Annotated in this window: 60 protein-coding genes and 1 pseudogene (1 of these 61 only partly in view); 36 read left to right on the plus strand and 25 right to left on the minus strand. The window is 64.3% G+C overall.

Annotation, left to right across the window (positions count from 1 at the left end):
- Positions 1–145: 145 nt before the first annotated feature.
- Both XI03_RS30900 and XI03_RS40350 read right to left on the minus strand, forming a co-directional pair.
- On the minus strand, positions 146–871 hold the full coding sequence (locus tag XI03_RS30900; protein ID WP_333936554.1) for a LysR substrate-binding domain-containing protein: 726 nt from the start codon (positions 869–871) through the stop codon (positions 146–148).
- Between the two features lie 78 nt (positions 872–949).
- Positions 950–1099 (minus strand): annotated as a pseudogene (locus tag XI03_RS40350) (LysR family transcriptional regulator); the annotation flags it as partial.
- Between the two features lie 82 nt (positions 1100–1181).
- Between XI03_RS40350 and XI03_RS30905 the strand changes: the two are divergent.
- A complete protein-coding gene (locus tag XI03_RS30905; RefSeq protein WP_152102586.1) occupies positions 1182–1757 on the plus strand; it encodes a YybH family protein in 576 nt (191 codons plus the stop codon).
- Positions 1758–1824: 67 nt separating this feature from the next.
- Here XI03_RS30905 and XI03_RS30910 read toward each other — a convergent pair whose 3' ends face one another.
- The 4 genes from XI03_RS30910 to XI03_RS30925 form a co-directional block, all read right to left on the minus strand.
- Entirely contained in the window at positions 1825–2232 is a 408-nt protein-coding gene (locus XI03_RS30910; protein ID WP_038973576.1) for a hypothetical protein, read from the minus strand.
- 58 nt (positions 2233–2290) lie between these two features.
- Entirely contained in the window at positions 2291–2458 is a 168-nt protein-coding gene (locus tag XI03_RS30915; RefSeq protein WP_162832255.1) for a hypothetical protein, read from the minus strand.
- Between the two features lie 134 nt (positions 2459–2592).
- Positions 2593–3504 carry an SDR family NAD(P)-dependent oxidoreductase gene (locus XI03_RS30920; protein WP_271594222.1) on the minus strand — a complete coding sequence of 304 codons (912 nt, stop codon included), beginning with the start codon at positions 3502–3504 and terminating at the stop codon, positions 2593–2595.
- An 89-nt stretch (positions 3505–3593) separates the two neighbouring features.
- On the minus strand, positions 3594–4607 hold the full coding sequence (locus tag XI03_RS30925) for an alkene reductase (protein WP_442869757.1): 1014 nt from the start codon (positions 4605–4607) through the stop codon (positions 3594–3596).
- Between the two features lie 163 nt (positions 4608–4770).
- On the opposite strand from XI03_RS30925, the gene XI03_RS30930 reads away from it, so the two are divergent.
- The gene (locus tag XI03_RS30930; RefSeq protein ID WP_271594224.1) at positions 4771–5646 is read left to right on the plus strand and encodes a LysR family transcriptional regulator; all 876 of its coding nucleotides are present in this window, start codon (positions 4771–4773) and stop codon (positions 5644–5646) included.
- A 102-nt stretch (positions 5647–5748) separates the two neighbouring features.
- On the opposite strand, the gene XI03_RS30935 is transcribed toward XI03_RS30930, so the two are convergent.
- The 3 genes from XI03_RS30935 to XI03_RS30945 all read right to left on the minus strand — a co-directional run bounded on the left by XI03_RS30935 (position 5749) and on the right by XI03_RS30945 (position 10194).
- Positions 5749–6108, minus strand: a complete 360-nt coding sequence (locus XI03_RS30935; RefSeq protein ID WP_271594225.1) for a hypothetical protein — start codon at positions 6106–6108, stop codon at positions 5749–5751.
- Positions 6109–6197: 89 nt separating this feature from the next.
- Positions 6198–8669: a TonB-dependent receptor gene (locus XI03_RS30940; RefSeq protein WP_271594226.1), complete on the minus strand. Its 2472-nt coding sequence runs from the start codon at positions 8667–8669 to the stop codon at positions 6198–6200.
- A gap of 166 nt (positions 8670–8835) precedes the next feature.
- Positions 8836–10194, minus strand: a complete 1359-nt coding sequence (locus XI03_RS30945) for a histidine kinase (RefSeq protein ID WP_271594227.1) — start codon at positions 10192–10194, stop codon at positions 8836–8838.
- A gap of 142 nt (positions 10195–10336) precedes the next feature.
- Here XI03_RS30945 and XI03_RS30950 point away from each other — a divergent pair, with 142 nt between their 5' ends.
- Positions 10337–10957: a response regulator gene (locus tag XI03_RS30950; RefSeq protein ID WP_018320706.1), complete on the plus strand. Its 621-nt coding sequence runs from the start codon at positions 10337–10339 to the stop codon at positions 10955–10957.
- Between the two features lie 74 nt (positions 10958–11031).
- A complete protein-coding gene (gene fghA, locus XI03_RS30955) occupies positions 11032–11877 on the plus strand; it encodes an S-formylglutathione hydrolase (RefSeq protein WP_028142683.1) in 846 nt (281 codons plus the stop codon).
- A gap of 171 nt (positions 11878–12048) precedes the next feature.
- On the opposite strand, the gene XI03_RS30960 is transcribed toward fghA, so the two are convergent.
- Positions 12049–12621, minus strand: a complete 573-nt coding sequence (locus tag XI03_RS30960) for a DUF3280 domain-containing protein (RefSeq protein ID WP_028142684.1) — start codon at positions 12619–12621, stop codon at positions 12049–12051.
- A gap of 60 nt (positions 12622–12681) precedes the next feature.
- Here XI03_RS30960 and XI03_RS30965 point away from each other — a divergent pair, with 60 nt between their 5' ends.
- The 6 genes from XI03_RS30965 (at position 12682) to XI03_RS30990 (ending at position 17523) form a co-directional block, all read left to right on the plus strand.
- The gene (locus tag XI03_RS30965; protein WP_271594228.1) at positions 12682–13863 is read left to right on the plus strand and encodes an ABC transporter substrate-binding protein; all 1182 of its coding nucleotides are present in this window, start codon (positions 12682–12684) and stop codon (positions 13861–13863) included.
- A gap of 8 nt (positions 13864–13871) precedes the next feature.
- Positions 13872–14840 carry a YVTN family beta-propeller repeat protein gene (locus tag XI03_RS30970; RefSeq protein WP_212475596.1) on the plus strand — a complete coding sequence of 323 codons (969 nt, stop codon included), beginning with the start codon at positions 13872–13874 and terminating at the stop codon, positions 14838–14840.
- Positions 14837–15643 (plus strand): ABC transporter ATP-binding protein, encoded by an 807-nt coding sequence (locus tag XI03_RS30975; RefSeq protein ID WP_271594229.1) that lies wholly within the window; start codon positions 14837–14839, stop codon positions 15641–15643. The genes XI03_RS30970 and XI03_RS30975 overlap by 4 nt, the downstream gene beginning before the upstream one ends.
- A complete protein-coding gene (locus XI03_RS30980; RefSeq protein WP_028142688.1) occupies positions 15640–16488 on the plus strand; it encodes an ABC transporter permease in 849 nt (282 codons plus the stop codon). Before XI03_RS30975 ends, XI03_RS30980 begins: the two co-directional genes overlap by 4 nt.
- The gene (locus tag XI03_RS30985) at positions 16485–17093 is read left to right on the plus strand and encodes a hypothetical protein (protein ID WP_271594230.1); all 609 of its coding nucleotides are present in this window, start codon (positions 16485–16487) and stop codon (positions 17091–17093) included. The genes XI03_RS30980 and XI03_RS30985 overlap by 4 nt, the downstream gene beginning before the upstream one ends.
- A gap of 130 nt (positions 17094–17223) precedes the next feature.
- Positions 17224–17523 carry a copper-binding protein gene (locus XI03_RS30990; protein ID WP_028142690.1) on the plus strand — a complete coding sequence of 100 codons (300 nt, stop codon included), beginning with the start codon at positions 17224–17226 and terminating at the stop codon, positions 17521–17523.
- A gap of 122 nt (positions 17524–17645) precedes the next feature.
- Here the strand turns inward: XI03_RS30990 and XI03_RS30995 are convergent, their stop codons facing one another.
- Both XI03_RS30995 and XI03_RS31000 read right to left on the minus strand, forming a co-directional pair.
- Complete coding sequence (locus XI03_RS30995; protein ID WP_271594231.1) at positions 17646–18203, minus strand: PQQ-dependent catabolism-associated CXXCW motif protein; 558 nt, start codon at positions 18201–18203, stop codon at positions 17646–17648.
- Positions 18200–19081: a substrate-binding domain-containing protein gene (locus XI03_RS31000; RefSeq protein ID WP_028142692.1), complete on the minus strand. Its 882-nt coding sequence runs from the start codon at positions 19079–19081 to the stop codon at positions 18200–18202. The genes XI03_RS30995 and XI03_RS31000 overlap by 4 nt, the downstream gene beginning before the upstream one ends.
- Before the next feature lie 126 nt (positions 19082–19207).
- On the opposite strand from XI03_RS31000, the gene XI03_RS31005 reads away from it, so the two are divergent.
- Together XI03_RS31005 and XI03_RS31010 are read left to right on the plus strand one after the other, a co-directional pair.
- Positions 19208–20134 (plus strand): quinoprotein relay system zinc metallohydrolase 2, encoded by a 927-nt coding sequence (locus XI03_RS31005; RefSeq protein WP_271594232.1) that lies wholly within the window; start codon positions 19208–19210, stop codon positions 20132–20134.
- 83 nt (positions 20135–20217) lie between these two features.
- Positions 20218–21036: a quinoprotein dehydrogenase-associated SoxYZ-like carrier gene (locus tag XI03_RS31010; RefSeq protein WP_271594233.1), complete on the plus strand. Its 819-nt coding sequence runs from the start codon at positions 20218–20220 to the stop codon at positions 21034–21036.
- A gap of 183 nt (positions 21037–21219) precedes the next feature.
- Here the strand turns inward: XI03_RS31010 and XI03_RS31015 are convergent, their stop codons facing one another.
- A complete protein-coding gene (locus tag XI03_RS31015; protein ID WP_026202407.1) occupies positions 21220–21579 on the minus strand; it encodes a hypothetical protein in 360 nt (119 codons plus the stop codon).
- Between the two features lie 120 nt (positions 21580–21699).
- Between XI03_RS31015 and XI03_RS31020 the strand changes: the two genes are divergently transcribed.
- The 5 genes from XI03_RS31020 to XI03_RS31040 are packed head-to-tail and all read left to right on the plus strand — an operon-like array spanning position 21700 to position 25366.
- Complete coding sequence (locus XI03_RS31020) at positions 21700–22683, plus strand: ABC transporter substrate-binding protein (RefSeq protein ID WP_038974486.1); 984 nt, start codon at positions 21700–21702, stop codon at positions 22681–22683.
- A gap of 1 nt (position 22684) precedes the next feature.
- Positions 22685–23422: an ABC transporter permease gene (locus XI03_RS31025; RefSeq protein WP_028142696.1), complete on the plus strand. Its 738-nt coding sequence runs from the start codon at positions 22685–22687 to the stop codon at positions 23420–23422.
- Positions 23412–24140 carry an ABC transporter ATP-binding protein gene (locus XI03_RS31030; RefSeq protein WP_271594234.1) on the plus strand — a complete coding sequence of 243 codons (729 nt, stop codon included), beginning with the start codon at positions 23412–23414 and terminating at the stop codon, positions 24138–24140. Before XI03_RS31025 ends, XI03_RS31030 begins: the two co-directional genes overlap by 11 nt.
- A gap of 48 nt (positions 24141–24188) precedes the next feature.
- Positions 24189–24992, plus strand: coding sequence for a pentapeptide repeat-containing protein (locus tag XI03_RS31035; RefSeq protein WP_442869758.1), 804 nt, complete (start codon positions 24189–24191; stop codon positions 24990–24992).
- 26 nt (positions 24993–25018) lie between these two features.
- Entirely contained in the window at positions 25019–25366 is a 348-nt protein-coding gene (locus XI03_RS31040) for a hypothetical protein (RefSeq protein ID WP_026202409.1), read from the plus strand.
- 9 nt (positions 25367–25375) lie between these two features.
- On the opposite strand, the gene XI03_RS31045 is transcribed toward XI03_RS31040, so the two are convergent.
- From XI03_RS31045 to XI03_RS31065, 5 genes are all read right to left on the minus strand, one after another.
- Positions 25376–25585: a hypothetical protein gene (locus XI03_RS31045; protein ID WP_018320724.1), complete on the minus strand. Its 210-nt coding sequence runs from the start codon at positions 25583–25585 to the stop codon at positions 25376–25378.
- Positions 25586–25738: 153 nt separating this feature from the next.
- Positions 25739–26581: a hypothetical protein gene (locus XI03_RS31050; protein ID WP_271594236.1), complete on the minus strand. Its 843-nt coding sequence runs from the start codon at positions 26579–26581 to the stop codon at positions 25739–25741.
- A gap of 270 nt (positions 26582–26851) precedes the next feature.
- Positions 26852–26932 carry a pyrroloquinoline quinone precursor peptide PqqA gene (gene pqqA, locus XI03_RS31055; RefSeq protein WP_012029362.1) on the minus strand — a complete coding sequence of 27 codons (81 nt, stop codon included), beginning with the start codon at positions 26930–26932 and terminating at the stop codon, positions 26852–26854.
- Positions 26933–27160: 228 nt separating this feature from the next.
- Positions 27161–27490, minus strand: a complete 330-nt coding sequence (locus tag XI03_RS31060; RefSeq protein ID WP_271594237.1) for a hypothetical protein — start codon at positions 27488–27490, stop codon at positions 27161–27163.
- A 144-nt stretch (positions 27491–27634) separates the two neighbouring features.
- Entirely contained in the window at positions 27635–28027 is a 393-nt protein-coding gene (locus XI03_RS31065; RefSeq protein WP_271594238.1) for an EF-hand domain-containing protein, read from the minus strand.
- Between the two features lie 340 nt (positions 28028–28367).
- On the opposite strand from XI03_RS31065, the gene XI03_RS31070 reads away from it, so the two are divergent.
- The 5 genes from XI03_RS31070 (at position 28368) to XI03_RS31090 (ending at position 33127) form a co-directional block, all read left to right on the plus strand.
- Positions 28368–30032, plus strand: a complete 1665-nt coding sequence (locus XI03_RS31070) for a methanol/ethanol family PQQ-dependent dehydrogenase (protein WP_018320727.1) — start codon at positions 28368–28370, stop codon at positions 30030–30032.
- A gap of 11 nt (positions 30033–30043) precedes the next feature.
- A complete protein-coding gene (locus XI03_RS31075; protein ID WP_028142703.1) occupies positions 30044–30400 on the plus strand; it encodes a c-type cytochrome in 357 nt (118 codons plus the stop codon).
- Positions 30397–31326 (plus strand): substrate-binding periplasmic protein, encoded by a 930-nt coding sequence (locus XI03_RS31080; protein ID WP_271594239.1) that lies wholly within the window; start codon positions 30397–30399, stop codon positions 31324–31326. Before XI03_RS31075 ends, XI03_RS31080 begins: the two co-directional genes overlap by 4 nt.
- Positions 31327–31591: 265 nt before the next feature.
- Positions 31592–32581, plus strand: coding sequence for a Bug family tripartite tricarboxylate transporter substrate binding protein (locus XI03_RS31085; protein WP_028142705.1), 990 nt, complete (start codon positions 31592–31594; stop codon positions 32579–32581).
- Between the two features lie 120 nt (positions 32582–32701).
- Positions 32702–33127, plus strand: coding sequence for a hypothetical protein (locus tag XI03_RS31090; RefSeq protein ID WP_028142706.1), 426 nt, complete (start codon positions 32702–32704; stop codon positions 33125–33127).
- Positions 33128–33215: 88 nt separating this feature from the next.
- Here the strand turns inward: XI03_RS31090 and XI03_RS31095 are convergent, their stop codons facing one another.
- Entirely contained in the window at positions 33216–34184 is a 969-nt protein-coding gene (locus XI03_RS31095; RefSeq protein WP_018320733.1) for a helix-turn-helix domain-containing protein, read from the minus strand.
- Positions 34185–34695: 511 nt separating this feature from the next.
- Here XI03_RS31095 and xoxF5 point away from each other — a divergent pair.
- From xoxF5 to XI03_RS31130, 7 genes are all read left to right on the plus strand, one after another.
- On the plus strand, positions 34696–36498 hold the full coding sequence (gene xoxF5 / locus XI03_RS31100) for a lanthanide-dependent methanol dehydrogenase XoxF5 (RefSeq protein WP_028142707.1): 1803 nt from the start codon (positions 34696–34698) through the stop codon (positions 36496–36498).
- Between the two features lie 111 nt (positions 36499–36609).
- Positions 36610–37098 (plus strand): c-type cytochrome, methanol metabolism-related, encoded by a 489-nt coding sequence (locus XI03_RS31105; RefSeq protein WP_028142708.1) that lies wholly within the window; start codon positions 36610–36612, stop codon positions 37096–37098.
- 60 nt (positions 37099–37158) lie between these two features.
- Positions 37159–38268 carry an S-(hydroxymethyl)glutathione dehydrogenase/class III alcohol dehydrogenase gene (locus XI03_RS31110; RefSeq protein ID WP_018320736.1) on the plus strand — a complete coding sequence of 370 codons (1110 nt, stop codon included), beginning with the start codon at positions 37159–37161 and terminating at the stop codon, positions 38266–38268.
- Positions 38269–38300: 32 nt separating this feature from the next.
- Positions 38301–38864: an S-(hydroxymethyl)glutathione synthase gene (gene gfa / locus XI03_RS31115; RefSeq protein WP_018320737.1), complete on the plus strand. Its 564-nt coding sequence runs from the start codon at positions 38301–38303 to the stop codon at positions 38862–38864.
- A 658-nt stretch (positions 38865–39522) separates the two neighbouring features.
- A complete protein-coding gene (locus tag XI03_RS31120; RefSeq protein WP_038949218.1) occupies positions 39523–39975 on the plus strand; it encodes a (2Fe-2S)-binding protein in 453 nt (150 codons plus the stop codon).
- 1 nt (position 39976) lies between these two features.
- Entirely contained in the window at positions 39977–42289 is a 2313-nt protein-coding gene (locus XI03_RS31125; protein WP_271594240.1) for a xanthine dehydrogenase family protein molybdopterin-binding subunit, read from the plus strand.
- A 72-nt stretch (positions 42290–42361) separates the two neighbouring features.
- Positions 42362–42622, plus strand: coding sequence for a hypothetical protein (locus XI03_RS31130; protein ID WP_028142711.1), 261 nt, complete (start codon positions 42362–42364; stop codon positions 42620–42622).
- A gap of 232 nt (positions 42623–42854) precedes the next feature.
- Here the strand turns inward: XI03_RS31130 and XI03_RS31135 are convergent, their stop codons facing one another.
- The 4 genes from XI03_RS31135 to XI03_RS31150 form a co-directional block, all read right to left on the minus strand.
- On the minus strand, positions 42855–44582 hold the full coding sequence (locus tag XI03_RS31135; RefSeq protein ID WP_028142712.1) for a methanol/ethanol family PQQ-dependent dehydrogenase: 1728 nt from the start codon (positions 44580–44582) through the stop codon (positions 42855–42857).
- A 117-nt stretch (positions 44583–44699) separates the two neighbouring features.
- On the minus strand, positions 44700–45353 hold the full coding sequence (locus XI03_RS31140; protein ID WP_271594241.1) for a QcrA and Rieske domain-containing protein: 654 nt from the start codon (positions 45351–45353) through the stop codon (positions 44700–44702).
- Between the two features lie 263 nt (positions 45354–45616).
- Positions 45617–46081: a group III truncated hemoglobin gene (locus XI03_RS31145; RefSeq protein WP_038973413.1), complete on the minus strand. Its 465-nt coding sequence runs from the start codon at positions 46079–46081 to the stop codon at positions 45617–45619.
- Between the two features lie 237 nt (positions 46082–46318).
- Complete coding sequence (locus XI03_RS31150; RefSeq protein WP_109866595.1) at positions 46319–47230, minus strand: 3-hydroxybutyryl-CoA dehydrogenase; 912 nt, start codon at positions 47228–47230, stop codon at positions 46319–46321.
- A 297-nt stretch (positions 47231–47527) separates the two neighbouring features.
- Here XI03_RS31150 and pstS point away from each other — a divergent pair, with 297 nt between their 5' ends.
- The 3 genes from pstS (at position 47528) to XI03_RS31165 (ending at position 49885) form a co-directional block, all read left to right on the plus strand.
- The gene (gene pstS, locus XI03_RS31155; protein WP_271594242.1) at positions 47528–48583 is read left to right on the plus strand and encodes a phosphate ABC transporter substrate-binding protein PstS; all 1056 of its coding nucleotides are present in this window, start codon (positions 47528–47530) and stop codon (positions 48581–48583) included.
- A gap of 235 nt (positions 48584–48818) precedes the next feature.
- Complete coding sequence (gene arsC / locus XI03_RS31160; RefSeq protein WP_049801793.1) at positions 48819–49190, plus strand: arsenate reductase (glutaredoxin); 372 nt, start codon at positions 48819–48821, stop codon at positions 49188–49190.
- Complete coding sequence (locus tag XI03_RS31165; RefSeq protein ID WP_028142716.1) at positions 49187–49885, plus strand: ABC transporter permease; 699 nt, start codon at positions 49187–49189, stop codon at positions 49883–49885. Before arsC ends, XI03_RS31165 begins: the two co-directional genes overlap by 4 nt.
- Here the strand turns inward: XI03_RS31165 and XI03_RS31170 are convergent.
- A complete protein-coding gene (locus XI03_RS31170; protein ID WP_271594243.1) occupies positions 49859–50671 on the minus strand; it encodes a substrate-binding domain-containing protein in 813 nt (270 codons plus the stop codon). The genes XI03_RS31165 and XI03_RS31170 overlap by 27 nt on opposite strands.
- Positions 50672–50833: 162 nt before the next feature.
- On the opposite strand from XI03_RS31170, the gene XI03_RS31175 reads away from it, so the two are divergent.
- Entirely contained in the window at positions 50834–51121 is a 288-nt protein-coding gene (locus XI03_RS31175; protein WP_028142718.1) for a hypothetical protein, read from the plus strand.
- A gap of 61 nt (positions 51122–51182) precedes the next feature.
- Here XI03_RS31175 and XI03_RS31180 read toward each other — a convergent pair whose 3' ends face one another.
- Entirely contained in the window at positions 51183–51413 is a 231-nt protein-coding gene (locus tag XI03_RS31180) for a hypothetical protein (protein WP_271594244.1), read from the minus strand.
- A 402-nt stretch (positions 51414–51815) separates the two neighbouring features.
- Here XI03_RS31180 and XI03_RS31185 point away from each other — a divergent pair, with 402 nt between their 5' ends.
- The 3 genes from XI03_RS31185 to XI03_RS31195 all read left to right on the plus strand — a co-directional run.
- The gene (locus XI03_RS31185; RefSeq protein WP_271594317.1) at positions 51816–53078 is read left to right on the plus strand and encodes a hypothetical protein; all 1263 of its coding nucleotides are present in this window, start codon (positions 51816–51818) and stop codon (positions 53076–53078) included.
- Positions 53079–53142: 64 nt separating this feature from the next.
- On the plus strand, positions 53143–53415 hold the full coding sequence (locus XI03_RS31190; RefSeq protein WP_271594245.1) for a TonB-dependent receptor plug domain-containing protein: 273 nt from the start codon (positions 53143–53145) through the stop codon (positions 53413–53415).
- Between the two features lie 467 nt (positions 53416–53882).
- Positions 53883–54168, plus strand: the start of a protein-coding gene (locus XI03_RS31195) for a putative bifunctional diguanylate cyclase/phosphodiesterase (protein WP_271594246.1). It continues 1718 nt past the right edge of the window; 286 of the gene's 2004 nt are visible here — the first part of the coding sequence; its start codon is at positions 53883–53885; its stop codon lies beyond the right edge, outside the window.

Here is a 54168-nt window from a genome sequence, read left to right on the forward strand (position 1 = left end):
TCGGCCCGGCACAATGAACAGTTCGAGGTCATTTGAGAAGCGCGTCCGGGAGGACCCAGATCCAGCAAACGTAGACGGTGCGGCAGGCACAATGCCGTCACTTTTCGGCGTCGGATGAATATTTTTCGGCTTCAGAGGGGCAGCTTTAGGGCCGACCTGCTCCGATTGCGCTGACCACGACCTGCATGAGCCACGTGATGCCGGCGTCTCTCAGCGCCGCCTTGGTTGCGATCGCCCGGATCGCATCCGGTTTACGCGCAAAAGGCAGCTCGACGAACACCAAGCCGAAACGGCCGGCGTGGTGCTCCACCAATCGGCGCGGCAATGCTGCGATCAGATCAGATCCTGAAAGCTGGACGAGCGCCATCATGAAATTCGGGACGGTCAAGGCGATGCGGCGCTCGAGGCCGCGCTTTGCCAACATCTGATCGACGAAACCGCGCGCTTCACCACTGAGAGACACCAGCAGATGCTGTGACTGCGAGAATGCAGCACGGGTGGGCGCTTTCGCGAGGGGATGTCCCTTGCGCATGGCCAGCACGAAATCCTCGTCGTAGAGCCTGCGCGCCTCGAATCGCGGCGATACCGTCGGCAGCGGCAGCATTGCGACGTCGAGCTCGCGTCTTTCGAGCATATCGAGGCTTTGGTGCCAGGGCTCCCCGATCGCGCCGCCGCGCGGCGCAGGCATCAGGTGGATCAGGGCGAGGTCGATATGGGGGGCCGCAGTCGCGATCGATCGCAGGAGCTGAACGGATGTCGAGACCAGGACGGCATCGGGGGCGCCAATCGTGAACCGGCGGCGGCTCTTCGCGGGGTCGAACGGTGCAGCCGAGCCGATCAGCTGTTCGATGCGCGCGATGATCTCGGTCACGGGCTCCTCGAGCTCCAAGGCCCGCGCCGTTGGAACGACGCCCTTCGGCGTCCGCAGAAACAGCGGATCGTTCAGCAAGAGGCGGAGCCGGCCAAGCGCATGGCTAACAGCCGACGGCGTCAGGCTCAGCCGGCCTGCAGCGCGCGCGACATGACGTTCTTCCAGAACCACACGGAAGAGCACGAGGAGATTCAGGTCGATCCTGGATAGATCAATTTGGTTCAGCATGATGCTGAAATCATATCGCTGGATTCATCAAGTTCAAGGTCTCATGGATGGGGGCATTCGTCGTTCGATCAGGAGAGGCGAGATGACCAAGAGACCGCCCGGTGTGAACAATTGGCCAGACCCGCAGGAGAAGATGTCGCGGCGCTCGATGATGGCCGCCACGGCTGCAATTCCGCTGTCCGTTCAGCTTTCGGCCGACGCGGCCGCCGGGAACGACGCCATAGCCAGCCTCATCGAACGTGCCCGCGCGAAAAATGCCGCGTTCATGCGTGGCGACATGGATCGCTGGCTCCAGCTCGTCCGCGTCGCGCCGGATTTCACGTTGATGCAGCCGTTCGGCGGGCCTGCCAGTCGCGGATTCGACGCCAGCCCCAAGCGCCTGGCCGACCTATCGCGATACTTCAGGGAAGGCGAAACCGAGCTCGAGGTCTTGCAAACCCATGCATCGGACGCGCTCGTCGTTCTCGCAATGATCGAACACCAGCGGGCCGAAGTGGGCGGTTTGCCGGCCCAAGACTGGTCGTTGCGCGTGACCGAGGTCTACCGCAAGGATGGCACGGATTGGCAACTCGTGCACCGTCATGCGGATCCCCTGGTCCGAAGCATCACCCTGCAACAAGCCGCGATACTCGCCCGGGGCTGGCCGGAGGACAAATGATGTCCCTCGCCTCGCTGGAGCAGCCGGTCAGCTGGCCCCTGACGTCACGCATCGCGATACGAAATTTTCAGCGCGAGCGCTTCGGCAGCTTTGGCAGCTTGTCGGGATTGAATGCCGGGAACTGCTCGGTTCGCTCACTTGCCTGCGGCTGCTGTTCGGTCAGAATGAGCGTGCCCTTGAGGATCATTCCCGGCACTTGTTGTGCCGTCGCGGTGTAAGTCGCGATCTTGCCGGGACAGTTTCCCTCGATATCCAGGGTGAGCTCGTCTTCCACGCCGAAGACCGTTGCACGTCCGTCGGTATGACGCTTCGTTGATACGGTGGCGGTGAAGCGATCTCCATCGACCTGGCACGAGCCATGATACGTCATCAGGCTGTCGCGGCCCCAGATCTGTCCGTCTGCGACATGGACGATCCCGGTCCCCTGGTCGAGCGGCGTCTTGTACCACGCCGCATATGTCCCGTCCTTCAACATGGGAGCAGTCTCCCTGGCATTCCCGCACAACAATCCGCATGATAGCGCTAAGAAACCGTTAATCACGCGGCCCGTGCCAATCCGGCCTTTCCTTGCGCAGCTCGGCTTCAAGCTCCTCGACGATGCCGTGAAGCAGGCACGCGGCAAGTGGATCCGTCACCTCCCGTTCCAAGCGCCGATAACGCGCGATCTGGCATTCCTGCTCTCTCAACTGGTGCTCTGTCATCAGACGGGCCCTCCAGTGAATCGACGCGCAGACAGCCGAGCAGTTTCGTTAAAATTTTCGGATCATTTGCCATGGTTTCTGAACGGTAAAGGACAATCGGGCGGTCTGTCCGCGCAGGTGGAGAGAAAGCCCGGTCATGCACCCTTCCGCGCTCGACCTTCCATCGCGCGACTGACGAGTCTGTCGGAGGCCCCCATCAGCGCGGCCGCATAGGACGGCTCCGTGGACGACGGGCTCGCCAGGATCGCCTCCGCCTTGTTATTGAACATCGCACCGCTGCGGCCGTTGAGATCGCGCGACACCAGGAGCGGAACCAACCGCTCGGCATAAGCATCCGGCTCGACCATCATGAAGCTGGTCAGCCATTCCACGACGGCGAACAGCGCGCGCGACCCGAGCAGGTTGGCGCGGATGTTGGTCTTGACGAAACCGGGGTTGAGGCCGAACACGTCGACGTCGGGAAAGCGGCTGGCCGCCTCGATGACGAGCACTTCGTTTCCGGCCACGGTGTTCGAATGTGCGGCGAACCGCTTGTAGCTTCGTTCCGAGTTCAGGTCGTCGACATTCGCCCTCTGCTCCGTCCCCGGAAATCCCATGACGAACATGCGGGGCCTCAGGTCGGCCCGGGCGCGGTCCTTGCCAAGTCGCGGAGCAATCTCGTTGAGGATGACGCGGCGGCTCAGATAGCTGACGGCAAGGTCGCGCTCGATGCCTTCGCCCGTCACCTCGCGTTTGGGGCCTGCCATGATGCCGGTCGTGAAGACAACGATGTCCATCTTGCCGGCGGGCAGCGCGCTGCCGATGCGGCGCGCATCCCGCATCGAGCTCAGATCTGCCTTCATGAACGTGATGCGCGGCATATCCTGGTCGCGGAAGGTCTGACCGACGACCAGGACATTCGCGCCCCTGGCTGCGAGTTGATGGCTGAATGCCCGACCGATCCCGCCGGTGCCGCCGATCACCGCGACATTCAGTCCATCGAGCCGGAGGCTTTCGAGCGACGGTAGAGTCACGTTCAGGCTCTTTTCCAGTTCCACGCGTTTCACTTCAGCTGCCTTCCGCAAGCATTGATGAAAATGAGCGCTCTGCGCCGCGGTCGCAGCACAGAGCCGATGAATGTGATGACCGCCCGTCCTCAGACGGCGGCAGCCGCGTCCCATGCGGGATAGTCGGTGTACCCGCTTGCATCACCGCCGAAGAACGTCCTGCGGTCGGCCTCGTTCAGCGGCGCACCGGATTTCAGGCGGGTCGGAAAATCGGGATTCGCCAGGATCATCTGGCCGTATGCTTCCAGATCGGCCAGCCCCGAGGCGACGTCGGAACCGATACGATCGCGCGGACGGCCCGGCCTGTTCACGATCAGCTTGCCGCGCCACAGTCTGCGGAGGTCGGCGAGCAGGTGATCGTCGCCCTGATGCATGATGTGAAGGTAGGCGAGCGAAAGCTTGTCGAGCTCAGCGACCAGATGGCGATAGAGGTCCGGTCCTTCGGCGCCTTCGTCGATGCCCCACATCGTGATGCCTGGAGACAGGCGGATCGCCGTCTTGTCCGCGCCGATCTCCGCGGCGATGGCCGCCGCAACCTCGACGGCGAAGCGCGCGCGATTTTCGATCGAGCCGCCAGAGGCGTCGGTCCGGGTGTTCGCGCTCGGCGCAATGAACTGCTGGACCAGATAGCCGTTCGCGCCATGGATCTCGACGCCGTCCGCGCCCGCCGCGATGGCGTGACGCGCGGCATCGCGGAAGTCGCCGACGGTCCGGCGCACTTCGTCGATCGCGAGCGACCGGGGCTGCGGGATATCCTGCATGCCCTTCGGCGTGAACATCGGCGTATCGGGCGCGATCGCGGACGGGGCCACGCCCGACCGGTGATGCGGCGTGTTGTCGGGATGCGACATGCGTCCGGCATGCATGAGCTGGATGAAGATATGGCCCCCCTTGGCGTGCACGGCGTCGGTGACCTTGCGCCAACCGGCGACATGCGCGGGCGTGTAGATGCCCGGCGTGGTCATGTAGCCCTGCCCGTCATCGGACGGCTGGGTGCCCTCGGTGACGATCAGTCCGACGCCGGCGCGCTGCGCGTAATATTCGGCGGCGAGGCCGCCGGGAACGCCGCTGGCATCGGCGCGCGAGCGCGTCATGGGCGCCATAACCAGGCGGTTCGGAAGTTCAAGTCCGCCGACGCGGATGGGACTGAAGAGCGAATTCACGGCGAGCTCCTTCTCGATGATGCAGAGAAGGGAGATGGAGCTTCCAGCCAATGGAATAAATGCCGTATAATGGAACAGATTGATCCACATATGGGATAATCCGATGGAGCTGTTGAACGACATGGCGCTCTTCGTCGAGGTCGTGAAGGCCAGGAGCTTCCGGGGCGCCGCGGCGATCCTCGACATGCCCAACTCCACCCTGTCGCGACGGATCGGCCTCCTGGAGAAGGAAATCGGGCTTCGCCTGCTGAACCGGACGACGCGCAGGATCGAATTGACCGAAGCCGGCCAGCTTTATTTCGAGCGCTGCAAGCGCATCGTCGACGAAGCGCGCCTGGCGCACGAGCAACTCGGCGAGATGCTGGCGCGGCCGAGCGGACTGCTGCGCGTCTCACTGCCGGTGGATTTCGCCAACACCTATCTGGCGCCGTTGATCACCGAATTCGCACGGCAATATCCCGGCATCGATTTCGAGTTCGACCTGACGCCGCGGCGCGTCGATCTGGTCTCCGAGCCCTACGACCTGGCGATCCGAGTCGGAGAATCCGAGGCCTCCCATATGATCGCGCGGCCGCTCGCTCGCCTGCACGGCCATCTCTACGCCTCGCCGCGCTATCTCGAAGAGAACGGCGAGCCGGACGAACCGGCGGACCTCGCGCACCATCAATGTCTCTGCCAGACCAGGGTGGGCAGCTGGACGCTGCAAAACGGAACGCAAACGGTCGAAGCCAGCGTCAGCGGCCGTTTCCACCTCAACAGCATCGGCATGCTCCGCCGCCTGGCGACGCTCGACATGGGCATCACGTTCATGCCGCAAGAGATCGTTGCCGATGAAGTCGCAGCCGGCCGACTACGCCGTATCATGCCGCAATGGCAGGGCTTGCCGATGACCATCTACGCGGTCACCGAAACCCGGCTGCTCCCCGCCAAGACGCAACGCTTCATCGAATTCCTGAGAGAACGGCTGAGCCGGGACTAAGATCCGGTTCGCGCCAACTCCCGGTTTGTAAGTCGCAGGGCGCGGCCTGCAAGCTGTCGGCGCTTCCCAAGCCGAAGGATTGGCAGCGAAAACGGCTTGCCTTTAAGAGACCAGACGAAGCCAGACGTCTCTGCTTGCCAGCGTGCCATTCGGCGTGGCGATTTCCATGTCCACGACGTGCAGGGAGCCGGGCTCGTCTGCGTAGATGTACCTGAGGTGCCACATGAGACCGAGGTCCGGTGAAATGACAAAATCGTCCAATCCGTCGGTGATATCTCGAACGGCCTCGCGATGCGTCAATGGCGCAGAAAACATCGCATCGATCAGGTCGGCCAGGCTCATGCCCTCGATGAGCATGAGGCGGGCGACCTCATCTCCGTAAACATGTCGGAGCGCTGAAACGATAGCAGCGACGGCACCCGGATTTTTCAACGACACGGCAAAGCGAGCCTCCGGGCGCATGATGCCGGAGGCAGGACATTCTACGCAAGCCGTCCGCCCGAGGCGGCGGGGAACTCCCTGCCCCGGCGCGGCCGGCTGCGCCTTCGCGCCTAGAACGTCACCCGCATGCCCGCATAGAACGCGCGTGGCCTCGCCGGGCTCAGCGAGCGCGGATCGGTGAAGTCGTTGCCGCCGTTGGTGAAGTTGGGCAAGGCTCCCGTGTCGAAGAACTGGCCGTAGGTCGCGTAGCGCTTGTCGAAGATGTTGTCGACCTTGCCATAAAGCTGGATGTTCTTCGCCACCTGGTAGGAGGTGTGGAGATTGAACACGGTATAGGACGGCAGTTTCGCGAACTGGTTCGACTCGTCGCCGACCAAGTACTGGCTGGAGACGAACAGCGCGTTGCCGCCGACCTTCCAGACGTCGGTCACGGCATAGTCGATGCCGACCTTCATGCGGTGGCGCGGGATGGCGGGGAGCTGGTTGCCGGGCCTGACCTGGATGGTCTCGCTGGCCGGGTCGGCGAACGGGCTTTCGGAGCCGAGTTCCAGCGGATCGAGGAAGCGCGCGTCGACGAAGGCGTAGCTTGCCTGGAACTGGAGCGTCGGCGATTTGATGTTGACCTCGGCCTCGAGGCCCTGCCGGCGGGTCCGGCCGACATTGGAGAAATAGCCGAAGCCGGTCCGTCCGACCACGGGCACCGCGACGATGTCGTCATAATTGGTGGCGCGGAAGCCGCCGATCTTCCAGCCGAGGGTGCCGATGTTCAGCTCCTTGGTGCCGCGCAGGCCTGCCTCCACGGTCTTGGACACGACCTGCTTGAGCGGCGGATCGGAAACCAGAAACGCCGCGATGAGACAGGGGCGGGCTGGATCGGAGCAGCCGAGTTCGAGCGGCGTCGGCACGCGGTTGGCCTCGGAATAGCCGGCATAGGCAGTCAGCCCCGGCGTGATCTTGTAGGTGCCGCCGATCACCGGGTTGAAGCGGGTGAAGGTATGATCGCCGTTGAGATCAGTCCCGAGCTGATCCTCCAGGCTGATGCGCGCCACGTTGAAGCGGCCGCCGCCGGTGACGGCGAAGGCATCCGTGACGTTGAACGTGTCCATCGCATACAGGCCGTTATATTGGTTGACGGTCCGCAGCGAGACGGGACCGGCAATTGTTTCCGGCTGACCGGTCGGCCCCAGGAAGAGGCCGCTACCGCTGACGACGTAGTTTTCTCCGATCGAGCCGATCTCGGCGGTGGCGTTGTAGCGCGTGACGCTGGCGTCATAGGTCGTGCCCATCACGAAGCGGTTGTCGTGCCCGAACAGTTGATCGGTGTTGGTGGCCTGCCCTGATACGCCGAAGGTGGTCGAACGGATCGTGCTCCGGTCGATCTCGCCGAGGATGGTTCCGAGCGGATAGGGATTGACGAGCTGCGCGCCATTGGTGCCGTTGGCCGGCGTCGCATCGTCACCGAAGCACAACAGGCCCAGAACGGCGCATTCCTGCACATCGGTCGGATTGCCGTCGACGAGCTTCTGCTCGTACCTGCGCACATGCGCGGTGCCTTCGAGCGTCCAGGTCGGCGTCGGATCGGCCTTTCCGGTCAGGTTGAGATAGCCGACGCGGTTGGAGGTGGTCTGCGGCGTGGTGTAGGTCGCGCCCCAATATTTGTCGAGCAGCTCGGCCGGAACGGTGGCGCTGGCGCCGAAATCGTTCTTGGCGACGCCCATATTGGCGTGGAATTCGCTGTCGCCGGCCTTGTAGCCGACATCGCCGTAGAAACGCCGCACCGTTGATTGCGAGAAATTGCGGAAGCCATTGTCGCGCAGGCCTTCGAGCGCGGCATAGACGCCGTAGTTCTTGTCGACCTGCTTGCCCCATTGCGCCGAGCCCTGGACGCGGCCGAACGAGCCGCCCATGACGTCGATCTCGGCGCCCTGATAGGTGAAGCCGTCCTTCATTTGCAGGTTGATGGCGCCGCCGAGCGCGTTGAGGCCGAAGGCGGGATTGTTGGTCACCAGCGTCACCGACCTGATCGCGGCGGTGGGGATCAGGTCCCAATTGACCGCGTCCGAGAAGGCCTCGTTGATGCGGACGCCGTTCTGATACACCGCAAGGCCTTGCGGCGTGCCGGTCACGGGCGAAGCGACAAAGCCACGGAATTCGACATCCGGCTGGAACGGATTGCCGGTGACCTCGGTGATGTTGACGCCGGCGATGTTGTCGCGCAGCGCGTCGGTGACGTTCAGCGAACCGGTGCGCTTGATCTGGCTGGCATCGACGGCGTTGATCGCCGACGGGACCTTGTCGACATCGAGGCCTCTGCCGATGCCCGGCGAGGTCGGGTAGACATAAAGCCGTGTCTTCGACGCGGCGGACGACGCTGCCCCGATGCGCGCGACGGGTCGCGTCGGCGCGGTACGCCTCGCCACCGACGGCGGCGGTGCCGCCACTTCGACCGGCGGCAGATTCTGGACGTTGGTCTCCTCGTCTTGCGCGGCCCCGGCGGGGCCCGCCAAAACCACCCCGGACACCAGACCGGTCGACACCGAGGCCATCAACAAACGACGCTTGAACGAAAGAACCTTGCCCATCCCCGCCTTCCCATCCGTGACCACCGGCTGTTTTGATTTTCGCCGATTGGTTGAGACGAAGTGTAATCGGCGGCCGGTCGCGCGCCAGCCACAAAAGATCGGGCGCTATCCGCTCCCGTTTTCCCGACCAAATCGGGAATTTTTCCCGATCACCTCGGGAGAGCGATCAGGCGGCCGCGGTCGGAACCAGCGCTTCCACGGTCAAACCGCTATCGCCGGAGACGACGTTGAGCGTGCCGCCCAGCGCCAGAATCCGCTCACGCATGCCGACGAGGCCGAAGCCGAGCTTCTGGCCCGGCTCCATGCCGCGGCCATTGTCGCTGACCCGCACCCGCGCGCAGCAGCGGCCGTCCTGCGCCATCTGCTGCGCCGGCTCGATGACGACATTGACCGAGGTCGCGCCGGCGTGGCGGAACACGTTGGTGAGCGCCTCCTGCACGATGCGATAGATGGTGAGATCGGCGGTCTCGCCGGTGACCCCGAGCGACGGCGAGATCACGGTCTCGATCGCGACATCCGGATGCGACTCCCGCCACAGCCGCGACAGCGATTCGAGCGCCTGGCGCAGCCCGAGCTCGGCAAGGCCGACGGGGCGGAGGCGCTCCAGCACGCGGCGGTTGAACTGCTGCAGCGCGTTGATCTGCTCCAGCATGGCGCTGCCATGTTTTCGCACCGCCTCCGCATTCGGGACGCGTCCATCCGCCTGCTTCGCCAGGGCGCCGGCATGCGCCCGCAGCGAGAACAGATACGGCCCGAACTCGTCGTGGAGCTCGCGCGCGATCTCCTTGCGCTCGATGTCCTGGAGCGACACCGCCCGCTCGGCGAGGCGCCGCTTGTCCTCGACCGCCTCACCGAGGGTTGCGGCAAGGTGGTTGAGCTTGGTGCAGATTGCGGCGAGCTCCGGCGCGCCGCCCGGTGCGACGCGCGCCTCGTAATGTCCGCCTTCGAGCTTCCCCATTGCCTCCGCCAGAGACTGGAGCGGGGCCAGCGCCCGGCCGACCACTTTCATCATCAGGAAAAACAGCGCCAGCGCGATCGCCGTGCCGACCTCGAGCTGGGTCACGATGCCGTCCCAGATCTCCGCGATTTCGTCATCGGGATGCGAGGTGATCAGGAGCGATCCGGGCTTGCCATGGATCGAGACCGGCACGCTCACCGCGGTCTGCTCGGGATGGACCAGGCTGACGAACCAGGCCGGCGGCCCGCGCATGTCGGCGTCAGTGTCAAGCCGGGGCGGCGTCTGCGCATTGCCGCCGGTGTCCCGAAGCGTGATGCTGACATGGCGCAGACGGCTGAGATCGCGCGCGATCTGGTTCAGCCTGGCATCCGGATCTGGCGCCTCGTTGAGATCGGCCACGATCATCTCGATGAATTCGCGCGCGAGCCGGATCACGCTCTGGTCCTCGGCCTGCACGCGGGGACCTGCCTCGGCGACCTGGCGGCCGATATTCACGGCGAGCCCCAGCGCCAGCAGCAGCGCCAGCAAGAGGTTGATGCGCCCGCGCAAGGATAGATTTTGCCACATTGGTGTCGCCCGTGCCTCGCGAAGCCTTGCCCGCCGCTGTCCGATGACGTTGACAGCGGCGAAGCGGCGGATATCTAATCGGAAGCGTACAGCAATCCCGGCCGGGCGCGAAACAGGCCGACGCTGTCACAAGGAAACGCCTATGCGCATTCTGATCGTCGACGATCATCCCATTGTCGCCTCCGGCTGCCGTGCCGTGCTGGCCGACGAGGGTGAGATCGAGATTTTGGAGGCCGCCGACGCCGAGGACGGCGAGTGCGTCTTCATCGTCGAACGCCCCGACCTCTGCATCATCGACATCAATTTGCCGACCGTCTCCGGCTTCGAGCTCGCGCGCCGCATCCTCGAGCGCGCGCCCGAGGCCCGCATCATCATGTTCAGCATGAACGACGACCCGGCCTTTGCCGCGCGCGCGATCGAGTGCGGCGCCAAGGGCTACGTCTCCAAGACCGGCGACCCCGACGACCTCGTCGAGGCGATCCGCGCCGTCGGCGGCGGCGGCACCTACCTGCCGAGCGCGATCGCGCGCAGCATCGCCTTTGCGGGGCCGACGCTGGCGCAAAGCCCGCTGTCCAAGCTGAATGCGCGCGAGATGGAGATCCTGCGGCTGCTCAGCGCCGGCAAGAGCCTGTCCGAGATCGCCTGGCTGGTGCAATCGTCCTACAAGACGGTCGCCAACACCTCGTCCATCATGCGCCAGAAGCTCGGGGTGAAGACCTCGGTCGAGCTGGTGCGGCTGGCGATCGACAGCGGTGTTGCCTGACGCAGGCAGCTGCCACAAATTCGGTCACACAAGCGTTGCAATATTGATGTGGTGAGATGCCACGGAGTGAAGGCATGACGATTCAGACTGTCTCGACCAACAAATCCTACGGCGGCGTGCAGGGCGTGTATCGCCATGCCAGCCAGGCGACCGGAACCGACATGGTGTTCTCGGTCTATGTTCCCCCGCATGCCGACGGCGCCAAGCTGCCCGTGGTCTGGTATCTGTCCGGGCTCACCTGCACCCATGCCAACGTCACCGAGAAGGGTGAATTCCGCAAAGCCTGCGCCGAGCTCGGCCTGATCTTCGTCGCGCCCGACACCTCACCGCGCGGCGCCGACGTGCCGGGCGACGCCAACAATGCCTATGATTTCGGCTTAGGGGCCGGCTTCTATGTCGACGCCACGCAGGAGCCGTTCGCGCGCAACTATCGGATGTGGAGCTATGTCACGGACGAATTGCCCAAGCTCATCGCGGGAAATTTTCCCGTCGACGCCAAACGGCAATCGATCATGGGCCATTCGATGGGCGGCCACGGCGCGCTGACGGTGGCGCTGCGCAACCCGCACCGCTATCGCGCCGCGAGCGCCTTCGCGCCGATCGTGGCGCCCTCGCTCGTGCCCTGGGGCACCAAGGCGCTGACCGGCTATCTCGGGCCGAACAAGGACGCCTGGCGCGGCCACGACACGGTGGCGCTGATCGAGGATGGCGCGAAGTTTTCGGGCTTCCTGGTCGACGTCGGCGAGGCCGACAATTTCCTCAAAGAACAGCTGAAGCCCGAGCTGCTCGAAGCCGCCTGCAGCAAGGCGGGCATCCCGCTGACGCTGCGGCGTCAGGCGGGCTACGACCACAGCTATTACTTCATCTCGACCTTCATGGGCGATCATCTGCACTGGCATGCGGAGAAGCTGAAGGGGTGACGTCTTTCTTCCTTCCCCCCTTGCGATGAGGGGTATCTCTCCGCGAGCGCAGTATCGTAGGGTGGGCAAAGCGAAGCGTGCCCACGATTTCTCTCGAATCATTGATTGATCGTGGGCACGGCGCAAGTGCGCCTTTGCCCACCCTACGATTCTGGAGGGTAAAGAGCGCCCCTACTCCCGCTTGCCGTAATTCGGCGCCAATAGCCGGTTGCGGATCAGGTAGCTCATCGTGCGGGTCCAGGCTTCATCCGTGTTGCCGCGCATGTCGGCGCTCGCGGCGGCGATCATGTTGCCGGTCTTCACGTCGCGCAAATAGATGTTGAGATTGATGATCAGGTTCGAGACCTTCTGCACCATGCCGGTGATCTCGAGGTCAGCGCCCAATTCGCCCGCGAGCTTGAGATCGCAGCCGCCGCAGGCCTGTAAGTTGGCGTGACGGGCGGCATCCCTGACCGGCGCGATGTCGAGCACCTGGAACCTGCCGGACTCCGTCAATTCCTTGCGCAGCTGCTCGCTGATGAGCACGAGCCGCGCCTCTTCGGGCCTGGAGCCGTAGAACTCCCCGGGCAGGCTGGTGTCGATCAGCTCGAAATCGAACACGGCAAGCTTCGGTGGATCGGCGCGCGCGAGCGAAGGCGTCAACAGCAAAGCGGCGATCATCATCAATGCTCGCATGATCGTGATTCCAGGCCTCGCACGCGCGGGGACGAAATGCGGGGTTGCATGCCCTGACAAATTGGTCATGCTTGAAGCAGAGACAATTCTCTACCGGCGGTCAAGCGGGGGAGAACGCTTGGAGGAAACATGATCCGATGGTTGGCCGGCCTGATTGGCTTAGGTCTTGCTGCGACGAGCGCGCTCGCGGCGGAGCCTGCCCTGATCGGCGTCGGCTATCTCGGCGTCGCCGGCACCAGATCCACACTGTCGCTGGTCGAGCAGCCCGCGGAGAATGACGGCGTCGCCGGCGCGCGGCTCGCGATCGAGGACAACAATACCACCGGCAAATTCCTGGGCCAGCGGTTCGCGCTGGAAGAGCGCCGCATCAAGGAAGGCGAGGACGTCGTCCAGGCCGCGAGCGCGCTCGCGGAGAAGAACGGCTTCATCATCGCCGACCTGCCCGCCGATGCGCTGCTGAAAGTCTCGGACACCTTGCGCGACCGCGGCACGCTGCTGTTCAACGCGGGGGCGATCGACGAGCGGCTGCGCGAGGCCGATTGCCGCGCCAACGTGATCCACACCGCACCGACGCGCGCAATGCTGGCGGATGCGCTCGGGCAATATCTGGTTTGGAAAAAGTGGTCGCGCTGGCTGCTCGTGGTCGGCTCGCATGATGAAGATAAGCTGTTCGCCGATGCACTCCGGCGCACCGCCACGCGGTTCGGCGCCAAGATCGTTCAGGAGAAGACGTTCGAGGACAAGGGCGGCGCGCGCCGCACCGATAGCGGCGTGACGCTGATCCAGCGCCAGATGCCGGTGTTCACGCAAGGCGCGCCTGCTTACGACGTACTGGTCGCCGCCGACGAGAGCGAGGTGTTCGGCGCGTATTTGCCCTATCGCACCTGGGATCCCCGCCCCGTTGCGGGCTCGGCTGGCCTGGTGCCGCGCAGCTGGGACGCATCGCAGGACCAGTGGGGCGCGATCCAGATGCAGAACCGCTTCGTCAAGCTGAACGCGCGGCGCATGACCGCGCTCGACATGCAGGCCTGGACCGCGGCCCGCATGGTCGGCGAAGCCACCTCGCGCACCAATTCCGGCGACGTCAAGAAGGTGACTGATTTCATCAAGGGCCCGGATTTTTCGGTCGCCGCCTTCAAGGGCACGCGGCTGACCTTGCGTGACTGGAATCTGCAGTTGCGCCAGCCGATCCTGCTGGTCGACGGCCGCATGGTAGTATCGGTGTCGCCGCAGGAGGGTTTCCTGCACCAGGTCTCCGAGCTCGACACGCTCGGCTACGATCGTCCGGAGAGCAAATGCAAGCTGAAGTGAGGATGCAGATGTTGCGCATGTGGCGTGTGGGGCTCCTGTCCGGACTGGCGCTGGCGGCGGCACCTGCGCATGCGTTCATCGCCTATGTCTCGAACGAGAAGAGCAATACGGTCACGGTGATCGACACCGAGAGCTGGACCGTGACCAAGACCATCAAGGTCGGCCAGCGCCCGCGCGGCATCGATTTCACGCGCGACGGCAAATTCGTGATGGTCGCGGTCGGCGACGACGACACCATCCAGGTGATCGACGCCAAGACGCAAGCCGTGGTGGACAGCCTGCCCTCCGGACCCGATCCGGAATTGTTCGCGCAGGATGCCGCCGGCAAGATCCTCTACGTCGCCAACGAGAACGACAATACGGTGACCGTGATCGACCTCGAGAAGCGCGCCAGGCTCGGCGACATCCAGGTCGGCGTCGAGCCCGAGGGCATGACCATCAGTCCCGACGGCAAGACGCTGATCAACACGTCGGAAACGACCAACATGGCGCATTTCATCGACACGGCGTCGCGCCAGATCGTCGCCAACGTGCTGGTCGATGCGCGGCCGCGCTTTGCCGAGTTCAAGCACGATGCTTCCGAAGTGTGGGTCTCCTCCGAGATCGGCGGCACCGTCTCGGTGATCGACCCGAAGAAGCACGAGGTGATCGGCAAGGTCAATTTCGAGATCCCGGGCCTGAGGAAAGAGGCGATCCAGCCGGTCGGCATCGGCATGACCAAGGACGACAAGACCGCCTTCATCGCGCTCGGCCCCGCCAACCGCATCGCCGTGGTCGACGTCGCCTCGCGCAAGGTGACGAAATACCTGTTGGTCGGGCAGCGGGTCTGGCACATGGCGTTCACGCCCGACGAAAAATATCTGCTCACCACCAACGGCGTGTCGAACGACGTTTCCGTCATCGACGTCGCCGCGCAAAAGGTGATCAAGACGATTCAGGTGGGCGAACTGCCCTGGGGCATCACGATCGCGCCATGACCAGCCCCGCTCCGATTCCCGGGCCACAGGAGGCGCCGAAGCCAGAAGCGGCGGCGGTGCCGGCGCTGTCGATCGACGGCGTCAGTCATGCCTATGGGCAGCGGCGTGCGTTGATCAACGTCTCCTTCAACGTGCAGCCGGCGAGCTTTACCGCCCTGCTCGGCCTCAACGGCGCCGGCAAGAGCACGCTGTTCTCGCTGATCACGCGCCTGTTCGGCATCCAGAGCGGCCGGGTCGGCATTTTCGGCCACGACATCAGCAAGAGCCCCGGCGAGGCGCTGCGGCTGCTCGGCGTCGTGTTCCAGCCACGTACGCTCGATCTCGACCTGTCGCTGACCCAGAACCTGCTCTATCACGCAGCCCTCCACGGCATCAGCCGGAGCGAGGCCGCCGCACGCAGCGCCGAGCTGCTCGGCCGCATCGGGCTCGCTGACCGCGCCGGCAGCAAGGTGCGCGATCTCTCCGGTGGCCAGATGCGGCGGCTGGAGATCGCGCGGGCGCTGCTGCACCGGCCGCGGCTGCTGTTGCTGGACGAGCCGACCGTCGGCCTGGATGTCAAGGCGCGCGCCGACATCATCAGCCAGGTCCGCCAGCTCGTGACGGAGCAAGGCATCGGCGTGCTCTGGGCCACGCATCTGTTCGACGAGATCATGCCGAGTGACGACCTCGTGGTGCTGCACCAGGGCAAGGTGCTGGCGCAGGGGTCGATGAGCCGCGTCGTCACCGAGGCCGGCGCGCAGGACGTCAACACCGCCTTCATGCGCCTGACCGGTGCGCAAACCATGCCGGGAGGCGGCGCATGAGCAGCATCACCACGCGCGAGGTGCCGCGCGGCTTCTCGGTCCAGGAGTACCTCACCTGCCTTACCGGCATCGTCTGGCGCGAGGGGTTGCGCTTCCTGCATCAGCGCGAACGCTTCGTCTCGGCGCTGGTGCGGCCCCTGGTGTGGCTGTTCATCTTCGCCGCCGGCTTCCGTCAGGTGCTCGGCATCTCCATCATCCCGCCCTACGAGACCTACATCCTCTACGAGGTCTATATCGCGCCCGGGCTGATGGCGATGATCCAGCTCTTCAACGGCATGCAATCCTCGCTCTCGATGGTCTACGACCGCGAGATGGGCAACATGCGCACGCTGCTGGTGAGCCCGCTGCCGCGCGGGTTCCTGCTGTTCTGCAAGCTGCTGGCGGGCACGGCGGTGTCGCTGCTCCAGGTCTATGCGTTCCTGCTGATCGCCTGGTTCTGGGACATCACCCCGCCGTCGTCAGGCTATCTCACCGTGCTGCCGGCGCTGATCCTGTCCGGGCTGATGCTCGGCTCGCTCGGCATGCTGATCTCCTCCGGCATCAAGCAACTCGAGAACTTCGCAGGCGTCATGAACTTCGTCATTTTCCCGATGTTCTTCGCCTCGTCCGCGCTCTACCCGCTGTGGCGGGTGCAGGAGGGCAGCCCCTATCTGTACTACCTCTGCGAGGCCAATCCGTTCACCCATGCGGTCGAGCTGATCCGTTTTGCGCTCTACGGGCAAATCAACTGGATCTCGCTGGCAGTGGTCGCGGCTTGCACAATCGTCTTCATGATCGGCGCGATTCTGGCCTATGATCCCTCGCGTGGGCTGGCGCGACGGGGGCCCGCAGGAGGCGAAGGATGAAGGTTCTGGCGATGGCTGTTGTGGCGCTGGCGCTGTCGGGCACGGCCGCGCGCGCGGCCGATCCACGCTATCCCGACTGGCCCTGCACCCAAGCCAAGGTGCCGGAGATTTCGCTTGCCGCCGTCTGGGCCGGCCCGGCGCTCGACGACGTCCAGAACACATGGAAAGACGACGCCAAGGTCAGCGCACTGGTCGCAAAACTATCGGCGCGCAAGACGCTGCTCGATGAAGCCGAAAAGTCCGTGAAGGAATTTCTGGCCGCCTCCGCCACTGACAAGACCGCAAAGGCAAAGCTCCTGTTCGCCGGCCTGTTCGACACGCTCAATGCCCAGCGCTCCCAGGTGATGGCCGGGCTCGAACGCGTCAGCCGCAAGCAGCGCGAGGCCGCCGACAAGATTCGCGAGGAGGCGATCGCCCTTCAGGCGCTGCAGGGCGCGACGCCGCGCGACGAGGCCAAGGTCGAAACGCTCAGCAACGAACTGATCTGGAAGACCCGCATTTTCGAGGACCGCAACAAGGTCGTGCGATTCGTCTGCGAGGTTCCCACCACGATCGACCAGCGCCTGTTCGCACTTGGCCGCGTGATCCAGCAGGAAATGGAATAGCGCCCGCCTCGCTGGAGGCCACGACAAGGTTCCCGGATCGGCCCGGTTAACCTTTGCCCGGCTATCTGCCGGAACCAAATCGATCTAGGATGGCTTGTCGAAGTGAACTCCAAGACGTCGGGAGGCCTCGATGGGAACCACCAGATTCATCTTTGCGGGCGCTGCGGCCCTCAGCATGCTTGCAACCAGCGCTCTTGCCGACGACATGACCGGAATGGTCATGCGGATCGATCGGCTCAACGGCACGATCTCGATCCAGCAGACGCAGAAGGGCACCGTCGGTGGTAGCGCTGGCGGCGCCGGCGCGCTCCAGGAGTACAAAACCAAGGACGCCGCGATGCTAGAGGCCGTTCATGCCGGCGACAGGGTGAACTATTCTGCGACCGACAACAACGGCACGGGCACGCTGACGAAGCTGCAGAAGCAGTAGGCGCTTGCTTCGCCTCTCCCCTTTCGCACCGCCGTCGTGGCCGGGCTTGTCCCGGCCATCCACGCTTGGCCACGCAGCGTGAAGAACGTGGATGCCCGGGACAAGCCCGGGCATGACGACGTCTACTGCTCGGGCCGCGGCTCCGGCTGCACCTCCTCTGTCGGAAGCTTGGCGCGCTCCCAGCCGTCGGTGCCGTCGGGGTACCAGGCGATGTTGGAATAGCCATACGCCAGCGCGCGCTTGGCGGCGTTCCAGGACATCCAGCAATCGGCGAGGCAATAGATCACCAGCAGCGCGGCCTTGTCGCCACGCGAGGCCTGTGCGAGGCCGCGCTGGAGATAATCGTCCATGGCCGGCGGCAAACTGCCGTAGCCGGTATCCGGCAGCCAGATGCTGCCCGGAATGTTCTTGCGCGGCGCATCACGCCATACCGTGCCTGCGGGAAGGTTCTTCGGCTTCGGCGGGCGCGGCAGCACGTCGACGAACGCGCCGCTCCTGGCGCGCCAGATCGCTTCGGCTTCCACCGTGTTGAGTACGCGCGCGCCCGCAAGCGTCGCCGGCACCGGTGCGCGATAATTGTCGGCGCGATAACCCTCGGGCTCGAACGGCTCCTGCTGCTGCGCGGATGCCGGCACCGCCAACGCGGCAACGACGAGCGCAGCGGCAAGAGGCCGCCTCATTGCGACTTCTTGGCCGTCTCCGCGCTGAGCGGCCGATTGCTCTCGTCGAGCAGCGGTATACCGAAGTCGACCAGGATCTTGTTGATCTCGCCCTGGTTCTCCTGGATCAGCTTGTTGAGCTGTCGCTTCCAGTTCTGGTCGGCGGGACGCACGCCCATGCCGATGCGATAGACCAGCTTCGGCCCCGTGGTTTCCTTCACCAGCGGCGTGACGTGAAGCGAGCCGATCTTCTTCGCATAATAGCCGGCCATGGGTCCCCACAGCACCCCGGCGTCGATCTTGCCGGCGGCGAGGTCGTCGATCATCGCCTGCGCCGAATTGTCGTAGCGCGTGTCGATCATCAGCGGATAGGGTTTTGCATCGCTCATCAGGCCGGCAATGGCCATGTTGGTCGCCGGCGGCGTTCCGGCGACGATGCCGACATGCTTGCCCTTCAGCTTCGGGTCCTCGAGCGTATCGACCTCCTCGAGCCCGCTGCCGGCCTTGGCGACCAGCGCGTACGACGTGCGGTAATAGGGATTGGTGCCCTGCACGACGTCATCGCCTTGCGGAAAACCCATGATGACATCGCAGCGATGCGCGCCCAGCGTCATCCGCACGAAGCCGGTGGCCTGCGGGAAGAAGACGTAGTCGAGTTTCTTCTTGAGCTTCTCGGCAAACAGCTCGGCCAGCTTGTTCTCGAACCCCTCGCCCTTCTCGTTCGAGAACGGCAGATTGCGCGGATCGGCGCAGACGCGCAGCACGTTCGGGTCGACCAGCTCGAACGAGAGGTCGCCGCTGTCATTGGTCTGCGCGATGGCGACATCGCCGAACGCACAGGACGCAACCAGGACCCCCAGTGAAAACAACCAGCGACGATGTCGTCCGGCCTCCGTCATCGCGCTTCCTCCTCGTTTTGTTTGAATGCTATCCATGCAACGCATGACGCGCCATGTTTTGCCAGACTTCGCTGGCTTTGCTTTGTTGCAGTGCAATGCAGCAACCCTTTGAACTGAGGCGGAAAAGTGTCTCGCATCGCTCGAGTGATCGCAGCCTTGTCCCTGCTGGGGATCGTAACGCTAGCACGGGCCGGGGCGGCCGAATTGCCTGTGAGCGAAGTCGCAGCGGGAATCTTCGTACACTCCGGGGCCATTGCCCTGATGACCCGCGAGAACGAGGGTGACATTGCCAATGTCGGCTTCATCGTAGGCGATGATGCGGTGGCCGTCATCGACACCGGCGGCAGCCTCCGCGAAGGCGAGGCCCTGCTGGCCGCCGTGCGGGCCCGCACGCCCAAGCCGATTCGCTATGTCATCAACACCCACGGCCATCCCGACCATGTCTTCGGCAACGCGGCCTTCGCCGCCGGTGGCACCAGCTTCGTCGGTCACAGCAAGCTGCCGCAGGCGCTCGCGACGCGCGGCCCCTACTATCTCGACAATTTTCGCCGCATCATGGGCAGCGCGTTGATCGATCCCGTGAAGATCATTGCCCCGACCCTCTTGGTTTCGGACACGATGACGCTCGATCTCGGGTCGCGCCGCCTCATCTTGCGCGCCTGGCGGACCGGGCACAGCGACAGCGACGTCACCGTGTACGACGAGACGACGAATACCCTGTTCGCGGGCGACCTCGTCTTTCTCCGCCACATTCCGGTCATGGACGGCAGCATCCGCGGCTGGCTCGACACGTTGAAGGAATTGGAGACCATCCCGGCGCAACGCGTCGTTCCCGGTCACGGCCCCGTGAGCGACTGGCCTGCCGCGCTGGCCGATGAGCGGCGTTACTTGTCAACGCTGCTATCCGACGTGCGCGCGCTGAACAAGAATGGCGAGCTGATCCGAGCCGCGGCCGACAAGGCGGCTGCGGAAGAGCGGCCGCGCTGGCAGTTATTCGGCGATTACAACGCCCGGAACGCAACTGCAGCATTTTCGGAAATTGAATGGGAGTAGCAGGCGCGCTACGATAGGCGCAGGAGATCAGCTTCGCTGACTCCGGAACGAGATCAGCTTCGCTGACTCGGAGGATCATGACCATGACCGGATGGACACGCCACCTGCCCTTGATCGCTGCACTGCTCGGCATCGCGTTCGCTATGCCGGCGCAGGCTGAAGAGGCCGACGATCCCTGGCCGGGCCTGGTGCAGGACATCTTCAATAGCCGTGCGATGAACGACGGCAGCGGCGTGATCGGCATCGAGATGCCGTATCGCGCAGAGGACGCGGCGATCGTGCCGGTGACCCTGCGCAGCAAGCTGTCGCCCGCAGACAGTCGCCGTATCCGTTCGATCACGCTCGTGATCGACCGTAACCCGGCGCCGATGGCGGCGAAGTTCGAGCTCGGCTCCGACGCCAATGTCACCGAGATCTCGACGCGCGTGCGTGTCAACAATTACACCGATGTGCACGCGGTGGCCGAGCTCAGCGACGGCCAGCTCTATGTCTCGAAAGTCTATGTGAAAGCCTCCGGCGGCTGCTCGGCACCGGCAGGAAAGAACGCCGAGGAGGCGCAAAACCGGCTCGGCCAGATGCGCTACAGGCAATTCGCGCGCGAGGAAGCGCCCGCGAGCCGCATCCGCGAAGCGCAGATCATGATCGGCCATCCCAACAATTCCGGCCTGCAGATGGACCAGGTCACGCAGCTCTACATTCCCGCCTTCTTCGTCAACCAGCTGAAGCTGACGCAGGACGACAGCCCGGTGCTGTCGATGGAAGGCGGCATCTCGATCTCGGAAGATCCCAATCTGCGCTTCACCTATGTCTCCAACGGCGCCAAGCGTTTCCGCGCGGAAGCAAAGGACACGGATGGACACGTGTTCCGGAATGAGTGGGATATGGAGAAGCCGGGGACGTAGCTAGCACCGCTTATGCTAATTCCCCTCTCCCCTTGTGGGAGAGGGTGGCTCGCCGCATAGCGGCGAGACGGGTGAGGGGTCTTTCTCCTCAGATGAGCGCGCGGTGAGATACCCCTCATCCGGCGCTCCGCGCCACCTTCTCCCACAAGGGGAGAAGGGATTGCACCGTTTCCGCAGCTATAGCTAGAAACACCTCACCTCGGCTTCCGCCTGCGCCCGCCGCAAATCGTTCACTGCCGTGTTCGCCTGCTCGGAGGTGCGGAACTGGACGCCGAGATTGCCGCGGACCTGGGACATGCTGAGCGCGGTCTCGGCGGTCACGTAGCGCTCATAGGTGACGATCGAGGCCACCACGTCGATCGAGCAGGAACATTGCTCGATCGACTGCCGACTCTCGCCATTGGCCTTCATGCAGCCATAGACGTACTCCGCGCGCGCCGACGTCGGATAATCATTGGCCTCCTCGGCCCGCGCCACGCACGCGGTCGCCGCCAGCACCGTCAATGCGGCGACAATCGGTCGTAGCTGTCCGGCCAGTTTCATGCGCATCCTCCCGCGGGTTGCGAGCAAAGCTATGCTATGCGTATTGTCCTGAAAAGCACTCTATCAGAGGAAACGGCTCACAAGGTGATGAGAGCACTTGGCGTGATAAGGGCACTTGGCGTGATAAGGGCACTTGGTCGAACATTGGCGCTCGCGACGACGCTGGCGCTATCGCTGGCCGCACCCGGCCGCGCCGCGGATTCGATCCGCCTTGCGGTGCAGAAAACCGGAACATTCTCCTGGGAGCTGGCCGCGATCCGCGCGAGCGGCCTCGACAAGGAGGCGGGCCTTTCGCTCGAGGTCACCGAGCTCGCGAGCACCGAGGCCGGCAAGATCGCGATGCGCGCAGGCAGCGCCGACATCATCCTGTCAGACTGGCTGTGGGTGTCGCGCGAGCGCGCGCTCGGTGCCAAGCTCACCTTCTATCCCTATTCCAGCGCGCTCGGCGCAGTGATGGTACCCGCATCCTCTCCGATCAAGACGCTCGCCGACCTGAAGGGGCGCAAGCTGGCGGTCGCCGGCGGGGCGATCGACAAGAGCTGGCTGCTGCTCCAGGCGAGCATGAAGCAGGACGGCATCGACCTGAAGTCGGAGGCGACCATCGCCTACGGCGCCCCGCCCCTGATCGCCGCCAAGGCGCTCGACGGCGAGATGGAGGCGAGCCTCAATTTCTGGAATTTCTGTGCCCAGCTCGAGGCCAAGGGATTTCGCCGCCTCGCCGGCATCGAGGACATTCTGCCGAAGCTCGGTGCCAAAGGCGCGGTCTCTGCCGTCGGCTATGTCTTCGACGAGAATTGGGCCGCGAGCCATCGCGACGCCGTGGCGCGATTCATCGCGATGACGCGCAAGGCCAAGCAGCTGCTGGTGACCTCGGATGCGGCCTGGGACAAGATCGCGCCGCTCACCGGCACGTCCGACGCAGCCATGCTCAAGACCTATCGCGACCGCTATCGCGACGGTATTCCGCGCCGGAGCATCGACGACGAGGAGAAAGACGCGCGCGTGCTCTACCGCGTGCTGGCCGAGATCGGCGGCCGCGACCTCGTCGGCCCGGCGGCCGAGCTCGATCCGGGCACGTTCTATCACGCGGTCCCCGGAGATTGAGGTGCTGCGTCTTCTGTCGTTCGCCCTGTTTCTCGCGATCTGGTGGATTGCCGCGCTGTTCGTCGGCGGCGCGAAGCTGCCCTCCCCGCCGGCCGTGCTCGAGGTGATGATCGCGGAAGCCTCATCTGGCGCGCTGTTCCTGCATCTCGGCGCCACGCTGGCGCGCGTGACCCTCGCCTTCGTGCTGGCGATGTCGCTCGGCAGCGCCATCGGCTACCTGATGGGACGGGTCAGGCTCGCGGATAAGCTCGGCGATCCCTGGCTGATCCTGCTACTCAATTTGCCCGCGCTGGTCGTGATCGTGCTGGCCTATATCTGGGCCGGCCTGACCGAGGCCGCCGCGATCGCGGCGATCGCCATCAACAAGCTGCCGACCGCGGTCGTCACCCTGCGCGAGGGCACCCGCGCGCTCGACCGCTCGCTCGACGAGATGGCGAGCGTGTTCGCGATGCCGCGCTGGCGCGCGTTCCGCCATGTCGTGCTGCCGCAGCTTGCGCCTTACATCGCAGCCTCGGCCCGTTCCGGACTGTCGCTGGTGTGGAAGATCGTGCTGGTCGCCGAGCTCTTGGGACGTCCGAACGGCGTCGGCTTCGAGATCGGCGTCGCTTTCCAGCTGTTCGACACGCCGCGGCTGCTCGCCTATTCGCTGACCTTTGCCGCGGTCGTGCTCGTCATCGAGACCTTGCTGGTGCAGCCGTTCGAAGCCCGCGCAAACAGGTGGCGCCCCCGTGCGGCTTGAGGTCGAGATCACAGGCAAGACGTTCAGGAGTGCCGCGGGCGGAACGCACGAGGTGCTGGCGCCGCTCAAATTCGCGCTTCAATCCGGCGAGGTCGGCGTGCTCACCGGTCCCTCCGGTTGCGGCAAGAGCACGATGCTGCGCATCATCCTGGGGCTCGATAGCGATTTTCGGGGCCACGTTGCGCGTCCACCGCAGGCGCGGATCGGCATGGTGTTCCAGGAGCCGCGGCTGCTGCCGTGGCGTTCGGTGGAGCAGAATGTGCGGCTGGCGGCGCCCGACGTGACCGAGGCGAAGCTGTCCGAGCTGTTCAGGATTCTGGAGCTGGAAGCGCATCGCAGCCACTTTCCCGGCGAGTTGTCGCTCGGCCTTGCCCGGCGCGTCGCGCTCGCCCGCGCTTTCGCAGTCGAGCCCGATCTCCTCGTGCTCGACGAGCCCCTCGCCTCGCTCGACGACGCGCTCGCCGGCCGCTTGCGCGACGAGATCGCGACGCTGGTGGCGAGCCGTCCAGTGATGACGCTGCTTGTCACCCACAGTCTCGATGACGCGGTTCGCCTCGGCGACCGGCTGTTCTTCCTGTCGCCGCGCCCCGCGCGTATCGTGGCCGAGGTGCCTATCGGCATCCCGCGCGACAGACGCGGCGAAGCCGAGATTGCGGCGATCAAGGCCGGCCTCGCCCAACGAACTCAAGGCGACCGCACTGAGCGAGATGTCTCATAGCCGGTCGCCTGGCGGACGTGCTAGACTGGTCCGGCGGCGGAGTCGATGATGACGCGGACGGTCGCCCTCCCAACGCTGGCAACGCTTGGTCTTGCACTCGTCACGATGACGGCGGGCGCGCAGGACATGATGCGCGACGTCGACCTCACCTCCCCCGCGATGGTCTCGTCCGAAATGACCAGGCCAGAGGTCGAGGCCGTGCTGGCCAAAGCGAGCGCCGCGCAGCCTGCCGATTTCACCGGCAAACGCCTGTCGGGCCTCGATCTCTCGGGGCTGGACCTGTCCAACGCGGTCTTCCGCGCCGCGCGGCTCAACAAGACAATACTCCGAGACGCCAGGCTTGACCGTGCAATCCTCGATCAGGCGTGGCTGCTGGATGCGGATCTTACCGGCGCAAGCCTGAAGGGCGCCAATCTGTTCGCCTCGCAAATGGCCCGCGCGCGTCTCGACGGCGCGAACCTGTCAGGAGCGCGCATCGCTGCCGATCTCACCGGCGCAAGCCTGGTCGGCGCTTCGATCGCGGACGCGAATCTGGGCGCCGATATGCGCAACCAGTCGATGGGGCTGATGCGCGCGGTGCTGAGATCCGCCAATCTGGAACGGCTGAACGCGCGCAACGCCGATTTGTCGCGCGTCGACCTCGAATTCGCAGTCCTCAGGAGCGCCGATCTGAGCGGCGCATCACTGAAGAACGCCCAACTCGGCGGAGCCGATCTGACGGGCGCGATCGTCATCGACGCCGATTTCGACGGCGCCGATCTCGTCTCGGCGAAGCTGATTGCACTGAACGGCCTTGACCGCGCCAAAAATTTCGACAAGGCAAAGAACCGCGAGCGCCTGATCAGGGAATGATGGCCCGCCTTTGGGAGGACTGGCTGATGCGTTGGGTTCTAGCTTTGATCGCGTCGTTGACGCTTGCCGGCGAAGCCGCCGCGCAGGCCAAGGGCAAGGGCATTAGGCTCTGGAACCTGACGACGGAGACGATCTCCGGCTTCCAGCTCTCGCCCGCCGGCAAGACCGACTGGGGCCCGAACCAGTGCTTGAACGACAAGGACAAGGAGGTCGACCACGACGAGCGGCTGCGCATCACCGGCGTCGAGCCGGGCCGCTACGACGCCAAGGTCAGCTATCCCAATGCGCGGCAGTGCGTCGTTCGCGACATCGAGATCAGGGCGGATGCGGTGTTCTCGATCGCCGACAAGGATCTGAAGGACTGCAGCAAGTAGCGAGACGCCTCACGCCTTGTCGTTCGGGTGCGGATATTCGCAGCGCCACCGCACCGCCTGCCATTTCGGATGGTCGCCGACCCATTGCGCGATATAGGGGGGCGCGGCCATCGCGCATTGCCGCGGCGACCCACCATAGTTGAACATCAAATGCTGTTCCTCGCAGGTCGCAGGCGAGAGCACCGCACACACAGTCACCACCAGGTCAATCGGGTTCATGCCGGGATCCTCTCGCAAGTGGCGGTCAAGATTAGCACGAAAGGTTACGTACCACGGAAGCGGAAGTTTCAGATCCGGGCGAGAAATGGGGCGGGAACTGGCTCTTCCCGGGCTCCCAGGCAAGGCAAAGCCCGGGCATGACGACGCTCTCTGCTAAAAATTAACGCCGAACACCATCCGGGCCTGGTGGCGCTCGAAATTGACGAGGTCGAGATTGCCGCCCGCTCCGGCCGGCCGGCCCCAGGCCTGCATGCTCCAGCTCAAGGTCAGCCGCGAGCGCTCGGAGAGCTGGAAATAGGCGGTCGGGCCGACGAACAGGGCCTGGCCTGAAAACTCGCCGAGGCCGATGCCTTCATATTGCCGGAAGTAGCGCAGCTCCCCGCCGAGCAGCATGTTGGGCCGCACGCGCACCAGGCCGGCGAACGCCGCACCGATCGTCGAACTCTTCTCGGACTGCCCCGCCACCTCGAAGCGCGCCCATTCCGGTTGATAGATCAGGTTGAGGGCGCCGATGGCAAAATTCGGGATGAGTTCGCGGTCGATGGCGAGGGTGAATTCCGTGCCGTACATCCGCCCCTTCGCGCCGCTGGTCTCGTCGATGCGGTCGCCGTGGAGCTCGGCGGCGATGGTGAGGCCGAACGGCGCGCGCTCGCGGTCGAGCAGGCGATAACGCAGGTCGAGCGAGGCGCCCTGGAAGTTGATCTGACGGCGGTCGTCGATGTCGGGGACGCCGGTGATGTCGTGCAAGCTGGCGGCGGCGCCGACCTCGATGCGGAAGTTCGGCAGCGGCACGATCTCGATCTCGACCTCTTTCTCAAGAGCGCGATAGGTGCCGCCGCCCTTGCCGAAGCGCCCCGTCGTCTGGCTCTGGAATTCGCGCTCGCCGGGATTGCCGACATCGGTGCCGATCATGAAGCCGAAGATGTGCTCGGTATCGAAGCCCTCCTCGGCGTGCCCATGCGTCGGTGTCAGCGCGACCGCGCAGGCAACCACCATCAGAAATCTGCGAGCTCCGCCGCGCATCCCCGTGCCCCGAAGGCGCGCGCCGCTTGATGCGGCAGCAGCGCTAACCGGCCATCAGCGTAACACACTGCAGCAAGAGCGTGGTCTAGATTTTGAAGGAAGATGATTGCAGCCTGCGCAGGCGTATCATCGCAGGCGTATCATCGCGTCGGTGGCAAGAAGCACAATGATGCCAGGCTCGGGATCCGACACTGCCACGGCTTCGACGGCGTTCACCGTCAAAGCCGCGGCAGGTCGTCAGTCTTACTTGCGCGCAGCGCAGGCGTACATGTTGATTTCCATGCCGACCGGCACTTCCACGATCTTCGGAGCTTTCCAAGCCATTCGGGGTCTCCCCAAGGTATTGAGCGCGACATCGCGCGGCGCAAAACCTAGGGCTGCGTCAGTTGCAGTTCAAGCCTCGATTCGCCTGCCGTGCGCGTCCGTGTCGATTCTTGGCGGCTGCGTTTCGCTCTCGGACAAAGCCAGTTCCCTCTTGGTCAAGCACGACCTGCGAGACACCGTCTTGTGCGACGCACCGCACGTCGAATCGACACGAATGGCACGTCGCCGTCAGCAGCCCTTGTCGGCCATTGCGGCGTCCGGCTTGGCACCTTCGGCCCGCTGAGCCGCCGTCGGCTGGCTCTGCATCTGCCGCTGCGCATCTTCGGATGAAGCCGGCGTTTCGCCACTTGCACGGTTCATCGTGCTGGTCGGCGGATGCTGGCTGGTGTCGCCCGCTGAACTGGACGAGGGCGACTGCGCTGCGCCCACCGTCACGGGACCAGAACCGGCATCCTTGTCAGTGCTGGCGCTGCCCGTGTTGCACGGGCCGGCGACCGCGACGCCGGCGCTCACCGCCAGGATCGCGCAGGCAGCAAGAACGGAACGTTTCGTGTTCATCTGCATCTCCTCTTCTCCCGCGGCGCTGCCCCGGCGCCGAGCAGGACGTCGCGAAGAGAACAGGCCGAGCAGCCTGATGTTCCGAGTTTCGGAGCGGAAATGCTCCCAAACACCACCGCGTCACGTCTGTTCCGATTGCACCGCTCACCGCAACAATCGCAGCAGCGCGCGGCCGGCGCGCGAGTTCAGCTCCTTCGCATCCAGCGTTCCGTCCTTGTCGGGATTGGCCGCGTTGAAGCGCTGCTCGACCACGGACAGATATTCGCCGAGCGTCAGGGTCCCGTCACGATCGGGATCGGCCGCGGCGAGCTCTTTCGCCGTCAACCGTCCGCGCAATTCGCGCGCATCGAGCGTGCCGTCATGATCGGGATCGAGCTTTGCGAACGTTGCGGCGGCCGCCTTCTTCACCTCGGCAAGATCGAGCGTGCCGTCATTGTCGGTGTCGAACAACTTGACCGCGTTGCCGGAGGCCGACCACGCCGGACCGGACAACAATGCAATGGTGAGCGCAAGTGCAACTGAGCGACGCGAAATCATCAAGACCTCCAGATGAAGAGCCCCGGTTCGGGCGGGGACACGACGACATAAATCCACAAGCGGTCCCAGGTTCAAGTCCGTAACTGCAACTTGCGCGCGCGACAACCCCGGGGAACCTGGCTTGCGCCCCGACAACCTACGCCGAAGCTGCTTCGCGTTGCGGAATTTTTTCAGCGTCTCCACGCAAGTGGAAGTCTACGGCCGTCAGGTTTCCGTAAGGTGACCGGCGCCTGTTCAACGATATCGACACGACACTTACGACTTTCGTATTGACGCGTTTTGGTTTCCGACGGAGTGTTGCTCCCGCAGCGTCAAAAGGCGCGCATATTGGGAGGAACGGATGAAACGCTTTGCGATGGCCGCGAGCCTCGTCATGCTTGCATCGACTTGTGCAAGCGCACAGACCACCGAGCAACTGGTCAAGGGCGCGACTGATACATCGAACGTTCTCAATTACGGGATGGGCTACAATCTGCAGCGCTTCTCGACGCTGAACCAGATCAACAAGGACAGCGTCAAGAACCTCGTCCCGGTCTGGAATTACTCTTTCAACGACGATCGCAGCGAGGAATCGCAACCGCTGGTGTACCAGGGCGTGATCTACGTGACCTCGCACAACGCGACCATGGCGGTCGACGCCAAGACCGGCAAGCAGATCTGGAAGACCAAGGTCGAATATCCCGCCGAGACGCCGCGCATCGTCTGTTGCGGCATCATCAACCGCGGTGCGGCGCTCTATGACGGCAAGGTGTTCCGCACCACGCTCGACGCCAACGTGATCGCGCTCGACGCCAAGAACGGCAAGGAGCTGTGGCGGCAGAAGGCGGCCGACATCAAGGAAGGCTATTCGATGACGGTGGCGCCGCTGGTTGCCGACGGCGTCGTCATCACCGGCATCTCCGGCGCCGAGTTCGGCACCAGGGGATTCATCGACGGCTGGGATCCCGCGACGGGCAAGCATCTCTGGCGCACCCATTCGATCCCCTCGCCGGAAGAGCCCGGCGGCGATACCTGGAAGGGCGATACCTGGAAGCTCGGCGGCGGCTCGACCTGGATCACGGGGTCTTATGACCCCGAGCTGAACACGATCTATTGGGGCATCGGCAATCCCGGCCCGTTCAACTCGGCGGTGCGTCCCGGCGACAATCTCTACACCTGCTCCGTGCTGGCGATGGATCCCAAGACCGGCAAGATCAAGTGGCACTACCAGTTCTCGCCGAACAACCCGTTCGACTATGACAGCGTGGCCGAGATGGTCCTCGCCGACATGAATGTCGAGGGCAAGCCGACCAAGGTGCTGATGGACGCCAACCGCAACGGCTTCTTCTACGTGCTCGACCGCACAAACGGCAAGCTGCTCGCGGCCAATCCTTACGTGAAGGTCAACTGGGCGACCGGCATCGACATGAAGACGGGACGTCCGATCGAGACCGACGTGTCTAAGGACGCGCGCGAGGGCAAGAAGGTCACAGTCTATCCGTCGATCCTCGGCGGCAAGAACTGGGAGCCGATGTCCTTCAACCCGCAGACCGGCCTTGCCTATGCCAACACGCTCGCCTTCGGTGGCAGGTACAAGACGGAGCCCGTCACCTTCAAGCAGGGTGAATGGTATCTCGGGATGGACCTGACCGACCTCTGGGAGTACGGCGACGGGCCGCGCGGTCATCTCAAGGCGATCGATCCCATGACCGGCAAGTCGAAATGGGAAGCGCCGAGCGACATTCCACGCTTCTCGGGCGTGCTGTCGACCGCGGGCGGCGTCGTGTTCTCGGGTGCCCTAACCGGCGAGTTCGAGGCCTTCGATGCCGACACCGGCAAGAAGCTCTGGCAGTTCCAGACCGGGTCCGGCATCGAGGGCCAGCCGGTGACCTGGCAGCAGGATGGCGTGCAGTATGTCGCGGTGACCAGCGGCTATGGCGGCGTCTACTCGCTGTTCTCCGGCGACGAGCGGCTTGCCAACGTGCCGCCCGGCGGCTCGCTGTGGGTCTTTGCGGTCAAGCAGTAATCCACGGCATGATGCTGAGAAAGCCATCTCACAGGACGGCGGCGGTCCTCGCCGCCGTCGCGGGGCTGACGGTCGCGCTTGCGGCGACCGTTCGCGCCGCGGACGACGCAACCGGCAATCCCATGCAGGCACAGATCGACCACGGCAAGTCGACCTATGCTTCGAAATGCTCGCACTGCCATGGCCCCAATCTGATGAACTCCGGCACGATCACGCCGGACCTGCGTGCCATCCCCGACGACAAGACCCGCTTCATCACCACAGTGAAGAACGGCAAGAACAACAAGATGCCGCCGTGGGGCGATATCCTCAACGACGAGGAGATCGGCTCCCTCTGGGCCTTCATCTCCAGCCGGAGGAAGCCATGAGGGGCCGGCGTGCTGCATGGAGCATTGCGGCCGTTCTTTCGACGATGGCGTCGGTCGCTGTTGCGGCCGACGATCCCCTGAAGATCTGTCTCGACGAGGACCGGCCGCCGTTCTCGATGCACCACCGCGGCAAGCCGGATGCCGGCTTCGACGTGCTGCTTGCGCAGGCAATGGCTGAGCGGCTCGGACGGAAACTCACGATCCAGTGGTTCGAGAGCAAGCTGGACGAGGATTCGAGCCCCCAGCTCGAGGCCAACGCTTTGCTCTCGGATCGCCGCTGCTCGCTCGTCGGCGGCTACGCGCTGACGCAGGATTCGCTCGTCGCCCCCGGGATGAAGACGGCGCGCTTGCCTGACTTCGCCGGGGCCACGCGCGACGATCGGCGGCGCCGCGTCGCACTCGGCGTGCTCGCGCCGAGCCAGCCTTACGTCTATTCGCCGATGACGGTCGTGCTCGGGCCGAAGGCAAGCGGGCGCAAGATCGGCGACATCGGCGATCTCGCAGGCCTTCGTCTCGTCATCGAAAGCGGCTCGCTCGGCGACGCCATCCTGATGACCTTCGACAAGGGACGGCTGATCGACAACATCACCCATCTCGTCCCCGGCCGCGACGATCTGCTGGGCGCACTCCAGCGCGGCGACCATGACGCGACGCTGATCGACCTCGGCCGCTTCGACGCCCATCGCGCCGCGCATCCGGACACGGCGATCACGGCGTCCGGATATTATTATCCGATCGGCGCCAATCGCGGCTATGTCGGACTGGCCAGCGATGCCGCGCTGATCGACGCCGTCAACAAGGCGCTGACGGGGCTCGCGGCCGAAGGCAAGATCGCAGAATTCGGCAGGCAGGCTGGGCTCACCTACCTGCCACCGCGCGAGCCTGCGATCCTGGGCGATGTCTGGATGAAGATCATTCAGCGGTGATTGGAAAGGCTCTGGTGTCCCGGACGCGCTGCAACGCCCCTCAGCGTTACGGCGCAGAGCCGGGACCCATGCGGCATAGCTTGCGGTCGAGGCATGGGCCCCGGCTCAGCAGCGCACCGCTGAAGGAGAACTGCGCTGCGACCGGGGCACAACGCCGCGCCCACCATGCCCACTCTATCCGACGGAATGCGCCAATCTGTCTCGCTCGCCGGCCATGGCGGCGCCAGCCTGATGCAGTAGGTTCGGCCAAAATCAGGAGGGAATCATGACCGCCAAATTCGATCGCCGCCACTTCGTCGCCGCCGGTACCACCGCACTTGCGATGCCCTTCGTCATGCGCGGCGCCTCGGCGCAAGCCGCGTGGCCGTCGCGGCAGATTCGCATGATTTGCAGCTATCCCGCCGGCGGGCAGACCGACCTGCTCGCGCGCGCCTACGGTGAGTTCATCTCAAAGCAGGTCGGCAAGACCGTCGTCGTCGAGAACAAGCCCGGCGCCTCCGGTGCGATCGGCACGGCCGAGGTCGCTCGCGCCGAGCCCGACGGCCACACCATGCTGTGCTCGATCTCGACCACCTACATCATGAACCGGGTGGTGATGAAGAATCCCGGCTACGACATGGACAAGGATTTGGCGCTCGTCAGCGTCATTCCGGGCGCCGGCCTGTTGCTGGTCGCGAACCCCAAGACCGGCGTCAAGACGCTGGAGGATTTCGTCGCGTTCGCACGCAAGAGCGGCAAGGTGAATTTCGGCACCTATAGCGCGGGCTCGGCCCCGCACATGACGATCAACGAACTCAACAAGCAGTATGGCCTGTCCATCGAGCCGGTCCATTACCGCGGCGAGGCCCCGATGTGGACGGGGATGCTCGAAGGCACGCTGGATGCCGCGATGGGCAGCTACACGGCGGCGCAGTCGGTCCTGCAAAGCGACCGCGGCACCGTGTTCGCGGTGCATTCGAAGAAGGTCGACGCGATCCCTGCTATCAAGACCCTTCCGGAGCAGGGCGCGACCTCGAAATTCTTCACCGTGAGCGGCTTCTCCGGTTGGGCCGTGCCGAAGGCGACGCCGCAAGCGGTCGTCGACCGCCTGGCGGAGCTCTGCGTTGCCGCCAACAACGATCCGAAAGTGAAGGAAGTTCTCACGACCTTCGTGCTCGAACCCGCAATCGGCTTCAAGGAGAGCAACGCCCTGTATCAGCGCGAACTGCCGATCTGGATCGAGAGCGCGAAGTCTCTCGGCCTCGAGCCGGCTTGAGGCCTGGCACGGCGTGCACGGCCCGTAGACCAAAGCCTAGTGTCGGAACGGCATTTTCCCGCTATGATTGTGCGTCGCTGTCGAAGGATAGCAACCGCACGAGCTAGAAAGGCCGATCGCATGACGCCGGATTCGCTCGCCGTGGCCGCCATGATCATCCTGCTCTTTCCGATGGGTTATTTCACGCTGGCTTCGCCCGCCTTTCTGCTGGTGAAGCTCGATGTCCGGCCCGTCGCACTGTTGCTGCGCGGAATGTTCAATGCCCATTTCCTGGTGATGGGCGCAGCCGGGATTATCGGGACCGTGGCCTTCCTGCTCGCTGGCCAGCTCGTCTTCGCGACGGTCGTCGGCCTGCTTGCAGCTCTGGCGATCGGCGGCCGCCGCCGGTTCATGGCGCGGATGGACAATCAGCTCAGCGCCGGCGATGCCGGCGACACCGAGGCCCCCCGTCGGCTGCGACGGCTGCATTGGAGCGGGATGCTGTGCAACGCGGTCCTGCTTGCCGCGCTGCTGGCCAGCATTCCCTACATTTCGACGGCTGCTTGATCGGCAATTGCTGCGTGAGCGGCACTGCAACCGCCGGAGCTGCCTCGGCGCCCGCCTAAAGCATGATCCGGAAAAGTCGCATCGCGCTTTAGTGCTCGCCCGAACTCGCGGTGGCCTGCTGCGCCTTGTGGATCGAGGACGGCACCACGCCGAAATATTTCCGGAACACCCGGCTGAAATGCGATGAGCTGGAGAAGCCCCAGGAGAACGCGACGTCGGTGATGGTCTTGCCGGCGTGGGCCTCGAGCTCCTGGCGGCAGTTCTGCAGGCGCGCCTGCCAGATGTAGTCGCTCACCGTGGTGCCGCGCTCCGAGAACAGCATATGCAGATAGCGCTTGGAGCAGCCGAGCTCGGTCGAGATCTGGTCGATGCACAGATCCGGGTCGCGCAGGTGCTCGCGGATGAAGAACTGCGCGCGCACATACATCGCTTCCGGCCCGACACGGTCGAACATCGTGTCGGCTTCGCGCAGCGGCAGCAGCAACAGGTCGATCAGCGAATCGGCGACGCCGACCGCGCTGTTTGCCGACAGCTTTGCCGCCTCGTCGAAGGTCGCATGAACGAAATCGTGGGCGATCCGCCCCGTCCCTGTCTTCGACGACAGCTTGCAGGCGGGCATCCGCTGCGACGGGAATCCGCGGTCGCGCAGCAGCGCCTTCGGCACGATCACGACGTCGTGACGGGTGAAGGCCGGGCTGATGATCGAATGCGGGCAGGAGACGTCATAGGCGATGATGTCGCCCGGGTTGATCTCGATGTGGCGGCCTTCTTGCTCGAAATAGGACACGCCGTAAGTCTGGAAGTGAATCTTGATGTACGGATGCTCGTTGGCCTTGGCGCGCGCCAGCGTGTGGGCAATGCGATGCTGACTCACTTCGATCTGGCAGAGCTTCAGGCGCGAGACGCTGGTGTAGTCGATGCGGCCCTCGAGCGAGGACGCCTCCAGCGGATCGACGTCGAAATGCCCACACAGGCTCGTCAGCCCGTCGATCCAGCTCTGGATCTGGCGCTTCGGCGTCATGCCGGTCGTCGAGAGCGTGTGAATGGTGTCGGACATTAATCCAGCCACTGGTTTGATCCGGAGAGACGCGAATCGCGACCAGCGCTGCCGGAGCCCTCAGCCGTGATTGCGTGACGTTTACCTCGAATTTGAGCGGTCTTTTGGCACGAGCGCCATCGTTCCATTGCCACCCTTGAAACTTAATCCTCCGCCTTAGTTGCAGCGCCGTCAAGGGGAACCTGAGCGTTGAAGGCACTGCAAAAGCGATGCGGAAGCCGCTGAATTCGCTACTGCAAAATCAAAATCTTCGCGTCCGTGCGCTATGAAGCAAACCGGCTTCTCTCTTGGGCAAGTTTCCCGATGACGAAGTCGTTAGGGATTGCGGCAGGAACAACAAGAACGGGCCGCTCCTGCACGTGGACCCGTGGCTCTCATCAGGAGGAGGAAACAGCACAGCATCGTTTCTGGTCCCAATCGTGACCGCCCTGCACGAGCAGACGCCGGACGAGAAGCCCGGTGAATCAGTATTGCTTCGGAAACAATAAACGAGACCAACGGAGGAATAACTATGCGCAAGGTGCTACTGGCGACCTTTCTTGGCTCCGCGGCGGCGCTCGCCGTCGGGGGCGCCTCAGCCAATGACGAGCTGGTCAAGATGTCGCAGAACCCGAAAGACTGGGTGATGCCGACCGGCGACTACGCCAATTCCCGCTATTCCAAGCTCAACCAGATCAACGCACAGAACGTAGGCAAGCTCCAGGTGGCCTGGACCTTCTCGACCGGCGTGCTGCGTGGCCATGAAGGCGGCCCGCTGATCATCGGCAACATGATGTACGTCCACACGCCGTTCCCGAACAAGGTCTATGCCATTGACCTTTCCAACGAGAACAAGATCGTCTGGAAGTACGAGCCGAAGCAGGATCCGAACGTCATTCCGGTGATGTGCTGCGATACGGTCAATCGCGGCCTGGCCTTCGGCGACGGCAAGATCTTCCTGCATCAGGCCGACACCACCCTCGTCGCGCTCGATGTCAAGACCGGTCAAGTTGCATGGACCGTCAAGAATGGCGATCCGAGCAAGGGCGAGACCGGCACGTCGGCCCCCATGGTCGTCAAGGACAAGGTGCTGATCGGCATCTCCGGCGGCGAGTTCGGCGTCCAGGCCCATATGTCGGCTTACGATATCAAGACCGGCAAGCTGGCATGGCGCGGATATTCGGAAGGACCGGACAACCAGCTCCTGGTCGACGACAAGACCACCGCGCTCGGCAAGCCGATCGGCAAGGATTCCAGCCTGAAGACCTGGCAGGGCGATCAGTGGAAGATCGGCGGCGGTGCCACCTGGGGCTGGATCTCCTACGATCCCGAGCTGAACCTCGTCTACTACGGATCGGGCAACCCCTCGACCTGGAATCCGAAGCAGCGTCCCGGCGACAACAAATGGTCGATGACGATCTGGGCGCGTAACCCGGATACCGGCGTCGCCAAGTGGGTCTATCAGATGACGCCCCACGACGAATGGGACTATGACGGCGTCAACGAGATGATCCTCTCGGACCAGTCGATCAACGGCCAGCCGCGCAAGCTGCTGACGCATTTCGACCGTAACGGCCTCGCCTACACCATGGACCGCACCAACGGCGAACTGCTGGTCGCCGAAAAGTACGATCCGAAGGTGAACTGGACCTCCGGCGTCGACATGGACAAGAACTCGCCGACCTACGGCCGTCCGAAGGTGCTCGACGCAGCTTCGACCGACAAGGCGGGCGAGGACGTCAACGTGAAGGGCATCTGCCCGGCCGCGCTCGGCACCAAGGACGAGCAGCCCGCAGCCTACTCGCCGGACACGCAGTTGTTCTACGTTCCGACCAACCACGTCTGCATGGACTACGAGCCGTTCAAGGTGAGCTACACCGCGGGCCAGCCCTATGTGGGTGCGACGCTCTCGATGTATCCGCCGGCGGGTGAAACCCACATGGGCAACTTCATCGCCTGGGACGGCAAGACCGGCAAGATCGTCTGGTCGAACAAGGAGCAGTTCTCGGTCTGGTCGGGTGCGCTCGCAACCGCCGGCGGCGTGGTGTTCTACGGCACGCTCGAAGGCTACCTGAAGGCGGTCGACGCCAAGTCCGGCAAGGAGCTCTACAAGTTCAAGACTCCCTCCGGCATCATCGGCAACGTCACCACCTATGAGAACGGCGGCAAGCAGTATGTCGCAGTGCTCTCCGGCGTCGGCGGCTGGGCCGGTATCGGTCTGGCGGCAGGCCTGACCGATCCGACCGCAGGTCTCGGCGCGGTCGGTGGCTACGCGGCTCTCAGCAACTACACGGCACTCGGCGGTACGCTGACCGTGTTCGCGCTGCCGAACTAGGCCCATCAGCATCGCTCCGGCGCGTGGAATCAACCCCACGCGCCGGCTCGTCTCCCCCGGGCTCCTTCGAGGATGAATCTCTTGCGTAAAATCTGCTCTGTCATTGCTGCGATGATCTTGGTTGCGTCCGGAGGAATTGCGGTCGCGGACGGTCCGGGCGATCCGACCGCCGTGAAGAAGGAAGACGACGGAAAGTGGCTCGATAAGGACGGCACTCCGACCTACAAGATTTCCGACGGCACCGTGGACTGGTTCACCTATTCCGGATACCGCCGCTATCACTCCGACTGCCACGTCTGCCATGGGCCTGACGGCATGGGCTCCACCTACGCGCCGGCGCTCAAGGATTCCGTGAAGACCATGAGCTATGGCGACTTCCTCGGCGTCGTCGCCTCCGGTCGCAAGAACATCTCGACCGCGCAGGAGAACGTCATGCCCGCCTTCGGCGATAATCCGAACGTCGCCTGCTACATGGACGATCTGTACGTCTATCTGCGCGCCCGCTCCACCGAAGCATGGGGCCGGCAGCGTCCCTCCAAGAAGGAGGAGAAACCGGAGGCCTACACCAAGGCGGAAGAGGCCTGCATGGGCCATAAATGAACGTTGCTGAGGCTGCCGAGACCACCTCTTGGCATCTTGCGAGAATTTGAGGAGCTACCAATGAAGACACGTGCCGCCGTCGCTTTCGAAGCCAAGAAGCCGCTCGAGATCGTCGAGCTCGATCTGGAAGGACCGAAGGCCGGCGAAGTCCTGGTCGAGATCAAGGCAACGGGCATCTGCCATACCGACGCCTATACGCTCGACGGCTTCGACAGCGAGGGAATTTTCCCGTCGGTCCTGGGGCATGAGGGCGCAGGCATCATCCGCGAGATCGGTCCTGGCGTGACCTCGGTGAAGCCGGGTGACCACGTCATCCCGCTCTACACGCCGGAATGCCGGCAGTGCAAAAGCTGCCTCAGCCAGAAGACCAATCTCTGCACCGCGATCCGCGCGACGCAAGGCAAGGGCGTGATGCCCGACGGCACCAGCCGCTTTTCCTACAAGGGCAAGCCGGTCTACCACTACATGGGCTGCTCGACCTTCTCGAACTTCACCGTGCTGCCGGAGATCGCGGTCGCCAAGATCCGCGAGGACGCTCCCTTCGACAAGAGCTGCTACATCGGCTGCGGCGTCACCACCGGCGTCGGCGCCGTCGTCAACACCGCGAAGGTCACGCCGGGCTCCAACGTAGTCGTGTTCGGCCTCGGCGGCATCGGCCTCAACGTGATCCAGGGCGCCAAGATGGCCGGCGCCGACAAGATCATCGGCGTCGACATCAACGACTCCAAGGAGGATTGGGGCCGCAGGTTCGGTATGACCGAGTTCGTCAACCCCAAGAAGATCACCGGCGACATCGTCCAGCACCTCGTCGGCCTCACCGATGGCGGCGCCGACTACACTTTCGATTGCACCGGCAACACCACGGTGATGCGCCAGGCACTGGAAGCCTGCCATCGCGGCTGGGGCACCTCGATCATCATCGGCGTTGCCGAATCCGGCAAGGAGATCGCCACCCGCCCGTTCCAGCTCGTCACCGGGCGCAACTGGCGCGGCACGGCCTTCGGCGGCGCCCGCGGCCGCACCGACGTGCCGAAGATCGTCGACTGGTACATGAACGGAAAGATCCAGATCGATCCGATGATCACCCACGTGCTCAAGCTCGAAGAGATCAACAAGGGCTTCGACCTCATGCACGAGGGCAAATCCATCCGTTCAGTCGTCGTCTACTAGCTCGAAAGCGTCACCCCAAGGAGGATCGACCCATGACTGTTGCACTCCATCCATCGATCGACAACGGCCTCAAACAGGGCAGCGGCAGCTTTGCCGGCGGCACGCTGGCCTGCAAATGCAAGGACCATCAGGTCAAGGTCGGCATCAAGGGCGACGTCGCCCACAATCACGCCTGCGGCTGCACCAAATGCTGGAAGCCGCAGGGCGCGACGTTCTCCGTCGTCGCCGTGGTGCCGCGCCAGAACGTCACCGTGCTCGAGAACGGTGACAAGCTCCAGATCGTCGATCCCTCCGCAGTGATCCAGCGCTACGCCTGCAAGGCGTGCGGCACCCACATGTACGGCCGCATCGAGAACAAGGGCCACCCGTTCTACGGTCTCGACTTCATTCATCCCGAGCTGTTCCAGGAGCAGGGTTCGCAGGCGCCGCAATTCGCCGCCTTCGTCTCCTCCGTGATCGAAGCGGGCGTGAAGCCGGAGCAGATGGCGGGTATCCGTTCGCGGCTGAAGGAAATCGGGCTCGAGCCCTATGATTGCCTGTCACCGGCGCTGATGGACGCGATCGCGACCCACGTCGCCAAAGCCAAAGCGGCCTGAGCAAGGCCGCCTAACGAGGCCGCCTGAGCAAGGCGGTCGGACGTTCACCATGACCTATCCGCTCGCTGGCCTCGATCAGTGCCAGCGAGCCGGACGGGCCCGGCTCCGGGACAGTCGCGGCGATGCCGCCGCCCCTGCAAGCTACGCGTATGCGAGCGTGATTGGCTCCCTCAGTCCTGGTCTCTGAATAACTGCGCAGCGCCGCCAACTTCCGTCTTGAAGTTCCCGGCCCCTGCGTTTCTCCCTCCCTCGACTGAGGCACCTTGCTTCGTCCGCGCAGTCTTTCTGGCGGACGAAGCTTTTTTTTCATCGCAGCCCCTGTTTGCGAACGCCCGGTCCACGCGGCGCGATGACGCGCCCTGCTTTTGACAAACCGTCGATGCAATCTTTTCCCGGTGAGAACACCCGGCTGTGAACGCCGGGCGGGCGCGATCTTTGTTACGCTCGCGCCGTCACGATGCCGCATGACGTTCAATCAATTAAGAACAAAAACGGGAGTATCGAGCACATCCAGACATCGCCATCGGCGTTCCTGCCTCCCTCCGGGATTTGCCCGCGCGGGACGACGGCGGAATGTGGCGAGACGAGGCCCGAACCGTCGCCGACCGGCGTCGGCAAGTTTTGAATTTGGCATGCTTATGAAGAGCGAGGGACGATCATGATCAAGGTGAAGATCAACGGCCAGGAACAGAGCTGGGACGGCGACCCGGATCTCCCGCTACTCTGGTTCCTGCGTGACGAAGCCGGGCTGACCGGCAGCAAGTACGGCTGCGGCCAGGCCCTGTGCGGCGCCTGCACCGTCATCGTCGACAAGCAAGCCGTGCGCGCCTGTATCACGTCGGTCAACGACGTCGCCGGACGCGAGGTCACCACAATCGAGGGCCTGCACCCGACCGGTGATCACCCGGTGCAGAAGGCGTGGCGCCAGGTCAACGTGCCCCAATGCGGCTTCTGCCAGGCCGGTCAGATCATGCAGGCCGCGGCGCTTCTGATGGACAATCCAAAGCCGTCGCACGACCAGATCCGCGCGTCGATGTCAGGCAACATCTGCCGCTGCGGCTGCTACCAGCGCATCGAGAACGCGGTCCATCTCGCATCGACGGGGGTGTGACATGAATTTCATCGACAATCCCGGCAAGCTCCGTGGCTTCGAAAAGAACATCAAGATCGAGAAGGTCTCGCGCCGCAGCATCCTGAAAGGGCTCGGCATCACCGGCGGCTTCGTGCTCGCCGCACCCGTGATGTCGCGCCGGGCATTGGCCTACGAGACCGGCGCCGGAAAGATGCCACACGGCGTCGTGGTGGATCCGCGCGTGTTCGTTTCGGTCGCGCCCGACGGCATCGTGACCATCGTGGGTCACCGTTCGGAAATGGGCACCGGCGTCCGCACCTCCCTGCCGCTGATCGTGGCCGAGGAGATGGAGGCCGACTGGTCCAGGGTCAAGGTGCAGCAGGCCCATGGCGACGAGGTCAAGTTCGGCAACCAGGACACCGACGGCTCGCGCAGCACGCGGCATTACCTGATCCCGATGCGCCAGATCGGCGCCTCCGCCCGCACCATGCTGGAGCAGGCCGCGGCGAAGCGCTGGGGCGTGCCGGCGACCGAGGTCAAGGCCGTCAATCACGAGGTCGTCCACAGCGCCAGCGGCCGCAAGCTCGGTTTCGGCGAGCTCGCCGCCGACGCCGCCAAGGAATCGGTGCCTGCCATCGAAGGCCTCAAGCTGAAGGATCCCCGGGATTTCCGGTATCTCGGCAAGGGCCAGGTCGGCATCGTCGATCTCCACGACATCACCACCGGCAAGGCGATTTACGGCGCCGATGTGCGGCTGCCGGGCATGAAATATGCCGTGATCGCCCGCCCGCCGGTAACCGGCGGCAAGCTGGTCTCGTTCGACCCCGATGCGGCGCTGAAGGTCGCCGGCGTCGAGAAGGTGCTGAAGGTTCAAGGCTGGCCGTGGCCGTCCAAATTCCAGCCGCTCGGCGGCGTCGCGGTGATCGCCCGCAACACCGGCGCGGCGATCAAGGGCCGCGACGCGCTGAAGCTGGTCTGGGACGACGGCGCCAATGGCAAATACGACTCCGTCGCCTACCGCAAGGAGCTCGAGGAGGCCTCGCGCAAGCCCGGCCTCGTCCTGCGCAAGGAGGGCGATGCGGACGCTGCCCTGAAGGGCGCCGACAAGGTGATCGTCGGCGAGTACTACGTCCCGCATCTCGCCCATGTCGCCATGGAGCCGCCGGTAGCGGTCGCCGACGTCAAGGGCGACAAGGCGGAGATCTGGGCGCCGGTGCAGAGCCCCGGCGGCACCCGCGAGGACGTCGCCAAGACGCTCGGCATTCCCGAGGCCAACGTCACGGTCAACGTCACGCTGCTCGGCGGCGGATTCGGGCGCAAGTCGAAATGCGACTTTGCGCTCGAGGCCGCGCTGCTCTCGAAAGAGCTCGGCGCACCGGTGAAGGTGCAGTGGACGCGCGAGGACGACATCCATAACGGCTTCCTGCATACCGTCTCGGTCGAGCGGATCGAGGCCGGCCTCGACAAGAGCGGCAAGGTGGTTGCCTGGCGCCATCGCAGCGTGGCCCCCAGCATCGCCTCGACGTTCGCTGCCGGGACCGTGCACCAGGCCCCGTTCGAGATCGGCATGGGCCTCGTCGACATGCCATTCGAGATCGCCAACATCTCGTGCGAGAACCCGGAAGCCGCGGCGTTCACCCGCATCGGCTGGTTCCGCTCGGTCTCGAACATCCCGCGCGCCTTCGCGGTGCAATCAATGGTCGGCGAGATCGCGCAAGCGACCGGCCGCGACCAGAAGGAGACGCTGCTCGCGCTGATCGGAAGCCCGCGCATCGTCAAACCGGAGGTGAAAGACCTCTGGAACTACGGCGAGCCCCAGGAGAGCTACCCGATCGACACCGCGCGCCTGCGCAAGGTGGTCGAACTGGTCGCCGAGAAGGGTGAGTGGGGACGCAAGGTACCGAAGGGCCATGGCCTTGGCATCGCAGTGCACCGCAGCTTCGTCAGCTACATCGCGACCATCGTCGAGGTCGCCGTCGACGACAAGGGCAAGCTGACGGTGCCACGGGTCGACACGGCGATCGATTGCGGCACCTATGTCAACCCCGAGCGCATCGCCTCGCAGATCGAAGGCGCGGCGATCATGGGGCTGAGCCTCGCCAAATACGGCGAGATCACCTTCAAGGATGGCAAGGTGCAGCAGAAGAACTTTGACGACTTCCAGGTCGTCAGGATGGATGAATCTCCGGTGGTGACCAACGTCTACATCGTGCCGCCCGGACCCGACACGCCGCCGAGCGGCGTCGGCGAGCCCGGTGTTCCGCCATTCGCACCGGCGCTGATCAATGCGATCTTCGCGGCGACCGGAAAACGCATCCGCTCGCTTCCGATCGGCAAGCAATTGGAGGCGTGAGACGGAACAGAGGCGCGAGACGGAACACAAGCGGTCTCGCGCCGTTTCCATCGATCTGACAGGAGCAGATCGATGACAAATATCTCAAAGGCGCTCGCAGTCTCGTTGCTGTCGGGCGCCTTTCTTGTGACCGCCTCCGGCGCATTCGCCCAGAGCAACACGACGCCACCGGCTACCGCGACGCGCCCCACCACGCCGGACCAGAACTCGCTGCCCAACGCCAACGCCCCGCCTCCCTCGACCACCCAGACCACCGGACAACACAACCCGGATCCCAAGGTTCGCGAGATGAACCAGAAGGAAAAGGACAAGGTGGAGCGTTTGGGGAAGTAGTGCTGCTTTGAGGTGTTGCATACTGACGTGCCGCACCGTCATGGCCGGGCTTGTCCCGGCCATCCACGACCTTTACCACGGCACAGAGAACGTGGATGCCCGGGACAAGCCCGGGCATGACGATCGTGTGCGACAAGGGCGCGTCATCATACACGCAAGAATGCGGCGGACGTCGCCGTCCGCCGCATTCGCCACCCCCCTGCTGCTCCGCTTCTTTCGATCCGCCGCGGAGCTACTTCTTCAGCGCAAACACCCAGATGACGCCGCCTTGCGGCACATTGGCTTCGATGCCGATGTTGTTGGTCACCAGCGCGTCCTGGATGCGTTGCGCGTCGACGCCCCATCCCGACTGGATCGCGATGTATTGGGTGCCGTCGATCTCATAGGACACCGGCATGCCCATGATGCCGGAGTTGGTCTTCTGCTCCCACAGGAGCTCGCCGGTCTTGGCGTTGAAGGCTCGGAAGTTGCGGTCATTGGTGCCGCCGACGAAGATGAGATCACCCGCGGTCGCCGTCACCGAGCCGAACAGCTGCGACTTCGGGAAATTGTGTTGCCACACCTTCTTGCCCGTGGTGGGATCCCAGGCCTGCAGCTCGCCGAAATGATCCGCGCCCGGCTTCGTCTTCAGGCCGATGTCTTCCGGCTTGGTGCCGAGCCAGAGCTCGCCCGGCTTGAGCGCGACTTTCTCGCCGGTGAACCCGCCGCAGAAGTTCTCGTTGGCGGGCACGTAGACGAGGCCGGTCTTCTGGCTGTAGGCCGCCGACGGCCAGTCCTTGCCGCCCCACAGCGACGGACAGAACTCGACGCGCTTGCCGATCACCGGCTTGTGCGCGGGGTCGACGATCGGCTTGCCGCTCTCGGGCTCGATGCCCTTCCAGACGTCGGTCGAGACGAACGGCCAGCCGGCGACATAGTTGATCTTGGTCGGCGTGCGCTCGAGCACCCAGAAGATCGCGTCGCGGCCCGGATGGACCAGGCTCTTGATGTTGCGGCCATCGCGCTGCAGGTCGATCAGCATCGGCGCATCGACCTCGTCCCAGTCCCAGGAATCGTTCTGGTGGTACTGGTGATAGGTCTTGATCTTACCGGTGCTCGGATCCAGCGCAAGTACCGAGGAGGTGTAGAGATTGTCGCCGGGATGGGTCTCGCCGGGCCATGGCGCGGCGTTGCCGACGCCCCAATAGATCGTCTTGGTCTCCTTGTCGTAATTGCCGGTCATCCAGGCCGAGCCGCCGCCGTTCTTCCAGTCGTCGCCCTGCCAGGTGTCATGGCCCGGCTCGCCTTCGCCCGGAATGGTGAAGGTCCGCCACAGCTCCTTGCCGTCCTTGGCATCATAGGCCGCGATATAGCCGCGCACGCCGAACTCGCCGCCGGAGCCGCCGACAATGACCTTGCCGTCGACGATCAGCGGCATCAGGGTCATGTACTGGCCCTTCTTGTAGTCCTGCACCTTGGTGTCCCACACCACCTTGCCGGTCTTGGCATCGAGCGCGACGACATGGTCGTCCGTGGTGGCGAGGTAGAGCTTGTCCTCCCAGAGGCCGACGCCGCGGCTGGTCGGGTGCAGCTGGAACAGATCGTCGGGGAGCTGCCGCTTGTAGCGCCAGTATTCGTCGCCGGTCTTGGCGTTGAGCGCGATCACCTGCCCCATCGGGGTCGCCACGAACATCACGCCGTTGTTGACGATCGGCGGCGCCTCGTGACCTTCGACGACGCCGGTGGCAAAGGTCCAGACCGGCGTGAGGTTCTTCACGTTGGAGGTGTTGATCTGATCGAGCGGGCTATAGCCGTGCCCGTCATAGGTGCGCCGATAGAGCATCCAGTTGCTTGGCTCTGGATTTTCCAGCCGCTGCGCTGTGACCGGCGCGTAATTCTCGATCGGACCTGACACGGCGGCGGTCGAGGCGAGGCAGGTGAAGGCGACGAAGCCGGACAGGTACCATTGCTTCCTGGTCATGGACGTTCCCCTTTTCATCCGTTTGAATTCTTGTGTTGAATTCTTGTCGTTCGTCCCGCCGTCCGCCCAACGGCGGATACGGCCTCTCGTGACGCGGGCGCGGGCCCGCACCGTTCATCATCCTGGCTGCGCGCCACCTACCTTTCCGATGAAACTTCCGGCGACGCTGAGCGAGCCGTCAGCGAGCGCCACCGGTAGCGCCGCGAGCCGTCGCGGCGCCGGGCCGAACACGACCTGTGCGCCCGCACGAGGATCGTATTCGGAGTTGTGACACATGCACTTGAACACCTCCTTGTCGCCGACATCGCTCTTCACCCAGGCGGTCACGGGACAACCGGCATGCGAGCAGATCGCCGAATAGGCGATGATGCCGTCGACGGCACGCGCGGCCGTCTTCTCGTCGAGCTCGGCGGGATCGAGCTTGATGATCAGGATCTCGTTGAGCCGGGAGGCGCTGCGCACCACCGATGTCTTGGGATCCTTCGGCCAGGCATGCACCGGCGGTCCGCCGGCCGGCAGGTCGGCCGCGGTGATCAGCTTTCCCTCCTTGTCGCCTTCGGAGAAGACGAGCACATCGCCTTTCTGGGGCCGTTCGTCGGAGCCGGGCGGATCCTCATCTGCGCGCGCGTGCCCGGAACAACCGAGGCAAGCGGTGGTGGCGAGCGCACCGAGCAGGACCGTGCGCCGCGTTTGGTCGGCGCAAGCGTCGGCTTCGGGCTCCCCGGAGTTTTCGGACGATGTGGAATTGGCGGTCAGGGATGCGCGGGACATGTCCACAAGCAGGCGCTGGAACTCTGCCGAAAACAAGGCGAAGAATTGGCACCGCAGTGCATCAATATGGCTTTGCTCGCGTTGATTGAGCGACGATGAACGCATTCAAGCGCGTTTTCACAATTTCAACGTCGCGCCGCGCGAGCGGCATGATGATTTTGCAGATCAGACCGATGATGTTGGTATTGGTGCGGCGCGCTATTCGTCGCGCTGCGCAAACGCAGCGCGACGCCCCTGCATGTTTTGCAGGCAGCCGGGCGTCGTCAGGACCTGAGCACGTGGCGCGGCGCGGCGATCGAACCGGCGACGGTGGCCGATGCCATCTCAAAACTGTCGGCGATGCGGCGCGCCTTGTCGATGAAGAGTGCAGCCGCCGGCGGCGGGCAGACCTCGCGCGCGGTCTGCTCGAACAGATCGAGCCAGCGGTCGAAATGATCGCCCACCAGGCTCAGCGGCAAATGCGCCCGCATCGGCGAGCCGTGATAGCGTCCGCTCATCAGCACGACCGAGGACCAGAAATCCCTGAGCTTGGCGAGATGCTCGTCCCAATTCTGCACGATCCCGAACACCGGCCCCAGCCGTGCATCTTCGCGCACGCGCCCATAGAAGCGGGTGACGAGTTCCCCGATCATCTCTTCGGTAATCCCGGTGCGCTCGATCGCATCCTGGGTCAACAGGTTCCGCCGCGCGGCCGCCGCCTCGCGCTCGGCCTTCAGTCGATCCGACATCTTTGCTTCGTCCGTTTCGTCTTTCCCTCTCCCCCTGTGGGAGAGGGTGGCTCGCCGCACAGCGGCGAGGCGGGTGAGGGGTCTGCCTCCGCGTGCTCCTCAGCGAGTGAGTCTACGGCAACAACCCCTCATCCGGCGCTTCGCGCCACCTTCTCCCACAAGGGGAGAAGGGAACGCCCGCATCCATGCTGGCGCAATTCGCGACGTCCGTCTTTGTCGCAGCGCAAATTGCGAGGATCAGGCGCTATAGATGTAGAAGCCCTGCCCGGTCTTGCGGCCGAGATGGCCTGCATCGACCATCTCTTTGAGCAGCGGCGCCGGCCTGTATTTAGGATCGTTGAAGCCCTTGTAAAAGACCTCCATCACCGAAAGCATGGTGTCGAGCCCGACCAGATCGGCCAGAGCCAGCGGCCCGATCGGATGGTTGCAACCGAGCTTCATGCCGGCGTCGATCTCTTCCGCCGTCGCGATCCCCTCCTGGAGCGCGAAGATCGCCTCGTTGATCATCGGGCACAGGATGCGATTGACGGCAAAGCCCGGGCTGTTCTTGGCGGTGATCGCCACCTTGCCGACGCGCTTGGCGAAATCGAGGGCCTTGGCGTGGGTGTCGTCGGAGGTCTGCAGGCCGCGGATCAGCTCCAGCAGCGCCATCACCGGCACCGGGTTGAAGAAGTGCATGCCGATGAAGCGGTCGGGACGATCGGTCGCCGCAGCGAGCTTCGTGATCGAGATCGACGAGGTGTTGGTCGCAAGCAGCGTGCGCGGCGACAACGTCGCGCAGAGATCCTTCAGGATCTTGACCTTGAGCTCCTCGTTCTCGGTTGCGGCCTCGATGACGAGATCGCAATCGGCAAGCTTCGCCCGGTCGGTGGTGCCGGTGATGCGCTTGAGCGCCGCCTCGCGATCGGCCGCCGACATCTTCTCCTTCTTGACCAGACGCTCGAGGCTGCCGCCGACGGTCGACAGCCCGCGGTTCACCGCCGCATCGGAAATGTCGACCATCACGACCGAGAGCCCGGCCGCCGCGCAGACCTGCGCGATACCATTCCCCATGGTGCCTGCCCCGATGATGCCAACCGTCTGGATCATTGCCTCGTATCCTTCATCCTTGCGGGCGAGCCAATCCCGGCCGGCCCATTGTTCCTGCATCAGGCTCTAGCACCGCCGGCGGGCGCCTGCGACCCTGATCCTGCCCCTTCCTTAAAGCATCCATGGCGGGAATAAAGCCGCTGCCGGTCGCGAAAGGGCACGATTTGGCCGCCTGGCGCGCAATTTGCCTCAAATTGCGTCCCTGCCCGGCCGGGCCAGCGATCTCCCTCAATCGGACGACGCGGCGGAGCTGACGGCGTGGTGTAGTCGGCGCGCAATGGCCGCCGCGAATGCCTCGCGACGCAATTGTGAGATCGAACACATCGGCTTCGTGCCCCACCTGTTAGCGTCGCGCAAATGAAGAACCACATCGGGCTATCAATCATCCTCACCGCTCTGCTCGTCGCCACACAAGGCATGGCAGCCGAAACCAAAGGCGCCGGCTCAACCTTCGTTTCCCCCGTGATGGCGAGATGGACCGACGCGTACAAGGCCAAGACCGGAAACGTCGTCAGCTATCAAGCCGTCGGCTCCGGCATCGGCCTCGGCCTGATCAAGAAAGAAGCCGTCGATTTCGGCGCCAGCGACATGCCGCTCGACCCCAGGGAGTTGGACAGGCTCGGCCTGATGCAATTCCCGATCGTGATCGGAGGCGTCGTCCCCGTGGTCAATATCGACGGCGTCAAGCCCGGCCAGATCCGCTTTACCGGGCAAGTGCTCGCCGACATCTATCTCGGCAGGCTCAAATCCTGGAACGATCCCGCGATCGCCGAGATCAACCCCGACGTCAGATTGCCGAACGCTGCGATCACGGTGGTCCATCGCATCGACGGCTCCGGCACGACGTTCAACTGGTCGAACTACCTCGCGAAGGTCAGCCCGCAGTGGAAAGCCAGCGTGGGCGAAGGCACCTCCGTCGAGTGGCCGCTTGGCCTCGGCGGCCGGGGCAATGATGGTGTCGCCTCGCTCGTCGGTCTCATTCCCGGCGCGATCGGCTATCTCGAATACACTTACGCGCTGCAACGTCTCGACCGGATTTCCTTCGGAATCGTGCAGAACAGCGCCGGCAATTACGCCGTGCCCGACGCCGCATCTTTCCAGGCGGCCGCATCAAGCGCGGACTGGAAGGCGGAAAAGGATTTCCATCTCGTGCTCACCAACGCGCCCGGTGACGACGCCTACCCGATCACAGCGACGACCTTCGTGCTGATGCCGAAGGCGCCGAAATCACCGGAACGATCGGCGGCCGCCATCGATTTCGTCCGCTGGTCGCTGGAAAACGGAAAGTCCGAGGCCCAGACGCTCAACTACGTCCCGCTGCCGCCTGCCTTGATCGACCAGATCGAACGCTATTGGCATCAGAGCATCGACGCGGCCCCCAGGATTTCGGCGTCGACCACCGTCAAACGCTGAGGCTGCAACCGCGGGCGGCCGAGCCGATCCCGGATACCTCGCTCGATGAACCGCTTCCGACAGGGTCGGGAGCGGTTCGCCGCTTCCGGTTCAGCCAGCCACGCCGATCCTTCTGGAAATTCCGCAGTGAATCGTGATCTAGTCGGCAGGAGGCCTGTTGCCGGCTCGCCACGGTGAGAATACGCGGGGGTCCATGAGAGCGGCCGAACCGCTGCAGAGCCCCGGGGACTTTCGAATGGACGTGATCATCTACCACAATCCCGAATGCGGCACGTCGCGCACGACGCTGGCGACGATCCGGAACGCCGGCATCGAGCCGCATGTGGTCGAGTATCTGAAGACACCGCCATCGCGAGCCCTGCTACAGCAGCTCATCGCACGCATGGGAATTTCGGTGCGCGAGGCAGTCCGCGAGAAGGCTGCCCCCTATGCGGAGCTCGGGCTCGCCAACCCCGCGCTGACCGACGATCAGCTGCTCGATACGATGATGGCGCATCCGATCCTGATCAACAGGCCGATTGTCGTGACGCCGAAGGGCGTCAGGCTCTGCCGTCCCTCCGAACTGGTGCTCGATCTGCTGCCGGCGCAACAGCGTCAGGCCGGATGAACGACTTCGCACGATCCATTGGCGCGGCGCTCTCGCTGATCGGCGAAGCCGACGCCGAGCTGCTCGGCATCGTCGCATTGTCGGTGCGCGTCAGCCTGACCGCGAGCATCCTTGCCCTGCTGATCGGCGCGCCGATCGGGGCCTTGCTCGCGATCACGCGTTTCCGCGGGCGGCAGGTGATCATCGTGCTGACCAACGCGCTGCTCGGCCTTCCGCCGGTCGTGGTCGGGCTCGCGCTCTATCTTCTGCTCTCGCGGTCCGGCCCGCTCGGGGTGGCCGGACTGTTGTTCACGCCGGCCGCCATGGTGATCGCGCAGACGCTGCTCGCCACCCCGATCGTGGTGGCGCTGGTGCACCGGCCTGCGAGCCTGCTGTGGGCGGAATATGGCGACCTCGCACGGATCGACGGGCTGTCGGTCTTCCGCTGCATGGCGCTGCTGTTCGCGCTCGGCCGGACCTCGCTGCTGACGGCCTTTCTCGCCGCCTTCGGGCGCGCCATCGCCGAGGTCGGCGCCATCATCATCGTCGGCGGCAACATCCGCGGCTTCACGCGCACGATGACGACCGCGATCGCGCTGGAGACCAGCAAGGGCGACCTGCCGCTGGCACTCGGACTCGGACTGATCCTGCTCGCGCTCAGCGTCGCGGTGTCGACCGTCGCCTTCCTGCTAGTGGGACGCGTTGGGGAAAAATAGCTGCTCACCGCCCACCTTGTAGCCGGCGATCGCCTCCTGCCCCTTCGGCGAGACCAGCCAGTCGATGAAGGCTTGCCCATCCTTCGCCTTCACGTTCGCATGCTTTGCCGGATCGACCAGCATGACGCCGTACTGGTTGAACAGCCGCTTGTCGCCCTCGGTCAGGATGGCGAGCTCGCCGCGATTCTTGAAGGACAGCCAGGTGCCGCGGTCCGACAGAACATAAGCGTTCGACGACGACGCCATGTTCAGCGCCGGGCCCATGCCCTGGCCGATCTCACGATACCAGCTGTCCTTGCCGGCACTGATGTCGACGCCCGCCTCCTTCCACAGCCGGAGCTCGGCCGCGTGCGTGCCGGACTTGTCGCCGCGCGAGATGAACTGTGCCTTCACTGCCGCGACCTTGCGCAGCGCATCGGTGACATCCTTGCCTCCGGCGATCTTTGCGGGATCGCTCTTGGGCCCGACGACGACGAAGTCGTTGTACATGACGTCGAAGCGCTTCACGCCCTGCCCTTCGGACATGAACTTGTCCTCGGCAGCCCGGTCGTGGACGAACACCACGTCGGCATCGCCGCGCCGCCCGATATCCAGCGCCTGGCCGGTGCCGACGGCAACGACCTTCACGCTGATGCGCTCGGCCTTCTCGAACAGCGGCAGCAGATGGCCGAACAGGCCCGACTGTTCCGTCGAGGTGGTCGAGGCCACGGTGATGGTGCGCTCCTGCGCGAACGCGATGGTGGACCAGAGCAGAGCCGCTCCGATGGTGACAATCTTCCTCCTCATGCGTCGTCCCCCAACAAACAATGAGGATCCTGAATAACCTCTGGCGATGACGACGGGAACCCCGACATTCGACCGCAGAGAGTTGAAGCGGTGGCGTCAAATCGGCAGGAACGGCGTTGGCGCGGGCGGATTGTATGGGGATGTAACGTCAAGGAGAATCCCATGAAAAAGATCATCTTGGCATCGGCGTGCATCATGGCGCTCGCGGCTGGTGGTGCCTTCGCGCAGACACAACCCGCTCCAGGCGCCTCCGGTCAGGGCGACGTCGGCCCCTCCTCGCGCGGCCCCGCGACCAAGGGCATGACGACCGGCAAGTCGTCGAACATGCAGAACGAGGCCAGCGACAGCAAGGGCGCGCAGCAACCATCGGCGGGCGGCACCAACACGAATAACATGGGCAGCCAGGCCGGAGGCAGCGCGGGCGGCGGCAGCGCCGGCGCCGGCAAGTAGCCGAAGATCGAAAAATCCCGGAGGGGATCACCGTCCCCTCCCGCAGGCCGACCGGCGTCGATCAACGGCCGGGGCAATATCTCATCACGCTGCGGATCCCCTGTGCCTCCGGTTCCTTCATCCATCCGATTTCCCTGGCCAGCCAAAGCTTGTCGTCGCCGATGACATAGGCGAACGTCATGGTGTCGAAGCCTCTGGGATTGCGGACCGTGACCTCGCCGCAGGCCACCTCGATCGAGCGGCCCTGCGGGTCGGATGCGGGGCTGGTCCAGGAAATGTGGGATTTCCGCATTCGGCGGGATCAAATGAGCGGCGATCTTTGGCGTGAGATCATTTGCCAAGGCAGGTGCGCAGATCAATGCGGCGAGGACCGCAGCCGGATATATCTTGCGGATCACGTCTTCTCTCCTTCGCTTTCGAAGGAAGCGTATCCGTGATCGGCGCCGCAGCTCTGTGGGAGCGATCACATTGGCAGCCGGTGCACGGCGGCCTGATGACAACCGCCTTTCTCGATGATGCCTGACACATCATGCAGCCGCCCGCGCGCGGGATGCGTGGATGTTCTGCAATTGGTCCCGTCTACATTGACAGGGGTGTGACGGCCGGGGCAGTTTTTCACATTGCTGGCGAATCAGCGATTGCCTCACGCCGAGTACCTCTTGGACAACTCCCAGTGCTTTCGAGACTGATATCGTTGCTGCGCCGCATCCCCGCGGTGAAATGGGCGTTCACCCGGCTTCGGCCCTTGCCGCATGGCGGCAGCATCGACGGTGCGGCGGTGGTCGCCGAACAGCCTGTCATCGTTGCCGACAACGCTGAAGCTCTTCCGGCTCTCGACACCGGCATCGGCACTGATCCGCTGCGCAGCGACGCCGCGGTCGCCGAGAACGGCACCGCCCACCCTGTCATCGCGGAAGCAGCAGCCGATGTCGCCGGCAGCGACGATTCCCTGCAGCAGGCGCCGACAGAATTCGAGCCGGTCTTGGTCGCAGAGGTTTTGGTCTCGAACGAGGCAGCCGGCGAGACGGTCGACGGTCCCAAACCAGTCGATGTTCCTGAACCCGTCATCGCCAATGATCCGCCTGTGGAGCTTTCGACGAAGCCCGAGTCCGACGCCATTGAAGCGGTCGGGGCCATCGACGTCGAGGACGAGCCGGCCAAAGCGGCCGAGCCCGTCATCAGCAGCGATCCACCTCCCGAGTTCGCGGCCGGCGTTGAGCCTGATGTGGCCGAGGAGACCTCGTCCAATCTCCAGGTCGCTTCGGTTGATGTCGCTCCGGTTGATGTCGCTTCGGTTGATGTCGCTTCGGTTGACGCCCCCGCGCTCGTCGTTGCCGACGATCCCTCCACCGTTGCCGTCGTGGATGTCGAGCCTGTTCTAGACGATACCCATGTCACGCTTGCCGATCGCGACGTCCCGGCGGAGCCTGTCGCTGAAGACAAGATCGACAGCGATTCCGCCTCCGGCACTGCGGTGGCAACCGAGCCGGTCGCTGCAAGCGATCCTGCCCCTGTCGCCGCGGAGGACTCTTCCGCCGACGCCCTCGTGGTCACGCATGATGGGCCGGCTCCGGCGCTCCCGGCTCCACGTGAAGAGATTCGCAGTGCGCCGAAACTTCGCGCGAAGGCCACGGAACCTGCCGATCGCACCGCGCTGATCCGGCAGCGCTGGGCCGAAACCGGAATCAGGATGTGGAATCCCCGCCTTCACGGCACCGGCGAAGCCACGCTGAACATCCAGGGCAGCGTTGGGCTGCTGCCGCCAGCGCCCAACGAGACGATGCCGCGCTACGACAAGCTGGAATTCAAGATGCTCGGCGGACAGATCGTCTGCGAAGGCGTCATCGTCGAGGCCCCCGCGCAGGCAAGCCATCGCAGCTTCACCCGGCTCGCCGAGCCAGGGAAGCTCGACCGGGTTCGCGAACCGGTGCGGGAACGCCAGGCCGCTCTGGCCTGATCCTTTCCGCTGCAAGCGTCGTCACGCCGTGCTAGGCTGAGGTTTCCCGGACATGGGAGATCACATGCCTGCGAAGCTGTTGCCACTGATCGTGATCGCCGCCCTCTGCGTCTCGCAAGGAGCCTTTGCGGCGTCCGGCAAACGGCCTCACCACACGCCCGCCACCGATCCCGCCGCGCCCTACAAGGCCGACCGGCTCTCCTCATCGCGCAGCGAGACCATCCTCAACACGCCCGGGCAGACCACCGTGCTGACGCGAGAAGTCCTCGACGACATGAATGCGCGGAGCCTCCGGGATGCGATGCGCTCGACCGCAGGGGTCACGATCGGACGCTAGAGCATGATCCGGAAAAGTGCGCAGCGGTTTTCCGTAAAGATCATGCTCAACAATCCACGCGAGCGCCGACGGCAGCGTCTGTGCGATCGTCGGCCGATCGACGTGCTTCGCGTTGCGCACGAACAGGAACTGATAGTGGTAGCCCTTCTCCGCCAGGACCTTGGCTCCCCCGCTGGGCAGCGCAATCGCATTTGGGAGGATCTCTCCGTGTCCATCCTTCGAGGCAAGACGTTGCGCCGAAGCGCATGGTTAGCAGAGCGTAACGGCGGTTTTTGTAGGACTTCGCCGCGATACGCCTGCTGCCGCAGCCCCGTATCGTTAACACAGCCTCACCGTTGCACGCGTCCGGAAATGCAGCGGTAGCGCGCAACCTGCGCTGGTCTATCGCGCAGGACCCGATCTAACGGGCCCTTTACCCACGCTATGCAAGATCGCCGGCGTTTTCAGGATCCGGGGCTCGTATTTCAATGCCTGTTGCCGATTTGAAGTCTTACTTCGCCGCCGCAATGCGGCTGTTTCGCGTGCCGGCCGACAATCCCGAGCTGACGCGCGCGCAGTTCGACGCCTTCTCCAAGCAGATCCCGCTGCTCTACTTCATCCTGATCACCAACACGATCGCGGTCGCATATACCTATGTGCCGCTGGCGCCGGCCTCACTCAGCATGATCGTGCCCGGCGTATTGATCGCGGTGGCGGGCTATCGGACCTTCTGGTGGCTGCGGCAGCGCCACGTCGTCCGCAGCGACGCCGACA

The sequence above is a fragment of the Bradyrhizobium sp. CCBAU 65884 genome (assembly GCF_028128835.1).
Taxonomy (GTDB): domain Bacteria; phylum Pseudomonadota; class Alphaproteobacteria; order Rhizobiales; family Xanthobacteraceae; genus Bradyrhizobium; species Bradyrhizobium ottawaense.

Excerpts from the sequence above, each read along its gene's own strand:
- XI03_RS30905 (WP_152102586.1), top strand. The coding sequence starts at position 1,182 with ATGACCAAGAGACCGCCCGGTGTGAACAATTGGCCAGACCCGCAGGAG.
- XI03_RS30910 (WP_038973576.1), bottom strand. The coding sequence starts at position 2,232 with ATGTTGAAGGACGGGACATATGCGGCGTGGTACAAGACGCCGCTCGAC.
- XI03_RS30915 (WP_162832255.1), bottom strand. The coding sequence starts at position 2,458 with ATGACAGAGCACCAGTTGAGAGAGCAGGAATGCCAGATCGCGCGTTAT.
- XI03_RS30925 (WP_442869757.1), bottom strand. The coding sequence starts at position 4,607 with ATGGCGCCCATGACGCGCTCGCGCGCCGATGCCAGCGGCGTTCCCGGC.
- XI03_RS30930 (WP_271594224.1), top strand. The coding sequence starts at position 4,771 with ATGGAGCTGTTGAACGACATGGCGCTCTTCGTCGAGGTCGTGAAGGCC.
- XI03_RS30935 (WP_271594225.1), bottom strand. The coding sequence starts at position 6,108 with ATGCGCCCGGAGGCTCGCTTTGCCGTGTCGTTGAAAAATCCGGGTGCC.
- XI03_RS30940 (WP_271594226.1), bottom strand. The coding sequence starts at position 8,669 with ATGGGCAAGGTTCTTTCGTTCAAGCGTCGTTTGTTGATGGCCTCGGTG.
- XI03_RS30945 (WP_271594227.1), bottom strand. The coding sequence starts at position 10,194 with ATGTGGCAAAATCTATCCTTGCGCGGGCGCATCAACCTCTTGCTGGCG.
- XI03_RS30950 (WP_018320706.1), top strand. The coding sequence starts at position 10,337 with ATGCGCATTCTGATCGTCGACGATCATCCCATTGTCGCCTCCGGCTGC.
- fghA (WP_028142683.1), top strand. The coding sequence starts at position 11,032 with ATGACGATTCAGACTGTCTCGACCAACAAATCCTACGGCGGCGTGCAG.
- XI03_RS30960 (WP_028142684.1), bottom strand. The coding sequence starts at position 12,621 with ATGACCAATTTGTCAGGGCATGCAACCCCGCATTTCGTCCCCGCGCGT.
- XI03_RS30965 (WP_271594228.1), top strand. The coding sequence starts at position 12,682 with ATGATCCGATGGTTGGCCGGCCTGATTGGCTTAGGTCTTGCTGCGACG.
- XI03_RS30970 (WP_212475596.1), top strand. The coding sequence starts at position 13,872 with ATGTTGCGCATGTGGCGTGTGGGGCTCCTGTCCGGACTGGCGCTGGCG.
- XI03_RS30975 (WP_271594229.1), top strand. The coding sequence starts at position 14,837 with ATGACCAGCCCCGCTCCGATTCCCGGGCCACAGGAGGCGCCGAAGCCA.
- XI03_RS30980 (WP_028142688.1), top strand. The coding sequence starts at position 15,640 with ATGAGCAGCATCACCACGCGCGAGGTGCCGCGCGGCTTCTCGGTCCAG.
- XI03_RS30985 (WP_271594230.1), top strand. The coding sequence starts at position 16,485 with ATGAAGGTTCTGGCGATGGCTGTTGTGGCGCTGGCGCTGTCGGGCACG.
- XI03_RS30990 (WP_028142690.1), top strand. The coding sequence starts at position 17,224 with ATGGGAACCACCAGATTCATCTTTGCGGGCGCTGCGGCCCTCAGCATG.
- XI03_RS30995 (WP_271594231.1), bottom strand. The coding sequence starts at position 18,203 with ATGAGGCGGCCTCTTGCCGCTGCGCTCGTCGTTGCCGCGTTGGCGGTG.
- XI03_RS31000 (WP_028142692.1), bottom strand. The coding sequence starts at position 19,081 with ATGACGGAGGCCGGACGACATCGTCGCTGGTTGTTTTCACTGGGGGTC.
- XI03_RS31010 (WP_271594233.1), top strand. The coding sequence starts at position 20,218 with ATGACCGGATGGACACGCCACCTGCCCTTGATCGCTGCACTGCTCGGC.
- XI03_RS31015 (WP_026202407.1), bottom strand. The coding sequence starts at position 21,579 with ATGAAACTGGCCGGACAGCTACGACCGATTGTCGCCGCATTGACGGTG.
- XI03_RS31035 (WP_442869758.1), top strand. The coding sequence starts at position 24,189 with ATGACGCGGACGGTCGCCCTCCCAACGCTGGCAACGCTTGGTCTTGCA.
- XI03_RS31040 (WP_026202409.1), top strand. The coding sequence starts at position 25,019 with ATGCGTTGGGTTCTAGCTTTGATCGCGTCGTTGACGCTTGCCGGCGAA.
- XI03_RS31045 (WP_018320724.1), bottom strand. The coding sequence starts at position 25,585 with ATGAACCCGATTGACCTGGTGGTGACTGTGTGTGCGGTGCTCTCGCCT.
- XI03_RS31050 (WP_271594236.1), bottom strand. The coding sequence starts at position 26,581 with ATGGTGGTTGCCTGCGCGGTCGCGCTGACACCGACGCATGGGCACGCC.
- pqqA (WP_012029362.1), bottom strand. The coding sequence starts at position 26,932 with ATGGCTTGGAAAGCTCCGAAGATCGTGGAAGTGCCGGTCGGCATGGAA.
- XI03_RS31060 (WP_271594237.1), bottom strand. The coding sequence starts at position 27,490 with ATGAACACGAAACGTTCCGTTCTTGCTGCCTGCGCGATCCTGGCGGTG.
- XI03_RS31065 (WP_271594238.1), bottom strand. The coding sequence starts at position 28,027 with ATGATTTCGCGTCGCTCAGTTGCACTTGCGCTCACCATTGCATTGTTG.
- XI03_RS31070 (WP_018320727.1), top strand. The coding sequence starts at position 28,368 with ATGAAACGCTTTGCGATGGCCGCGAGCCTCGTCATGCTTGCATCGACT.
- XI03_RS31075 (WP_028142703.1), top strand. The coding sequence starts at position 30,044 with ATGCTGAGAAAGCCATCTCACAGGACGGCGGCGGTCCTCGCCGCCGTC.
- XI03_RS31080 (WP_271594239.1), top strand. The coding sequence starts at position 30,397 with ATGAGGGGCCGGCGTGCTGCATGGAGCATTGCGGCCGTTCTTTCGACG.
- XI03_RS31085 (WP_028142705.1), top strand. The coding sequence starts at position 31,592 with ATGACCGCCAAATTCGATCGCCGCCACTTCGTCGCCGCCGGTACCACC.
- XI03_RS31090 (WP_028142706.1), top strand. The coding sequence starts at position 32,702 with ATGACGCCGGATTCGCTCGCCGTGGCCGCCATGATCATCCTGCTCTTT.
- XI03_RS31095 (WP_018320733.1), bottom strand. The coding sequence starts at position 34,184 with ATGTCCGACACCATTCACACGCTCTCGACGACCGGCATGACGCCGAAG.
- xoxF5 (WP_028142707.1), top strand. The coding sequence starts at position 34,696 with ATGCGCAAGGTGCTACTGGCGACCTTTCTTGGCTCCGCGGCGGCGCTC.
- XI03_RS31105 (WP_028142708.1), top strand. The coding sequence starts at position 36,610 with ATGATCTTGGTTGCGTCCGGAGGAATTGCGGTCGCGGACGGTCCGGGC.
- XI03_RS31110 (WP_018320736.1), top strand. The coding sequence starts at position 37,159 with ATGAAGACACGTGCCGCCGTCGCTTTCGAAGCCAAGAAGCCGCTCGAG.
- gfa (WP_018320737.1), top strand. The coding sequence starts at position 38,301 with ATGACTGTTGCACTCCATCCATCGATCGACAACGGCCTCAAACAGGGC.
- XI03_RS31120 (WP_038949218.1), top strand. The coding sequence starts at position 39,523 with ATGATCAAGGTGAAGATCAACGGCCAGGAACAGAGCTGGGACGGCGAC.
- XI03_RS31125 (WP_271594240.1), top strand. The coding sequence starts at position 39,977 with ATGAATTTCATCGACAATCCCGGCAAGCTCCGTGGCTTCGAAAAGAAC.
- XI03_RS31130 (WP_028142711.1), top strand. The coding sequence starts at position 42,362 with ATGACAAATATCTCAAAGGCGCTCGCAGTCTCGTTGCTGTCGGGCGCC.
- XI03_RS31135 (WP_028142712.1), bottom strand. The coding sequence starts at position 44,582 with ATGACCAGGAAGCAATGGTACCTGTCCGGCTTCGTCGCCTTCACCTGC.
- XI03_RS31140 (WP_271594241.1), bottom strand. The coding sequence starts at position 45,353 with ATGTCCCGCGCATCCCTGACCGCCAATTCCACATCGTCCGAAAACTCC.
- XI03_RS31145 (WP_038973413.1), bottom strand. The coding sequence starts at position 46,081 with ATGTCGGATCGACTGAAGGCCGAGCGCGAGGCGGCGGCCGCGCGGCGG.
- XI03_RS31150 (WP_109866595.1), bottom strand. The coding sequence starts at position 47,230 with ATGCAGGAACAATGGGCCGGCCGGGATTGGCTCGCCCGCAAGGATGAA.
- pstS (WP_271594242.1), top strand. The coding sequence starts at position 47,528 with ATGAAGAACCACATCGGGCTATCAATCATCCTCACCGCTCTGCTCGTC.
- arsC (WP_049801793.1), top strand. The coding sequence starts at position 48,819 with ATGGACGTGATCATCTACCACAATCCCGAATGCGGCACGTCGCGCACG.
- XI03_RS31165 (WP_028142716.1), top strand. The coding sequence starts at position 49,187 with ATGAACGACTTCGCACGATCCATTGGCGCGGCGCTCTCGCTGATCGGC.
- XI03_RS31170 (WP_271594243.1), bottom strand. The coding sequence starts at position 50,671 with ATGAGGAGGAAGATTGTCACCATCGGAGCGGCTCTGCTCTGGTCCACC.
- XI03_RS31175 (WP_028142718.1), top strand. The coding sequence starts at position 50,834 with ATGAAAAAGATCATCTTGGCATCGGCGTGCATCATGGCGCTCGCGGCT.
- XI03_RS31180 (WP_271594244.1), bottom strand. The coding sequence starts at position 51,413 with ATGCGGAAATCCCACATTTCCTGGACCAGCCCCGCATCCGACCCGCAG.
- XI03_RS31190 (WP_271594245.1), top strand. The coding sequence starts at position 53,143 with ATGCCTGCGAAGCTGTTGCCACTGATCGTGATCGCCGCCCTCTGCGTC.